This is a genomic window from Bradyrhizobium sp. dw_411 (genome assembly GCF_018449695.1).
In the GTDB taxonomy this organism is placed as follows: Bacteria; Pseudomonadota; Alphaproteobacteria; order Rhizobiales; family Xanthobacteraceae; genus Bradyrhizobium.
In genome coordinates this window covers 57,512-113,883 of record NZ_JAAVUY010000017.1, presented here as the reverse complement: position 1 = coordinate 113,883, position 56,372 = coordinate 57,512, and the positions used below count along the sequence as shown (strand labels likewise).

Sequence of the window (56,372 nt, the reverse complement as noted above, 5' to 3'; positions counted from 1 at the left end):
TGCCGGAAAAGCCGGGTTTCGAAATTGCGGTGAAGGAAGAGGCGCCGGGCGGCAAGGAAGCCGCGCCCGTCGCGTCCGAGCCGATCGAGAAACTGCTGCAGACCGCGTCGGTCGAGAAGGGCGCCGCGGCGGCCAAGAAGTGCGCCGCCTGCCACGACTTTACCAAGGGCGGTCCCAACAAGGTCGGTCCGAACCTTTACGGCGTGCTCGGCCGTGAACGTGGCACCGAGCCCGGGTTCAACTATTCCGCTGGCATGAAGGCCAAGCCGGGCAAGTGGACCTATGAGGACCTCAATCTGTTCATCACTAACCCCAAGGGTTTCGTCCCGGGCACCGCGATGGGCTTTGCCGGTATCCAGAAGGACAGTGAGCGCGCGGACGTGATCGACTATCTGCACACGCTTGCGGACAGCCCGCTGCCGTTGCCGACGGCGGCGAAATAACGCCGTTGGTTCCCATCGAATTTTTAACGCAAACGGCCGGGCTTTTGCCCGGCCGTTTTTGTATTCCGTGCCGGTCGCGAGGGCACTTTTGGGCAGGTCGTGTACTTACCTAGCGGGGCGTTTCGTCGCAGTGCCACCGTTCACAAGCTAGTATCATGAGGAAAAAGCAACATAATCGGTCGAAACCTTGCCTTATAATGCGTCCTCAATAGCCCACCGTACCCACGGGGATTCTTCATTTGACCATTACCCGACGATACCTTTTACAGAACGCCGCCTTCGCCACCATCATCCCGGCCCTGGGAACCGCAACCGGCCTTCCGGCGGTGAGCCCGGCCAGTGCGCAGACAGCCGGCGGCGAGCCGGCCTGGCGCCACGGACTTTCGCTATTTGGCAATGTCAAATATCCCGCCGACTTCAAGCGTTTCGACTACGTCAATCCGGACGCGCCCAAGGGCGGTGTCGCGCGGCAAATTCTGATTGGGACGTTCGACCACTTCAATGCGGTGGTGGCGGGCGTCAAAGGCTCTTATGCCGCTGCTGCCGGGCTGATCTATGAAGCGCTGACGACACCGGCGCTGGACGAGGTTTCGACAGAGTACGGCGCGCTGGCCGAGAGCGTCAGCTATCCCGAAGATTTCTCATCGGTGACCTACCGCCTGCGGGCACAGGCAAAATGGCACGACGGCGTGTCTGTGACGCCGGAGGACGTGATCTTCTCGCTGGATGCGTTCAAGCAAAATCATCCGCAATATTCTGCCTATTATCGCCACGTGGTGAAGGCGGAGAAGGTCGGCGAGCGCGATATCAAATTCACCTTCGACGCGCCCGGTAACCGCGAACTGCCGCAAATCGTCGGTCAATTGACGGTGCTCCCGAAACATTGGTGGGAAGGCAAGGACAGCGAAGGCCGCAAGCGCGATATCTCGGCGACCACGCTGGAGAAGCCGCTTGGTAGCAGTGTCTATCGGATCAAGGAATTTGTGCCGGGCCGTTCGATCGTGCTGGAACGCGTGAAGGATTATTGGGGACGCGATCTCAGCGTCAATGTCGGGCGCAATAATTTCGACGAGTTGCGTTACGAGTATTTTCGCGACTCAACGGTGGCGCTTGAGGCTTTCAAGGCCGATCAGGTCGATTGGCGTACTGAAAACAGTGCCAAGAATTGGGCCACAGCGTACGACTTCCCCGCGGTGAAGGAACAGCGGGTGCTGCTGGAAGAATTTCCGAACCGCAGTTCCGGCGTCATGCAGGCCTTCGCGCTGAATATCCGCCGCGAAAAGTTTGCAGATCCGAAGGTGCGCCGCGCGCTCAATTTCGCGTTCGATTTCGAGGAAATGAACAAGCAGATTTTCTTCAATCAGTATAAGCGCGTTACCAGCTATTTCGACGGCACCGAATTGGCGTCAAGCGGTCTGCCGCAGGGCAAAGAATTGGAGATCCTTGACACCGTCCGCGCGCAGGTGCCCGCAGAAGTGTTTACGACGGCCTATACCAATCCGGTCGGCGGCAACCCGGAGGCGGTGCGCGACAATCTGCGCGAAGCCCTGCGCCTGCTCAAGGAAGCCGGTTACGAAGTCCGCGACCGCAAGCTTGTCGACATCAAGAGCGGCACGCAATTCACCATCGAATTGCTGGTCGAAGACCCGAGCTTCGAACGGGTGATGCTGTTCTTCAAGCCGTCGCTGGAACGCCTGGGTATCGCCGTGAGCGTGCGTACCATCGATCCGACGCAATATGAAAACCGATTGCGGACCTGGGACTTCGATGTCGTGACATCGAGCTGGCCGGAATCATTGTCACCGGGCAACGAACAACGCGAATATTGGGGATCACAGGCTGCCGACACGGCGGGGTCGCGCAACATCATCGGGATCAAGAATCCGGCAATCGACAAGCTGATAGAGCGCGTCATTTTCACCAAGGACCGCGACGATTTGGTCGCGGCAACCAAGGCGCTCGATCGGGTCTTGCTGTGGAATCACTATGTCGTGCCGCAGTGGAATTATACGAAGGTGCGGACCGCGCATTGGGACCGCTTTGGCCGGCCATCGAAAATGCCGGAATACGGAGCCTCGGCATTTCCGGCGATCTGGTGGTTCGACGCCGACAAGGCTGCCAAGATCGGCAAGCGCTCTTGAGGAAATATCCGCGCATGGCGCAGCTCTCCCGCCGGCATGTGCTCGGTCTTGGTGTCGGCGCGCTCGGCGCGTCGTGGCTGCGGCCGGCGCTATCGGCCGAGGAGGCTGTGTCGGCCCACGGCATGTCGGCGTTCGGCGACCTGAAATACCCAGCGGATTTTCATCACTTCGACTACGTCAACGTCGCGGCGCCGAAGGGTGGATTTTTTTCGTTGATTCCCTCGGTGCGGTCCTACAACCAGTCCTACCAGACCTTCAGCTCGTTCAACGCCTACATCCTCAAGGGCGAAGGCGCACAGGGCATGGATATGACGTTTGCGCCGCTGATGGTGCGCGCCAGCGACGAGCCCGATGCGATGTATGGCCTCGTGGCCAAGTCCGTGCAGATATCGGCCGACAAGACCATCTATCGCTTCACGCTGCGGCCGGAGGCTAGATTTCACGACGGTACGAAACTGACGGCGCATGATGCCGCGTTTTCGCTGATGACGCTGAAGGAGAAAGGTCATCCTTTGATCGTGACGCAGATGCGCGATGTGATCAAGGCGGAAGCCATCGACGATTCGACGCTGGTCGTCACCTTTGCCGCGACGCGCGCCCGCGATGTGCCGCTCTATGTCGCGGGCCTGCCGATTTTCTCCAGGGCTTATTACGCGACGCGAGCTTTCGATGAATCGACGCTGGACACCCCGCTGGGGTGCGGGCCGTACAAGGTCGGGAAGTTCGAGGCCAACCGCTACGTCGAATACGAACGGGTGAAGGATTGGTGGGGCGCTGATCTTCCGGTCGCGCGTGGCAGTTATAATTTCGACACAGTGCGGTATGAATTCTACCGCGATCGCGACGTCGCTTTCGAGGGATTTTCCGCGAGAAGTTATCTCTATCGGGAGGAATTCACCGCCCGGGTATGGGCGACGCGCTATGATTTCCCGGCCGTGAAGGATGGTCGCGTCAAGCGCGAGACCTTACCGGACGATACGCCGTCCGGTGCGCAGGGCTGGTTCATCAATACCCGCCGCGAAAAATTCAGGGATCCGCGGGTGCGCGAGGCGCTGATCCAGGCGTTCGATTTCGAATGGACAAACAAGACCATCATGTACGGCGCCTATGCGCGCACCCATTCGCCGTTCCAGAATTCGGACATGATGGTGAGCGGGCCGCCGTCGCCGGAAGAACTCAAGCTGCTGGAGCCGTTTCGCGGACAGGTGCCGGACGAAGTGTTTGGTGTGCCGTTCGTGCCACCGGTGTCGGATGGCTCGGGGCAGGACCGTGCGCTGCTGCGCAAGGCGTCGCAATTGCTGCAGGATGCTGGATTGTCGGTTAAGGACGGCAAGCGGGTGCTGCCGAATGGCGAAGTGTTCAGAATAGAATTTTTGGTCGACGAGCCCTCGCTGCAGCCGCATCACGCGCCCTACATCAAGAATCTCGGCACGCTCGGGATCGAAGCAAGCCTGCGGGTCGTCGATCCCGTGCAGTATCGCGCCCGGGTGGAAGATTTCGACTTCGATATGACTATTGAGCGCTTCAGCATGTCAGCGACACCGGGCGACGGCATGCGTCCGTTCTTCTCGTCGCAGGCGGCTGCAACCAAAGGGTCGTATAATCTCGCCGGCATTTCAAATCCGGCGATCGATACGCTGCTCGAGAAGATCATCGGCGCGGACAATCGCGCCGATCTCACGGTGGCCTGCCGCGCCTTCGATCGGGTATTTCGCGCCGGGCGCTATTGGGTGCCGCAATGGTATCGGACCAGTCACCCGATCGCCTATTGGGATCTGTTCGGGCATCCCGACAAGCAGCCGCATTATGCGCAAGGCGTCGGAGCGCCGGAAAACTGGTGGTCTGACACTGATAAAGTGGCCAAGGCCGAGCAGGCGAAATAATTCATGAGTGCCTATATCGCCCGACGCATTCTGTTGATGATCCCGACGCTGCTCGGGATTCTGTTCGTATCGTTCGTGGTGGTTCAATTCGCGCCGGGTGGCCCGGTGCAAAGGGTAATTGCGCAACTCAGCGGCGCCGACACCGGTGCCGGTTCACGAATTTCAGGTTCCGGTGGCGATTTTGGCGCGCGCGGCCAGGTTGGCGCGGCCTCAGATGTGGTGAATTCGAAATACCGCGGCGCCCAGGGGCTTGATCCTGAATTCATCAAGAAGCTCGAAAAGCAGTTCGGCTTCGACAAGCCGGCGCCGGAGCGTTTTGCGCTGATGCTGTGGAATTTCGCGCGGTTCGATTTCGGCAACAGCTATTTCCGCGACGTCAGCGTGCTGCAGCTGATCAAGGAAAAACTGCCGGTTTCGATGTCGCTGGGCATCTGGATGACGCTCCTAACCTATCTGATTTCGATTCCGCTCGGTATCCGCAAGGCGGTTATGGACGGATCGAGGTTCGACACCTGGACTTCGGTCGTGGTCATCATCGGCTTTGCGATCCCGGGTTTTCTGTTCGCGATCCTGTTGATCATCCTGTTCGCGGGCGGCTCGTTCCTCAGCATTTTCCCGTTACGCGGGCTTACCTCCGACGGCTGGGCGCAATTTCCCTGGTACTGGAAAATCATCGACTATTTCTGGCACCTCACGCTGCCCCTGGTTTCGATGGCGCTCGGCGCCTTCGCGACCATGACGTTGTTGACCAAGAATTCTTTCCTCGACGAAATCCGCAAGCAATATGTTATGACCGCACGCGCCAAGGGCTGCAGCGAGCGGCAAGTGCTCTACAATCACATTTTTCGTAATGCGATGCTGATCGTGATCGCCGGCTTTCCTGGTGCGTTCATTCACGCGTTCTTTTCGGGATCGCTGTTGATCGAAACCATCTTCTCGCTGGATGGGCTCGGCCTGCTCAGTTTCGAGAGCGTGCTCAATCGCGATTACCCCGTGGTGTTCGGGACGCTGTTCATCTTCTCGCTGGTGGGCCTCGTGGTCAATCTGATCTCGGATCTGGCTTACATGTGGATCGATCCGCGGATCGATTTCGAGGCGCGGGAAGTCTGATGACCCTCATCGCGCCCCCGCCGGTCGAGACCACAACGCAAGCGCCACTCGGCGAAGCGGTGCCGATGACACGGCATCGCTTCAGCCCATCGCCGCTCAACCGGCGCCGCTGGCAGAATTTCAAATCCAATCGGCGCGGCTATTGGTCGTTCTGGATTTTTCTCATTCTGTTCGTGGTCTCGCTGTTTGCGGAGTTGATCGCCAATGATCGACCGTTCTTCATCAAGTTCGACGGGCATTTGTATTGGCCGGCCTTCATCAGCTATTCGGAGACGACCTTCGGCGGCGATTTCGAAACCGCGGCGGATTATCGCGATCCCTTTCTGCAGAAGCTGATTGCCGACAAGGGCGGCACGGTCATCTGGCCGCTGATACGTTACTCCTACGATACGCATAATCTCGATCTGCCGACGCCGGCGCCGTCGAAGCCGACCTGGATGCTGACGGAAGATCAGTGCAAGGAAGTGGTGCAGAAGAAGGGTCTGAAGAGCTGCCGCGACCTCGAATATAACTGGCTTGGCACCGACGATCAGGGCCGCGACGTGGTCGCGCGGCTGATCTACGGCTTTCGTATCTCGGTGCTGTTCGGTCTCGCGCTGACGATCGTCTCGTCGGTCATCGGCGTCGCCGCCGGGGGCGTGCAGGGCTATTTCGGCGGCTGGATCGATCTCGGCTTTCAGCGCTTCATCGAGGTCTGGACCGCGATCCCCTCGCTCTATCTGCTGCTGATCCTCTCGTCGGTGCTGGTGCCCGGATTCTTTGTGCTGCTCGGTATTCTCCTGCTGTTCTCATGGGTTTCGCTGGTCGGCCTGGTACGCGCGGAGTTTCTGCGCGGTCGTAATTTCGAATATATCCAGGCGGCGCGCGCGCTCGGCGTCTCCAATGCCGTGATCATGTTCCGGCATCTATTGCCGAATGCGATGGTGGCGACCATGACGTTCCTGCCGTTCATCGTCTCGTCCTCGGTGATGACGCTGACCGCGCTGGATTTTCTTGGCTTCGGATTGCCGCCGGGGTCGCCTTCGCTGGGCGAATTGCTGTCGCAGGGCAAGGCCAACGTGCAGGCGCCGTGGCTGGGCTTTACCGGGTTCTTCGCGGTCGCGATCATGCTGTCGCTGCTGATTTTCATCGGCGAAGCCGTGCGCGACGCGTTCGATCCGCGCAAGACGTTTCGCTAAAGTCATGGTATTCTATCGGTCAGATAGAGGTGTCACATGAACAGGATCACGCGCGAGCACTATCCGGCGTCGAGACTTCCTGAGGATTTGCGGGCGGGCGTCGATCCGTCCTCGACCGTCACGGTAACGATTGTCGAAGAAGAGAAGCGGCCGGGAAAGGTCATGACACTTGAGGAGATTTTCGCTCTACGCCGTCCACCCTTCCGAACTGCGGAAGAGATCGACGATGATTTGCGGAAGCAGCGGGACGAGGGGGATGATTGAGGCGGGTGCGTCGTCGAAGCTGTATTTTGACGCTAATGTATTCATCTACGCCGTAGAGGGTAGCGATGACATCGCGGGTACTCTCCGCACGCTGTTCGAACTGTTGAGTAGAAGAAAAAACCTGGCTGTCACGAGTGAGTTGACGCTCGCCGAAGTGTTGCCAAAGCCTGATCCCATTAGACGCCGGAACTATTTGGAACTGATTGTGTATAGCGGTTTGTTTGATTTGCATCCGGTAACACGCGATGTCTTGATCGAGACCGCCGACTATCGACGAGTTGCCGGCTTGTCGAAGTCGGATATCTCTGAATCCCGGGCGGGCATGCCGAAACTTCCTGATGCCATTCACGTGGTGACAGCTGTCCGGGCCGGTTGTGCCAGGATGCTGTCGTTTGATCGAAAGTTAAAATTGCCTGAGGGCATGCAGCGCGTCACTCGATATGGACTTACGCAGCTGATCGAAGAACTGTCGTAATGGACGCCATCAACCAGCCCTTGCTCGACGTTCGCGACCTCTCGGTGGCCTTTCATCAACCGAGCGGCACGTCGATCGCAGTCGATCATGTATCGTTTTCGATCAAGCGCGGCCAATGCGTCGCGCTGGTCGGGGAATCCGGCTCGGGCAAATCCGTCAGCGCCTTGTCGATCCTCAAGCTGTTACCCTATCCGACTGCATCACATCCATCCGGCAGCGTTCGCTTTCAGGGCCGCGAATTGCTCAATCTGCCGGAGCGCGAAATCCGCAGGATTCGCGGCAACGACATCTCGATCATCTTTCAGGAGCCGATGACTTCGCTCAATCCGTTGCATACGATTGAGTCTCAAATCGGCGAAATTCTGCAGATTCATAGCGGCGTCCGCGGGGCGATGGCGCGGGCGCGCACGCTGGAATTATTGACACAGGTCGGCATTCCCGATCCGGAAACCCGGCTCGCGAGCTATCCGCATCAATTGTCGGGTGGTCAGCGCCAGCGCGTCATGATTGCGATGGCGCTCGCCAACGAGCCGGATCTCCTGATCGCCGATGAGCCGACCACCGCACTCGACGTCACCGTGCAGGCGCAGATCCTGACGCTGCTCGCGGAAATCCGCGCGCGGCTCGGCATGAGTCTGTTGTTCATCACCCATGACCTCGGTATCGTGCGCCGCATCGCCGACGTGGTCTGCGTAATGAACAGTGGCAAGATCGTCGAGCAGGGACCGGTCGAGCAGGTTTTCACCGCGCCCCAACATCCCTACACCCGCGCGTTGCTGGCCGCGGAACCGAAGCCAGATCCGGCGCCACCGCGGCCGGAATCTCCCGTCGTGATGTCGGCCGATGGCCTGAAGGTCTGGTTTCCGATCAAGCGTGGGCTGCTGCGCAACACGGTCGGCCATATCAAGGCGGTCGATGGCGTCAGCCTGAAGGTGCGCAAGGGCGAGACGCTCGGCGTGGTCGGCGAATCCGGCTCCGGCAAGACCACACTTGGCCTGGCGCTGTTGCGGCTGATTTCATCCGACGGGCCGATCGTGTTCCTCGGCAGCAATATTCAGGGCCTGCGCTTCAAGGAGATGCGGCCCTTTCGTCGCGACATGCAGATCGTGTTTCAGGATCCGTTCGGCGCGCTGAGCCCGCGCATGTCGGTCGGCGATATCGTCGCCGAAGGCCTCAGCGTACATCAGCGCGCGCTTTCGGAAGATCAGCGCGAGGCGCGCGTGATCAAGGCGTTGAAAGACGTCGGTCTCGACCCGGCGACGCGGTTTCGCTATCCGCATGAATTCTCCGGCGGCCAGCGCCAGCGCATCAGCATCGCCCGCGCGGTGGTGCTGGAGCCGAATTTCGTCGTGCTGGATGAACCGACCAGCGCGCTCGACATGCTGTTCCAGGCGCAGATGGTCGATCTGCTGCGTGAACTGCAGCGCAAGCGCGATTTGACCTATATGTTCATTTCGCATGATTTGCGCGTGGTCGCCTCGCTGGCGAGCCATTTGATCGTGATGCGTCACGGCAAGGTGGTGGAGGAGGGGCCGGCTTCGGAATTGTTCAAATACCCCAAGACCGATTACACCCGCGCGCTGTTCGCCGCCGCGTTCCGGCTCGAGACCGCGCCCGGCGGCATCGTCGCAAGCTAATCCATCCGCTTGATCGACGTGACTTCGCTGCCGGCGGCCTTGATGCGCGCGATGGCGCCTTGGGTCGGTTCGATCGCGGTCGCCATATGGTGGGCATTGGCATGAACGATCGAGGTCGCGTCGCGCGCAATCGCGACATGGCCTTTCCAGAAGATCAGGTCGCCACGCTGCAGCTTTTTCGATTCCGAGGAGTTCAATTCGCGGCCGAGGCCATCCTGCTGCATGTCGCTGTCGCGCGGGCAGCCGGTGCCGGCAGCGTTCAGGGACACCTGGACGAGGCCTGAACAGTCGATGCCGAAGCTGCTCTTGCCGCCCCACAAATACGGCGTGCCGATAAAACTCTCGGCAACCGCAACGAAATCTTCGGCACGGTGATCGATGCTGCCGACATGCGGCAGCGGCAGATACCAGCCTTCACGCGTAACGGCGAAGGCGCCGTCCTGCCGCGTCACGATGAGGGTTGTTCCCATCAGAAGTGCTGTGACCGGCAGCAGCTTGATCGAAGGGCCGGGAAACGCAAATGTCCGTAGCGCCGTAATCTTGTGCGTCGGCTGGCCCGATGGTTTTGCCAATGCGCGATCCGGTAGCCAGCCGACGTAACCATCGCTGTTCAGTTGGCCCCAGGCCCAGCCTTCGCCGTTGCGGTCGTAGATGGTCGCGCGTTCGCCCTTCAGCGCTTGCGTTACCATTTCGGCGTCGGACGACGGCGCGCTATGCAATGGCGCGATGGCCTCCGATATCTCGAATTCCTCGCCGGTGACGAAACGCGCAGCTTGGAGTTCGCCTTCGAGATATTTCGCGGCGAGGTCCGGACGCGCCGGGGTCGTGCGTGAATCACGCATAGCGATCGCTCAGCAATTTGTAGATCGCGCGGGCGGCCTGGCATTCGCCGCCCTCTGGACGCGCCGGTTTCGCTGACGGCGTCCAGCCGTAGATATCGACATGCAGCCAGCTCTTCGCGGTCTCGACAAAGCGCTGCAGGAACAGCGCACAGATGATCGAGCCGGCGAACCCGCCCGAGGGTGCGTTGTTGATATTGGCGACTTTCGAATCGAGCCAGCTATCGTAAGGCGGCCATAGCGGCAATCGCCATAGCGGATCGTTCTCGCGTTTTGCGGATATCGCCAGATCCTGCGCCAGACTTTCGTCGTCGGTATAAAACGGCGGCAATTCCGGACCCAGCGCGACCCGCGCTGCGCCGGTCAGCGTGCCCAGGTCGATCAGGAGATCGGGCTTCTCTTCGTCGGCGAGCGCAAGCGCGTCGGCGAGCACCAGCCGGCCCTCGGCATCGGTGTTGCCGATTTCCACGGTCGGGCCCTTGCGCGATGGGAAGATATCGAGCGGACGGAACGCGTTGCCGGCAACGGCGTTCTCGACGGCTGGAATCAGGACCCGCAGGCGCACCTTCAGTTTGGCGTCCATCACCATCAAGGCTAGCGCCAGCACATTGGCGGCGCCGCCCATATCCTTCTTCATGATCAGCATGCCGCTGGATGGTTTCAGATCGAGCCCGCCGGTGTCGAAGCAAACGCCCTTGCCGACCAGCGTCACCTTGGGATGATCAGGATCGCCCCAGCTAATGTCGATCAATCGGGGCGCGCGCGTCGACGCCATGCCGACGGCATGAATCAGCGGAAAATTCTGCCGTACCAGATCGTCGCCAATGATGCAGTTGAAACTGGCGCCGAAGCGATTCGCCAATTGCTGCGCGGCTTCCGCCAGCTCTTCCGGCCCCATGTCATTCGATGGCGTATTGATGAGGTCGCGGGCCAGTGCGGCCGCTTCCGCCATCCGCGCGATGTCGGCGACATCGACGCCATCGGGCGGCACCAGTTTGACCTCAGGCGCATCGGTCTTGCGGTAGCGGCCGAAGCGATAACTGCCGAGCGCGAAGGCCAGTGCGGCGAGACGCGCATCATGCGGAGCATTGGCGAAACGATAAACACCCGGCGGCAACAGGCCCGGCAGGAGACCGGGCCTGAACAGGTCGCGGAATTTGCTGGTCTCGTTTTCCAGCCCGAACAAAACCTGCGCGATTTTCCCGTTTGCGTCAGGCAGCGTCAGGCAGGCGCCGGGTTTGGCCGCAAAGCCATTGCCCAAGGCGAACGCTCGCGCCGGCGCAGGCAAATCAGCAGAGATTGCATCCCACGTCGCCTTGGTCGCAAACGTAATGGGAATAGCCAATGGTGCAGGTGCGTTCTCGAATACGGAATGCATGCTTCTCTCGGTCTTCAACTGAAACGGGCGTCATGAAATCGATCCCCGAGCGAGCCTCGGGTTTGCAGGCCTTTTGAGGGTTCTACAATGGCTGACACTATCAAACCAGCCCGAACAGTGAGGTCGGATCGGATAGGCTGGTTCAGGCAGTTGTCGGAAATTCCATGCAAGGCAAAGCGCGGATATCACGACGCGTGTCGTGATCACATTTGCATCGCGCGTAACATCGCGACAATGACGCCGAGGTGATTTGACGCGTCTTCATGATTGTATTTACGCTTTGATCAAGAGCTTGATGTGCATCAATTCTGCTTGCGCCGTTTGTGTTCACATCTGCAAGCAATGTAACCGGAGGCTTCGATGACGCAGAATAGAAAAACCCACCGCAACATTCTGATCCGCGGTTTGGCGGCGGTCGTGTTGTTCGGCGTCTATGCCTTCGGCATGCTCGGTACCTCTGCGCTCGTGCTCGGCGCATCCAGCACGGCAGCGCTTGCGCGGGGCGGTGGCGGCGGAGGCGGAGGTCATGGCGGTGGGGGTGGTGGCCACGGGTTCGGCGGCGGTGGCCACGGGTTCGGTGGCGGTGGTCACGGTTTCGGTGGTCACGGCTTTGGCGGCGGCTTCCGTGGTTTCCGCGGCGGTGGTTTCGGCTATGGTTTTTATCCCGGCTACTATGATGGCTATTATCCCTATTACGAAGACGAGACCAGTTGCTATGTGGTCCGGCAGCGCGTGAAGACGCGTCACGGCTGGCGTGTTCGTCACGTCGAGGTCTGCGAGTAATTTTGGCGCTGCGAGACGCTATGCTTTAAAGATAGCCGTCTCAAGACCATCATCTCAGGACAATCCGGCCTTGGCGTTTATCGCCGAGGCCGTTGGTTTGAGAAGGGATAGCAAGAAGGGATAAGCAACGCGATCGCGGCGGCCGCGATCCGCGACCGACCGGCCTCTACACGTTCGCGTGTGAGCGTGATAGAATTCCCGGGTTCGGCAATTGCGTTGAACCAATATTTCGGGAGCGTCACATGGCCAAGAAAGCCAAAAAGAAGGGTTTGGACGGTCGGCATCGCGACACCACCGGCCGTATCGACAAGAAGCATGGCAACACGCGCGTCGCGTCGCTGCGCAAAACATACGGCGAGCATTTCGCGGAAGGCCGCCGCAAGGACATGATGCTGAAGACCTTGCTGGCCGAGACCGGCACGGAATCTCTGCATGCCTATCTGCGCAAGCATCACAAATAGCCGGATGCGGCGGAACGGCGCTTCATTCATGTGATGCCGGGTGCCTGCCTCCGGACCTTCCGGCGTAAAGGTCGTCGGGCGCACGAATCTTGACATGCAAAGCCCGGGGCACTCTTTCCGGACCGGGGGGTTATTTTCTGTTAAACAGGTAATGCGATGGATTTTTTGCTGGATGCGGTTGTTGCCGTGGCTCATGGCGTTGAGCAGGTGTTGCTCTACGTGGAAAGTCACCACTGGATTTTCGGATTTATCGCGTTGGGGTACATATTCTATCTTCACGACAGGAATCTTCACGCCAGATTTGACGCGCTGGAAAAGCGGGTGGATGAAATCAGGAAACGGCTGGCGATCGAGCTTTGACGGATCGCGGCCGATCCCGCGGCCGGGATGTCAATACACAGCACTACCCCTGAAACCGGCGGGTCCCGTGCCGGGGGAAAGCATTAACCCGCCGTTAGGGTTAACAGCCTATTGCTGGCGCGTTCGGCTCGATCAAATCGCCTGATATCGTGAGTCAAAGTTCCATGCGTCTGCAGTCCAGCCTTGCCCGGCTTCTTGCGTCCGCGGCCGTGACGGCGATTTTGGCCGCTGGGCTCGGCGGATGCCAGACCACGTCCGATATCACGGGGTCTCTGTCGCCTTCGCCGAAGGCCGAATCCCCCGAATCCGATCCGCGCCGCGCTGTCGAAATCTATGGCGAGCGCTACCGTGCCGATCCCAAGGATGCCGCCGCCGCCCTTGCCTATGGTCAGGCCCTGCGTGCCACCGGACAGCGCAGCCAGGCTGCCGCCGTGCTCGAGCAGGCCACGATCGCTCATCCCGGCAACAAGGAGCTGATGGCCGGTTACGGCCGGGCGCTCGCCGACAATGGTAATTTCCAGCAGGCCTTCGACGTTCTCGCCCGTGCCCACACCCCCGCCAATCCCGACTGGCGAATTCTTTCGGTTCAGGGGACCGCACTCGACCAGCTTGGCAAGCACGACGAAGCGCGCCGCTATTACGCCAGTGCGCTGAAGATCATGCCGGACGAGCCGTCGGTGCTTTCCAATCTCGGTCTTTCCTATGTTCTCTCCGGCGAGCTGCCGAAGGCGGAAGAGGTGCTTCGCAAAGCCTATGGCACCGGCAGAGCCGATGCACGGGTGCGACAAAATCTGGGCCTGGTGGTCGGCTTGCAAGGCCGTTTCGCCGAGGCCGAAACTATCGTGAAGGCCGATCTGCCGGCCGATGAGGCCGCCGCCAACGTCGCCTATCTGAAACAGATGCTGAGCCGCAAGGACAATCCCCGCGGTGGCGCCGGAAGAGTGCCGGTGGCGTCTCTCAGCCATCCCGATTAGGGCGTTTTCGAGCGAAATAGATACCGGCCTGATCGTCATCACCCGCGAGAGCGGGTGATTGCGTCATGTCGGCTGATGATCAAATCGCCCGCAGACCACCCGGTGAGCCAGGTGACGACAAGCCCGTTGGGTAAGGCGCCGTTCGCGTACACGGCTACCGACAGCGTCATTGCATTGCGGCGACCTTGATGCCGGTCGGCCCGAGAATGACGACAAACAGCACCGGCAGAAAGAACAGAATCATCGGCACCGTCAGTTTCGGCGGCAGCGCCGCGGCCTTCTTCTCGGCTTCGTTCATGCGCATGTCGCGATTTTCCTGCGCCATCACGCGCAAGCTCTGGCCGAGCGGCGTTCCGTAGCGTTCCGACTGCTGCAATGCCAGGCAGACCGATTTGACGCCCTCAAGGCCGGTGCGCTTGGCCAGGTTTTCGTAAGCCACCTTGCGGTCCTGCAGATAGGAAAGCTCGGCGGTGGTCAGCGTGAATTCTTCCGACAGCGCCACCGACTGCGTTCCGATCTCGACGCTGACTTTGCGGAACGCGACTTCGATTGACATGCCGGACTCGATACAGATCAGCAGCAGATCGAGCGCATCGGGAAACGCCCGCTTGATCGAGAGCTGGCGCTTTGAAATCGCATTCTTCAGGAACAGCATCGGCGCCTGCAGGCCGAGATAGGCCGCGCCGACGCACATGCCGATCTTGACCGGCATCGTCTTCTCCATGTGCGAGATGACGAAAACATACAGCACCGCCCCGATGAACATCACGATCGGTGTCACCAGGCGGAAGAACAGGAACGTGATATAGGGAGCCTGGCCGCGGTAGCCGGCCATGGTGAGCTTGTCGCGCGCGGCTTCCTGCGCCAGCCATTTTCCGAGGTTGAAGTCTTCCACGACCCTGGAGACGAGTTGCTTCGGCGTCTGGCGCAACGTTACCTTTTCGGTCTTGGTGAGACGATCGCGCTCCCGCGCCCGGATCCTCTCGCGTTCGCTGGCAACCGATTTCATGCGCTTTGCCAGCCCCTCGCTGGCAAACAGCGGCATGATCAGCGTGTAGGCCGTGGCGCTCACGGCGATGGCCGCCAGCAGCATGGTCATGAACCGTGCGTCGTGCAGTTTTTCAATCAGAAAACTAATCATACGGCACCATTAGAAGTCGAAGTTGATCATCTTCTTCATGACCAGGATGCCGAGCGACATCCAGATCACGCAGCCGACCAGCATCAATTGACCGGTCGGATGAGTCCATAACAGCGAGATATAATCGGGGGTCGAGAGGTAGACGAGCAGCATCACGATAGGCGGCAGCGAACCGATGATGCCCGCGGAAGCCTTGGCTTCCATCGACATGGCCTGAATCTTCTCGGCCATCTTCTTGCGATCGCGCAACACCTTGGACAGGTTGCCGAGGGCCTCGGAGAGATTGCCGCCGGACTTCTGCTGAATCGCGATCACAATCCCGAAGAAGTTCGCCTCCGGAACCGGCATCCGTTCGAACAGGCGCGTGCAGGCTTCGCCGAGCGGCATGCCGATCGCCTGGGTTTCGATGATGGCCAGGAATTCGCTCTTGAGCGGCTCAGGTGAATCGGCCGCGACCACCTTGAGGGATTCAAACAGCGGCAGGCCGGCCTTGATGCCGCGAACGATCACGTCGACGGCGTCCGGCAGCGCCTTGAGAAAGTTCTTCTCCCGACGCTTCTTGAGGAAGCTGAGGATCCAGCGTGGCAGGCCGAAGCCTGCGGCAAACGCCAGGCCGCCTGCGCCAAGCAGGCCGCCGCCGCCCAGTATCGTCATCGCGAAGCAAACGGCCGCCAGGATGCCGGAGGCGATCATGAATTTCTGGGGCGACCAGGACAGGCCGGCCTGGGTAAGACGGGTGGTCAGCGAGACCTTCTTGTCCTTCTGGCGCCGCGCTTCGACTTCCTTCAGCGATCCTTCGACTTGTTCGCGACGCGACCGCTGGGCCTTGTCGGTCTGGCGCGCGGCTGCCGGCTCCGGCTTGGCGACGGAGGCGCGGCGGCTCTCGGCCTTGTTCTGCCCCGACAGCAAGGGATAGAGGAAGACCCATGCCAGGCCGCCGATGGCGGCTGCGGCGAGAAAGGCGAGGGCGAGTGCTTGCATTTTCATGGCGTGGCTCCTCAGACTTCCACGACAACTTCAGCGGCGTCGAGGGCCGCGGCGAGCCGCTTCTCTTCACCGTAATACCGCGCACGATCCCAGAAGCGCGGCCGTCCGATGCCTGTCGAACGGTGCCGGCCAAGGATGTTCCCGTTGGCGTCTTCGCCGACCATGTCATACAGGAACAGGTCCTGGGTGATGATGGTGTCGCCTTCCATGCCCATCACTTCGGTGACGTGGGTGATGCGGCGGGAGCCGTCGCGCAGACGGGCGGCCTGAATAATGACGTCGATCGAGGCGCAGATCATCTCGCGAATGGTCCGCGAAGGCAGCGAGAAGCCGCCCATCGTGATCATCGATTCGCAGCGTGACAGGGCTTCGCGCGGATTGTTGGCGTGCAGCGTTCCCATTGAACCGTCGTGACCCGTGTTCATGGCCTGCAAAAGGTCGAACGCTTCGGGTCCGCGGACTTCGCCGACGATGATGCGTTCCGGCCGCATACGCAGGCAGTTGCGGACCAGTTCACGCATGGTGATCTGGCCTTCGCCCTCGATGTTGGGCGGCCGGGTTTCCAGTCGAACCACATGCGGCTGCTGCAGTTGAAGTTCCGCGGCGTCTTCGCAGGTGATGATGCGTTCTTCGTCGTCGATGTAATTGGTCAGGCAATTGAGCAGCGTGGTCTTGCCGGAGCCGGTACCGCCGGAGATCAGCACGTTGGCCCGGCAGCGCCCGATGATCTGCAGAATGGTCGCGCCTTCCGGCGAAATCGCGCCGAATTTGACCAATTGGTCCAGCGTCAGCTTGTCCTTTTTGAACTTGCGGATCGTCAATGCGGGGCCGTCGAGCGCCAGCGGCGGCACGATGGCGTTGACGCGGGAGCCGTCGGCGAGGCGCGCGTCGCAGATCGGCGAGGATTCATCGACACGCCGGCCGACCTGGCTGACGATGCGCTGGCAGATGTTCAGCAATTGCTGATTGTCGCGGAAGCGAATGCCGGTGCGCTGGATGCGGCCGGCGACTTCGATGAACACCGTTCCGGCGCCATTGACCATGATGTCGGAGATGTCGTCGCGCGACAACAGCGGCTCAAGCGGACCATACCCGAGAACGTCGTTGCAGATATCGTCGAGCAGTTCTTCCTGCTCGGCGATCGACATCACGATGTTCTTGATCGCGATGATCTCATTGACGATGTCGCGAATTTCCTCGCGCGCCGATTCGCCGTCAAGCTTGGCGAGCTGGGCAAGATCGATCGCCTCGATCAGGGCGCCGAAGATCGTCGCCTTGACCTGATAATAGGAATCCGATCGCCGCGTTTCGGCGGCCGGCGGTGGGGGCGCCGATTTGGCCGGCGACAATGGCGGCGAAGAGACGGTGGGCGCAGCCGTGTTGCGCGAAATGGCAGGCGCCGCACTCGAAGGTGCTTCCGGCACGCCTGCAGCGGGCTTCGAAGCCCGCACATCGCCATCTGTTCCGCTACGCTTACCAAACACGACGATACTCCACGCGGGGCGTTATTTTCCCCGCAACTTGTCGATCAGGGGCGACAGGAACGAACCCCGTGGCTTTTTGGTCTCGCCGCGGCCTGTCAACCGCTGCGCGATCTGCAGAAACATTTCGGTGGTGCGATGTCCGGCGGATATTTCCGCGATCATCTGGCCGTTGTTGGCCGCCGAGCCGAACATCTGCGGATCGAAGGGGATGGAAACGATAGGTGGACTTTCGATAGCCTTGGCGAACTCGGTTGCGTTGATCTCCGGACGTTTCGGTACACCGACCTGGTTAAGACAATACAGCGGCAACCGGTCGTTGGGCCGCGAAGCCTTTAACAGATCGAAAATATTCTTGGTGTTGCGCAGATTGGCGAGGTCGGGTGACGCGACGATCAGAATGTCGTCCGCCGCCACCAGCGCGCGCTTGGTCCATCCCGACCATTGATGGGGGATGTCGAGCACGATGCAGGGCATCGTGGTGCGAAGCGTGTCGAAGATCGAATCGAAGGCGTCGACGCCGAAATCGTAGACCCGGTCGAGCGTCGCCGGCGCTGCCAACAGACTGAGATGGTCGGTGCATTTCGACAGCAGCCGGTCGATGAACGCGGTATCGACGCGATCGGGCGAAAATACCGCATCGGCGATCCCCTGCGGGGGATCCTGGTTGTAGTCGAGGCCGGCCGTGCCGAATGCGAGATCGAGATCGGCCACCACTGAATCCAGCGCGAGATCGCGCGCGATGGCCCAGGCGACATTGTGCGCGACGGTGGACGCGCCGACGCCGCCCTTGGCGCCAACGACGGCGATGATCCTGCCGACGGCCTTCGCTTCCGAAGACGAAAACAGGCCGCAGATCGAACGCACCACGTCGATCGCGGTGACCGGCGCAATCACGTAGTCGCTGACGCCACGGCGCACCAGTTCGCGGTAGAGCGTGACGTCGTTGACGCGGCCGATCACGACGACTCGCGTTCCCGGGTCGCAGACGCTTGCGAGTTGGTCCAGTCCTCCCAGGATATCGTTGCGGCCTTCGGTCTCCAGGATGATCACGTTCGGGGTCGGCGCGGTACGATAGGCCTCGGTGGCGGCCGTCATGCCGCCCATTTGAATCTTGAGATGGGCCTTGTCGAGACGACGGTCTTCGCCTGCCGACTGCACCGCGGCGGCGGTTTCCACCGTTTCGCAGAAGGCCTGCACAGACACGCGCGGCGCGGGAGCGATATGATCGTCCGCGGTCGGCGGTGTGACGTCCGTCTGCTCGTCGGTGTTTTGGCGGGCGTAGTTGATCATTTGCCTGTGTCGCTGAGTTTGGCCTTGTCGGCTTCGGGATAGGCGGTCGCGCTGGTGGTGCCCTTGCGGTATTTTTCGAAGGCTTCCGAGCGCCGTATCGTATAGGCAGGAGTTTCGGACCGCGGTTGCACGAGATCAGCCGGATTGTCGATCATCGCGGCCATGTTACGCTGATAGGCGCATCCGAAATTGTAGTACTGCTTGTTTTCGAGATAGTTCTTGTTGCTGATCGCGGGTCCGAGATCTTCCGGCCACAATCCGCAAGGCCCGGCAACCGCCGAGATCTTCGGATAATTCAACCGTATCGTGGCGAGCTGGCGCGGGTCAGCCGGATGATAGTTCCGAACGACGAGCCCGTGCGCAGGCACACCGGCCGCTACAAGCAGGGCCTGAACTTCGTGGAGTGCGTCCCCGGCCGCCCGTGCGTTAGGCGTGTTGACCGGCAAATCGGCGATGATCGCGCCGGTTCCCTCCTGCAGCCAGAGCTGCGCCAGTCCCATCACGTCGGCGCGCTGGGAGGCGGAAAGACCGCCACGCGCATGGCCGACAAAGATAACGATGGCGCGGTCGGCTTCCTGGATCGCGATCGGATGGCGCTGGCGGTAATCGTCGGAATAACTCAACGGCGCCGCCGCATTATCCGTGTGCATGCAGGCGCCCAGCGTCATGGCAAGTCCGGCGAGCGCCGCAGCATTGCGGAAGGCTCGCTTTCGATCGACGGGTGTTCTTGCTGTCATCGTTTCGTCCTCGTCCCGTCTCAGTCCGTGATAAAGCCGTAGGTGCCGCGATAATTCTTGGCCGGTTCGGTGCGTCCGGGGACGCCATAGATGCGGTTGATGCTGCCGAGCAGGTCCGCTTGCGGATCGGCCGCTGCGGCGAACCCGTCATCCGGACGCGAAAGGTCTTTCTGTGCGACGGCCCGAACGATGTAGGGCGTTACCATCACCATCAGCTCGGTCTGGTTATTGAGAAAGTCCCGGCTGCGGAACAGCGAGCCCAGCACCGGCAATGTCGAGAGGCCGGGCAGTCCGTTGATGGCCTGTTTGGTCTGGTCCTGGATCAGGCCGGCCATCGCCATCGAGCCGCCGGAGGGAATTTCCAGCGTCGTTTCGGCGCGGCGGGTCTTGAGCGAAGGAACCGTAAGGCCGCTGATGTTGATCGAGTTGTCGCTGGAGACTTCGGAGACTTCCGTCATCACCCGCAGGCTGATCCGGCCTTCCGTGAGCACGACCGGGGTGAAGTTGAGTGAAATGCCGAACTTCTTGAAGGCGATCGAAGGCGAGCATTGCCCGACCGCACCGGAGGCCTGTGTTTGACAGGTCACGCCGGTGGGGACCGGGAATTCGCCGCCGGCGATGAAGGTCGCGGATTCACCCGAAATCGCGGTCAGATTAGGCTCCGCCAGCGTTCGTACCACGCCCGCACTTTCCATCGCCCGGATGGTCGCTGTGACAGATGGCGTGGAACCGAAGGATCCCACGATGGAATTGCTGGTGATCGCCTGCCCGTTGGCGGTGAACGGGTTGGCATTGTTGAAGGTCACGGCGGAGGTGCCGTAGCTCAGGGATGCGCTGAGATCGACGCCCATCTGCTTGATGATCGATCGCGCAACTTCGGCGACCGTCACCTTGAGCATCACCTGATCGCGGCCACGAACCGTGACGGAGTTCGTAACCCTGCCGACGTCGCCGACGAGCCGTGCAGCGAGATCGGCCGCCTGCTGGGCCTCCATCGGGGTCGCTGCCGTGCCGGTCAGGATGACGCCGTCGCCGAGGCCCTCGACCTGGATATCGGCGTTCGGCAGCGTCTGCTTCAGTACGCCGCGCAGGCCATTGAGGTCCCTTTTGACGGCAATATCGTAGGCGGCGATTTGCTGGCCGGAAGCATCGAAGAATACGATGTTGGTCTGGCCGACAGTCGCGCCAATGATGTAGGCGCGTTGTGCGCTGCGGATCACCGCGGTTGCGATCTTGGGATCGGCGATCAGCACGTCCTTGATGTCACGCGGCAGATCGATCACGATCGATTTGCCGACCCCGAGCGCGAGAAACCGTGCATTCATCTGGCCGTCGGCGGCGACCGGCGCCGCGGTGGCCCGAACATCGCCTGCGATGGCCGGGGCTAAAGCCGGGTTGAGCGTCAGCGCTGCGGCAGCCGAAAACGACAGGGCGCGGACTACGAAAGTCCGCATCAACAGCTGATTTCCCCTGCATTTCATATCGTGCGTCCTCTTGGTCACGTCTGTGTCGTGGTCGGGCGCAAGACGCCGTCGCGAGCCACATGGATGGTGTCAGTCGGGAAAAGCGTGTTGTCGGACCCATTCGCGGGACAGGCGGCGAGGCCGCCGGCACCGACAGCGATGGTCAGGACCACAATGCGCGCGGTATTCATACGCTTCACTTTCCACATTACGCCGCGACGCTTCCGCCGCCGTGATGGGAGTTGACCAGCTATTCGTCAAAGCATGGTTAATGAGGCGTATCTAAATCGCCTTAACGGCGGGTTTACTTTGAGGTCGGCTCAGCGAGCGACGAAGTGTGACAGGTCGACGGCTCTGATCCATTCCGTCTCCGGATAGATCATCAGCGCGCCGATGGCGAGCGCGATGCCGTAGGGGATGCCGCTTTCCTTGGCATGCAGCCGGAGCAGCCAGGTCTGGCCGGCGAGCGAATAGGGCAGCGGCCACTGCCGGAACTGGAGCAGCACCAGGGTCAGGACGCCGCCGAACAGCGACGCATAGACCAGATAGTTCATCAGATGGCCAAAGCCGAACCAGAGCGCGGCGCTGGCCGCGACCTTGGCGTCGCCGCCGCCGACCCAGCCAAAAGCGAAGCACGCGAAAGCCACCAGGAGTACGGTCGCGCCGGCCGCCAGATGCGAGAGGATATCGTAAGCTCCCATGCCGCTCAGGAGGGCGAGCACAAGGAAGCCCGCCACCAGCGCCAGCGACACCCGATTTGAAATCGTCATGGTGAAGAGGTCGCTCGCTGCCGCGAACGCCATCAAGGCTGGAAACAGCAGGAGGCGTGCAAGGTCAAGAAGCATGAGTTTACGCAGCCCGTGGCCATGGGATGGGCTTTCGAACCTAACGGCGAGAGATGAACAATCGGGAAACGGGCGGCCGCATTACCCAGGCGGCCGACTACCAGAGACTTGCGATCCGGGTCAGCAGGGCGACAAGCGCCAGTGCCAATGCGAGACAGACCAGTTCCGTCGGCGCTGCAGGCGAAATCGCAACGGGATCCTTCTTCGCGGTTGAAGGGGAAGCTCGGTTACGCATACTCATACTCAACGGGAACAGGCAAAAGGCCGGTGGGCGATAAAGACGAGGATGACTGCTCTCGTCGCCGGCGCCAATCACTTTTTATCGAAACGTCTAACGCCGAATTAACTAACGAAACTGGCTGCCGCTTTTTTCATGGCGCAGTTGCTTGTCGTCTGTCTTGTACCGCGCATTGGTGCGCGCCGGTTATCTGCGGCCATAATTGCATCGTCGTCAGTGCCGGCTTCGATCGATTCAGTTGATCGCCTGTGTGCGGGCCTGACCTTCCCCAGCGATGTATTCGAAGCGATGCGTCATGCCGTCGGCGTGAACGCAAGCCGTCATGAATCAAAAAAGAGCCCCGGCGGGGCCGAGGCTCTTTTCCCAGTCAGGAACAGTCGCTTATTTCAGCGAGCTGTTGATCGTGGTGAACTTGGCGTTCAGGGTCGTGCCGAGACCGTTAACGGCAGCAATGATCGCGAGCGAAATGCCGGCTGCAATCAGGCCGTATTCGATGGCGGTAGCGCCGGACTGATCCTTCACGAAACGGGCAATCAGGTTCTTCATAGGTAACTCCATGTGTACACGTGGCTGGTCGAACTAAATTTGGTCTCGCCGGCGTTCTCAGCACCGTGACCATGGCGCTACCCTAAGGTCGGACAAATTGCGGCACAGTTAATTCGACTGCGCAAACCTGCCTGGAACCGGCTGTTCTTCCGCAGAGTAAATTTGGACTTAAGGTGATTGGTCAAATCGGATCGCGTTTTCGATCATGCTTTTGGAGTGCGCTTGTTGTGCTCACGCGCCTGTCTGCAGAGATGCCGAATGTGCTGGTTTACGGCTCCTTAAGCCGGCGGGACTATCCCTGAAGCACCCGATCGGATGAGGCCTTCATGTCCAGTCTACCCGTCCAGATAATCGAAATGTTCAGCGAGACGATCGCCAAGGTCATCCCCATCACGATCGTGCTGGCATTGGTGTTCTCGGTGCTGAGCCATTTCTGGGCCTGCAATCCCGGTACGCCCTGGTGGCGCAAGCGCGAATTGATCACCGATATCTGCTACTGGTTCTTCGTTCCCCTGTTCGCGCGCGTGCTGCGCATCGGTCTGCTGGTGCTCGGCGCCGCCGTGGTCTTCAACATTCACGACCCTGACGCGCTGATCGCTTTCTACGACAATGGCCATGGTCCGCTGTCCGAACTGCCGCTGTGGTGCCAGGCGGCGCTGTTCCTGATCCTGTCGGACTTCATGCTGTACTGGCTGCACCGGATGTTTCACGGCGGTGGGTTCTGGAAGTATCACGCGGTCCATCATTCCTCGGAAGAGCTCGAGTGGATTTCGGCGGCGCGTTTCCATCCGACCAACCTCTTCTTCGGCACCATCATGGTCGACGTCGTATTGCTGATGGCCGGCATCTCGCCCAACATCATGCTCTGGGTCGGCCCGTTCACGACGTTCCACTCGGCCTTCGTCCACGCCAATCTCAACTGGACGCTGGGGCCGTTCAAATACGTGCTGGCGACGCCGGTGTTCCACCGCTGGCATCACACCTCGCTCGAAGAGGGCGGCGATACCAATTTTGCCGGGACATTTCCGATCTGGGATATCCTGTTCGGGACCTTCCGGATGCCGGCCAACCGGCTCCCCGAGCAGTATGGCATCGACGGGGCGCCGATGCCGACCGAGATCGTCGGCCAGCTGGCCTATCCGTTCCGGCAGTAGGATCCGGGAGGGCAGGCGATCGGTCGCGTTGCCGGCCGCCGATTTGCAGTTCGTTCATCAATTAAGCCCAGATTAGCCCAAATCTGGTTGGTTCAAGTCGGGTTAGTTAAGTCTGGTTAGTTATGTCCGGTTGCCGTTCACCGCGTACCGGTTGGATGTGCAGGGTTAAGTAGTCAGAGGGCTTGGCGTCAGTTGGTAGCGTAGAGAGTAAAAGCGTATGAAGACCGCGCGCATTGTAGTTCTAGGCATCGCTTTGGCCGCCGGTGGCGTTGCAGCCTATCTGGCAAGCGGCTCCGACCCCAAGACGGTCGTCACCGAAGCGCCTCCGGCGATGCCGACGGTAGACGTCCTGGTGGCAAAATCCGATATCGGGTTGGGACAGTCTGTCGGCCCGGACGATATGCAGTGGCAGACATGGCCGGCTGCGACAACGAGCAACAATTTCATTCGCCGCTCCGATCGTCCCGATGCGACCAACCAGATCGTTGGATCGATCGCGCGCTATCCCTTCATTGCCGGTGAACCGATCCGTGAGTTGAAACTGGTCAAGGCCAACGGCTCCGGATTCATGGCCGCGGTATTGCCCAGCGGCATGCGCGCGGTTTCGACGGAAATCTCGCCCGAGACCGGCGCCGGTGGCTTTATCCTGCCCAACGATCGCGTGGATGTGCTGCTGTCGCGGCGTGAAAAGAACGCGGATCGTCCGAATTCGCCGGACTACGTTGTTTCCGAAGTTGTTCTGAGCAATGTCCGCGTCCTTGCCATCGATCAGGCGCCCCGGGAAAAGGACGGCCAGAATGCGGTCGTCGGCCGGACGGCAACGCTTGAATTGAAGCCCGGGCAAGCCGAGATTCTCGCCAAGGCCCGCCAGAGCGGCACGCTCTCGCTGGCGTTGCGCAGCATGGTCGATGCCCATGCCCAGGAGGCCCCTCGCACCGACAACGCGAATGCTAACTTGATCACGGTGTTTCGCGGCGCGGATGAACGCGAGACTTATTCCTGCACGCCGATGTGCAAGCGGGGCAACGGCACCTAATCGGCCGTTCGATGTGGTTAACGACCGGTTGATGCGAACAGGCAGTTTGTTCTGACCGGCCGCAAGCTTTCTACAATGAATCTCTCCTAATACTGACGGCGGCCATCTCTGCCATTTGGGGTTCTGCACGATGCCGTCGCCCGCCGATTCCTCCGCCTCCGCCAATAACCTCTTGCGCCGATTTCGCCGTAGCCGCGGCGGGTCGGCTGCGGTCGAATTCGCCCTGGTCGCACCAATGTTCTTTGCGCTGCTGTTTGCGATTATCGAGACAGCGATCATGTTTTTCGCCAATCAGGTGCTTGAAACCATCACGCAGAATTCCGCGCGCTCCATCCTCACCGGACAGACGCAGACCGCGGGCTACACCACCATGGCGCAGTTTCAGACGAATGTCGTCTGCCCGCAAATTCCGGCGCTGTTCACCTGCGCCAACGTCGCCATCGACGTGGAGAGCTGGCCGGCGTTTTCCGGCTCGATGGCGGTCGGCACCCTGATCGATGGAAGCTGCAACTTCAACAATTTGCAGTACAACCCTGGCGGCCCCGGCGACATCGTTCTGGTGAAGCTGGCCTATCAATGGCCGTTGTTCGTCACCGGGCTTGGCTACAACATCACGACCCCGAACTGCACGAGCAAACGGCTGCTTGTGGCCGCAGCGGCGTTCAAGAACGAGCCTTATTGAGGGACCGCGCGATGAAGGCGACTTCAATGTCCGGCATCTGGCTTCGTGCGCGTCGCGTCGTCGTCGATTTGATTGAGAATTGTCGCGGCAATTCGGCCGTCGAATTCTCCGTCATTGTTCCGATCATGCTGGTAATGTTCTTTGGCACGATCGAGCTTTCGTCCGGTGTGGCGGTCGATCGCAAGACAACGCTGGTGGCGCGGACGCTGTCCGATCTGACGTCTCAGCTCTCCAGTTCATCGGCTTCTCAAACGACGGCGCCGGACGTTACCGATTCATATATTCAGAATGTGTTCACCTCGGCGATCGCGATTTTTCAGCCCTATTTGGCGCCGCCCGCAACCGCCACGATTTCGCAGATTTATATCGACATAAACAAGAAAGCGACGATTCAATGGAGCAAGGCTGCGACCTTTGGGGCCGGCGCTACGCAGGCAACGCTGGTAACCTCAGGCCGCAATACCAATGATGTCGTCACAAGTTTGGTGCCCTCGGGGCTACTGGTTAAACAAACTTATCTGATCCTGAGCGAGGTGAACTACGTTTATACACCCGCAGTCGGCTACGTGATGAAGACCGCGATCACGCTGAAAGACAGCGCCTATACAAAGCCGCGTCAGTTCTCTTGCCTGACTTACACGGCCGTGAGCGCCGTCCCGGCCAACACTTGCCCGACGCCCTGACGTCGGCGGCGCGCTGTCCGCGAACAGACGCGAAAACAAAAGGACGCAAAAACAAAAGGCCGCGCGGTTAGCACGGCCTTTTTTATTTGATTTGATGCGGATCGAATTTCGAAAGTCCGGCCTGGCGGGCCGGATCGAAATTCGCTTAGCCGGCGGCGCGCAGATTGTCGGCCGAAGACTTGCCAGAGCGACGATCGGCAACGATTTCGTAGCTGATCTTCTGGCCTTCACGCAGCGTTCCGAGTCCGGCGCGTTCTACGGCGCTGATGTGCACGAACACGTCGTTGCCACCGTCATCCGGTTGAATGAAGCCGAAGCCCTTTGTCGCGTTAAACCACTTCACGGTTCCCATGCTCACGGGGGTAGTCCCTTCTCAAGATAGATATAGTCGAAGCCCACTTTACATGGGCTGGTGAGATCGAATTTTTGGAAGGGTCGTCAGCGTCTAAACCGGCTGTACCGGTGGATAGCTAATGTCGTCCGGCCGAAAATCGATAGTCTATATTATGCGAAGCCAGTCCCCAAAACAATCCTGACGTGCACGATTTTTTGATCGGCGCCCGGTCTACAGTTGCAGGCTGTTACCGGGCGTCGATACGATCTTGTCGTGCATGCTTTCAGGGCAGGCTTTGAGCGCCCTTACCTGCGGCGGAACTGGCCGCGCGGCGGTGCACCACTGCGCGGCGGTCCACCACCCGGACGTTCGTCCTTGTGGCGGAATATCAGCCGGCCTTTTTCCAGATCGTAGGGCGACATCTCGATCGTCACCCGGTCACCGGCCAGCGTCTTGATCCGGTTCTTTTTCATCTTTCCCGCGGTGTAGGCGACGATCTCGTGTCCAGCGTCGAGCTGGACGCGGTATCGCGCATCGGGGAGGATTTCAGTCACCAGTCCTTCGAACTGGATCAGCTCTTCTTTAGCCATTTGTATCTCCAGATCGATCGAACGTTAGCGTTGGGGCCGGTGGGTGCGATTGGGTTGGGTATTGGGACGGCTTTCGCGGTGCAAAAAAGCAACGCCCTGCATCCCCTCAGCCTTGCTGTTTCCCTGCGCCGGACGCTGCGGCTCCTGCCGACTGCCCTCATGACGGTTGGTTTGCGGAGCGGCATTGTTACCACCGGGACGGCGGTGACGGCGAGGACCTTTCGATCCCGGCGCGGCTTCATTTGTGCGCGACCCATGCGAGCGCGGGCCGGGGCGCCCACTGCGATGCTGGGTCGGCGCCGGGGCTGCGTCGCGATGACCGGGCGTGCGGCGGTCTTCCCTCGGCAACGCGATGCGGATCAGCTTTTCGATATCGCGCAGATAGGTCATCTCGTCGCCGGAGGCGACCAGCGAGATCGCGACGCCCTCGGCGCCGGCACGCGCGGTGCGGCCGATGCGATGGACATAGGTCTCGGGGATGTTGGGAAGGTCGAAATTCACCACATGGCTGATGCCGTCGACATCGATGCCGCGGGCGGCAATGTCGGTGGCGACCAGGGTGCGGATCTCGCCGGAGCGAAATGCCGCCAGCACCCGCTCACGGTGATTTTGCGACTTGTTGCCATGGATCGCGTCGGCGGTGATGCCGGCTCGTGCGAGGCCCTTCACCACCTTGTCCGCGCCGTGTTTGGTGCGGGTGAAGATCAGCGCGCGATTGACCGGCTCCTGCTTGAGAAGCTGCGCCAGCAAGGTCGGCTTGGCCGAATGATCGACCAGCAGGATACGCTGGCTGATGCGCTCGACCGTCGAGGCGACCGGCGTCACGGCGACGCGGGCCGGATCGCGCAGCATCTGTTCGGCGAGTTCGGCGATATCCTTGGGCATCGTCGCCGAGAAGAACAGCGTCTGGCGCTTGATCGGCAATTTGGCGACGATCTTCCGGATGTCGTTGATGAAGCCCATGTCGAGCATGCGGTCGGCTTCGTCGAGCACGAGAAACTCGACCTGGCCGAGCTTCAACCCGTTGCTCTGCACGAGATCGAGCAGGCGGCCGGGCGTGGCCACCAGGACATCGACGCCCTGCATGATCGAGCGGACCTGGCGACCCATCGGGACGCCGCCGATCGCCAGCGCTGAAGTCAGGCGGATGTGACGGCCATAGGCGTTGAAGCTCTCGAGAATCTGCCCTGACAATTCGCGCGTCGGGCTGAGCACCAGCACGCGGCAGGTCTTGGGCTGCGGCTTGATGCGGTTCTCCAGCAGGCGATGCAGGATCGGAAGCGCGAACGACGCGGTCTTGCCGGTACCGGTCTGGGCGATGCCAATAACGTCACGGCCGGTGATTGCGAGCGGAATGGTCTGAGCCTGGATGGGCGTGGGCGTGACGTAATTCTCTTCTTTGAGCGCACGCGAGATGGGTTCGGCGAGGCCGAAGTCCTGAAAGGAGGTCAAAAGGTGGTTTCTTTCCATTGTAAAAAGCAGGCGCCCGGCATCAATCGCTGGGAGCGCGCGAGGGGGTGTCTTGGAGACACCCGCGTGTTTGGGGCGTCGGTTTTGGTTAGCTGAAGGGGCAAGCCAGAAACCGTTAAACGGGCTCAGAACACGCGGCTCGCAGTGACCCGATGATTCCCGGGTGCGTTGTGTTCATATGGAACACGAACACGGCGCTTTCAAGGTGAATCGTGCTTCGTCGCCCCGCGAGGTTAAAAACTGGCGCAAAAGCCTCCATTTGCGGCCAAATCAGGCGATAACGGATCGGCCGGAATGCTAAAAGTTTGTGCCATAAATTTAGACGTGCCGCCATATTTGCCTACAAAACAAACATATCGCAGGGAAAGAATGCATTTTTTGAGATTAAATATTAGGCAAAAATGCGATTACGATCGCCAACAACGTTGAATTGTAAAACAAAAACAAATGGTTAGGCTACCAGTGCACCGTGGCACGGTTCTTGCGATTCCGTTAACGCAGGCGGCCGTGGGGCCGTTTCGCAGCGTTTAAACGCTTGCGTCAGGGAGATGACACCACATGCTTATTCAATTTCGATCAACTCACGATACTGCGAAGTCGCTGAGCCGCCGTCATTGGCTGGCAGCGACCGCCGGCCTGGTTTTGGGCCTGGCCACGTTTACCTCTGCCAAAGCGGCGGACGACACCATCAAGGTTGGCGTTCTGCACTCGCTCTCGGGCACCATGGCCATCAGCGAAACCACGCTGAAGGATACCGTGCTGTTCATGATCGATGAGCAGAACAAGAAGGGCGGCGTTCTCGGCAAGAAGCTCGAGGCTGTGGTTGTCGACCCCGCATCGAACTGGCCGCTGTTCGCGGAAAAGGCCCGTGAGTTGATCACCAAGGACAAGGTTTCCGTGGTGTTCGGCTGCTGGACCTCGGTGTCGCGCAAATCCGTGCTGCCGGTGTTCAAGGAATTGAACTCGATCCTGTTCTATCCGGTGCAGTACGAAGGCGAAGAGAGCGAGCGTAACGTATTCTATACGGGGGCGGCGCCGAACCAGCAGGCGATCCCGGCCGTCGACTATCTGATGAAGGACGAAAAGGTGAAGCGCTGGGTGCTGGCCGGCACCGACTACGTCTATCCGCGCACCACCAACAAGATCCTGGAAGCCTATCTGAAGTCCAAGGGCGTCGCCCAGGAAGACATCATGATCAACTACACGCCGTTCGGTCATTCCGACTGGCAGACGATCGTGGCCGACATCAAGAAGTTCGGCTCGGCCGGCAAGAAGACCGCGGTGGTCTCGACCATCAACGGCGACGCCAACGTTCCCTTCTACAAGGAACTCGGCAACCAGGGCATCAAGGCGACCGATATTCCGGTTGTCGCTTTCTCGGTGGGTGAAGAAGAACTCGCCGGCATCGATACCAAGCCGCTGCTCGGCCATCTCGCCGCCTGGAACTACTTCGAGTCGATCAAGACCCCGGCGAACGAGAAGTTCATCAAGGAATGGCAGGCCTACACCAAGAATCCGAAGCGCACGACCAACGACCCGATGGAAGCCACCTATATCGGTTTCAACATGTGGGTGAAGGCGGTCGAAAAGGCCAAGTCGGTTGACGCCGACAAGGTGATCGACGCGCTGCCGGGCACCAAGACTGCGAACCTGACCGGTGGCACATCGGAATTGCTGCCGAACCACCACATCACCAAGCCGGTGTTCATTGGCGAAATCAAAGCCAATGGCCAGTTCGACGTGGTGTGGAAGACGCCGGGCCTGGTTGCCGGCGATGCATGGTCGAAGGAACTGCCGGATTCCAAGGACCTGATCGGCGATTGGGTCGGCAAGAAGTGCGGCAACTACAACACCAAGACCAACAAGTGCGGCGGTCAAGGCTCCTGATTCCGTCCTGAATCCAGACCAACACTGAATCCAGACCAACAACGGAAGGCGGCGATATCCGCCGCCTTCCTTCTGCTGCATGCCGGGGTCGTCCAGTGCCAACAAAAGTTCTTAGAAACCTACGCGCGCTCCCCTTTGCTCTTTTGCTGATTTTCGCGGCGGTGCTGCCGGTGATGGCGGGGCCATTCGAGGACGCGGTCGGCAAGTTCGCAAACGACGAATTCTCCGATACGGACGAGGCCGTGGGCGCGATCGCGACCAGCGGCAATCCGTTGGCTTTTCCCATCATCAGCGCCCTGCAGGACGGCCGGCTGATGGCCGATCCCGAGACCAAGAAAGTTTACGTCACCCAGCCCGACGGCAAGATCATCGATGCCGCGACCGGCGCGCCGGTCGCGAGCATTCCCGACAGCGCCGCCGCGGTTCGCCTCAACAACCGGCTGCGTCGCACCGTCGAGGCGGCGCTCGGTGGCCTGACCTTGCTGTCGCCGGATCCCGCCAAGCGGATTCAAGCTGCGCAGTCGGTGTTCAAGACCCATGACGAGACCATGCTGCCGGTGATCGACGGCGCGTTGGCGAAGGAAACCAACAAGGGTGCCAAGCTGGCCTTTACCGAAGCCCGCGCGGCGATTTTGCTGTTCAAGGCCGACGCCACTGACGCCGAGAAGCTCGAGGCGATTGCGACCATCAAGGCGCGGGGCGATCAGGAAGCGCTGGCGCTGCTGACTGGATTGGCCGCAGATCAGCCGCCGGCGATCGTGCGCGCCGCGGCCAATGCGACGTCGTCGATCCAGAGCAATCTGGCGCTGTGGTCGATCGTCCAGAACGGCTGGTACGGCCTGTCGCTGGGCTCGGTGCTGCTGCTCGCCGCGATTGGTCTCGCCATCACCTTCGGCGTGATGGGTGTCATCAACATGGCCCATGGCGAGATGGTGATGATCGGCGCTTACGTCACCTTCGTGGTGCAGCAGACCATCCGCACCAGCTATCCCGGGTTGTTCGATTATTCGTTGCTGATCGCGGTGCCGCTGGCCTTTATCGTCGCCGGCGCGATCGGCATCGTGATCGAGCGCACCATCATCCGCTTTCTCTATGGGCGGCCGCTGGAAACCCTGCTCGCGACCTGGGGCCTGTCGCTGGTGCTGCAGCAGGCGGTGCGCACCATGTTCGGTCCGACCAACCAGGAGGTCGGCAATCCCTCCTGGATGAGCGGCGCGTTCGAACTCGGACAGATCACCATCACCTACAACCGGCTGTGGATTCTCTGCTTCACGATGGCGGTGTTCGTCATCCTGCTGGCGATGCTGCGTTACACCGCCCTCGGACTGGAGATGCGCGCGGTGACGCAAAACCGCCGGATGGCCGCATCGATGGGGATCGCGACCTCGCGGGTGGATGCGCTGACCTTCGGGCTTGGCTCGGGCATCGCGGGGATTGCCGGCGTGGCGCTGTCGCAGATCGACAATGTCAGCCCCAACCTCGGCCAGAGCTACATCATCGATTCCTTTATGGTGGTGGTGTTCGGCGGTGTCGGTAATCTCTGGGGCACGCTGGTCGGCGCGTTCACGCTCGGCATCGCCAACAAGTTCCTGGAGCCGGTGGCTGGTGCGGTGCTTGGCAAGATCGCCATTCTGGTGCTCATCATCCTGTTCATTCAGAAACGCCCGCGCGGCCTGTTCGCGCTGAAGGGTCGGGCGGTGGAAGCATGATGCCGCACGTCCTCACGCGCTCGCTGGATCGCGCCGCGACCGTATTCCTGCTGGTGGTCGCCGCGGTCGGGATTCTGATCCCGCTGTCGAATCTGTTGTTGCCATCAGGCTCGATGTTCCAGGTGCCGACCTATCTGATGTCGCTGTTCGGCAAATATGTCTGCTACGCCATCCTGGCGCTCTCGATCGATCTGATCTGGGGTTATTGCGGCATTCTCTCGCTCGGCCATGGCGCGTTCTTCGCGCTCGGCGGCTATGCCATGGGCATGTATCTGATGCGCCAGATCGGCAGCCGCGGCGTCTATGGCAATCCCATTTTGCCTGACTTCATGGTGTTCCTGAATTATCCGAAGCTGCCCTGGTACTGGTACGGTTTTGACAGTTTCTGGTTCGCCGCGCTGATGGTGCTGCTGGTGCCGGGCTTGCTCGCCTTCTGCTTCGGCTGGCTGGCCTTTCGCTCCCGCGTCACCGGCGTCTATCTGTCGATCATCACCCAGGCGATGACCTATGCGTTGCTGCTGGCATTCTTCCGCAATGATTTCGGCTTCGGCGGCAATAACGGCCTGACCGATTTCAAGGATATTCTCGGCTTCAATGTGCAGGCGGAAAGCACGCGCGCGGCACTGTTCGCGCTGAGCTGTCTGGCGCTGATCTGCGGCTTCCTTTTGTGCCGCGCGGTGGTGACCTCGAAACTCGGCAAGGTCCTGATCGCGATCCGCGACGCCGAATCCCGCACGCGGTTCCTTGGTTATCGTGTGGAAACCTACAAGCTGTTCGTGTTCACGCTGTCAGCCTGCATGGCCGGTGTCGCCGGCGCGCTCTACGTGCCGCAGGTCGGCATCATCAATCCCGGTGAATTCGCGCCGGGCAATTCCATCGAAGCGGTGATCTGGGTCGCGGTCGGCGGCCGCGGCACGCTGATCGGCGCGGCACTGGGCGCGGTGGTGGTCAACTACGCCAAGACCGTGTTTACGTCAGGGCCGCTGGCGCCGTATTGGCTGTTCATGCTGGGCGCGCTGTTCATTCTGGTGACGCTGCTGCTGCCGAAAGGTATCGTCGGCACCTTCAACGCCTGGTGGGAGCCGTGGAAGGCGCAGCGCTCTTCGCCGAACGCCGAAAGTGCCGCGCGCGAAGACGGCGTCAGCGAACCCAAGATGGCGGAGTAAGCGGATGAACGTCAGGGACACCAGAGCCACTTCCGCATTGCTGTATCTGGACGGCGTGCATGTCTCGTTCGACGGCTTTCATGCCATCAACAATCTGTCGCTGACATTGGCGCCCGGTGAAATGCGCGCCATCATCGGCCCCAACGGCGCCGGCAAGACCACGATGATGGATATCATCACCGGCAAGACCAAGCCGGACGAGGGCGAGGTGCTGTTCGACGGCGTCACCGATTTGACGCGGCTCGACGAGACCAGAATCGCCGAACTCGGCATCGGCCGCAAATTCCAGAAGCCGACCGTGTTCGAAAGCCAGACCATCGAGGACAATCTGCTGCTGGCGCTCAACGTCGATCATCGCGTCAAGGGCACGCTGTTCTGGCGGGAAAGCAAAGCCGAATCCGAGCGGATCGAGAAAGTGCTGGAAACCATTCGCCTGACCGACGCGCGTGATCGGCTGGCCGGAAGCCTGTCGCACGGCCAGAAGCAATGGCTCGAAATCGGCATGCTGCTGGCGCAGGATCCGAAATTGCTGTTGGTCGACGAGCCCGTTGCCGGCATGACCGACGTGGAAACCCACCAGACCGCCGAGCTGTTGAAGGAAATCAATCGCGAGAAGACCATCATGGTGGTCGAGCACGATATGACGTTCGTTCGCGAACTCGGCGTCAAGGTGACCTGCCTGCATGAAGGCACCGTGCTGGCGGAGGGAACCATCGATCAGGTTTCGTCGAACGAGCGGGTGATCGAAGTATATTTGGGACGCTGACCGATGCTCGATGTAAAAGATATCAGCCTCTATTACGGCGCCGCGCAGGCGCTGCGCGGCGTCTCGATCTCGGCGGAGCCGGGCAAGGTGACCTGCGTGCTCGGCCGCAACGGCGTCGGCAAGACTAGCCTGTTACGCGCGATGGTCGGACAATATCCGATCGCCAGCGGTTCGATCACCTTCGACGGCACCGATATTTCCGGGCTCAAGCCGTATGAGCGGGCGCGGCGGGGCATCGGCTTCGTGCCGCAGGGCCGCGAGATTTTTCCGCTGCTGACGGTCGAGGAAAATCTCAAGACCGGCTTTGGTCCCTTGAAGCGTCAAGACCGCAATATTCCGGACGATGTGTTCTCGCTGTTTCCGGTGCTGCAATCGATGCTTGGCCGTCGTGGCGGCGATCTTTCCGGCGGTCAGCAGCAGCAACTCGCGATCGGCCGTGCGCTGGTGATGCGACCCAAGCTGTTGCTGCTCGACGAGCCGACCGAAGGCATCCAGCCGTCGATCATCAAGGACATCGGGCGCGCGATCACTTATCTGCGTAGTCTTGGCACCATCGCGATCGTGCTGGTCGAACAATATCTCGACTTTGCCTGCGAGCTCGGCGACAATTTCGCCGTCATGGACCGCGGCGCGGTGAAATACGCCTGCGACCGCAGCAAGCTCGATCCCAGCGAGATCAGCCGCCAGATGGCCTTGTAAAGTATTGTAAAGCGTAAGGCTTTGTGACGCGGCTGCGCGGGTTTGATGAGCGTTTGGGGGACGATGCGGACCGATATCACGAGCGCGACATCGGCGATTTTCGCCGCCAACCGGGCCCAGGGCGCGGTGGCCTTTGACGTGCATCAGGTCGAGGGCGTCACCCGCCGCCGCGAGCTTCATGAATCCGGCTCGCTGCGCGTGCGCTTTCCTTCGCCGGAGGCGGAGGGCCTTTCAGCCGTGTTCGTCAACACCGCCGGGGGCGTTGCCGGCGGCGATCGTTTTGACATCGACATCGCGACCGGCGAAGGCGCGCGTCTGGCGGTGACGACGGCGGCCGCGGAGAAAGTCTACCGCGCTTCCGGCGCGCCCTCGCAGCTCAATATCGCGCTGAAACTCGCGGCGGGATCGCATCTGGCGTGGCTGCCGCAGGAAACCATTCTGTTCGATCGCGCAGAAGTGTCGCGGCGGATCGATATCGATCTGGCGGAAAGTGCCTCGTTGTTGTTGTGCGAAATCGTGGTGTTTGGCCGCGCCGCGATGGGGGAGCGGATGTTGAGTGGTCAGTTCGTCGATCGTTGGCGGCTGCGGCGCGGCGGCCGGCTGGTGTTCGCCGAGACCGTCCGGCTCGACGGCGATATCGGCGAAAAACTTAAAGCTGGCGCGATTGCCAAAGGCGGCGTCGCTATCGGCACCGCGCTGATCGCGCCGGGCGATGAGGCCCTGGTGGAACGGATTCGCGAGTTGGGCGAATCCTTCGGTGGCGAGGTCGGCATCTCCTGCTGGAATGGGTTTGCAATGGCGCGCTTCTGTGCCCAAGATGCGGCCAGGCTGCGCGCCGATATGATGGCAGTGCTGGGCCGCGCCAGCGGCGCAGCGCTGCCAAGGCTTTGGTTAAACTAAAGGCTTTGGTTAAACTAGATCAGACTAATTAGAGTGCTCGCATGAATCTATCTCCCCGCGAAAAAGACAAGCTCCTGATTTCGATGGCCGCCATCGTCGCGCGCCGGCGACTGGAGCGCGGCGTCAAGCTTAACCATCCGGAAGCCATCGCGATCATCTCCGACTTCATCGTCGAGGGTGCGCGCGACGGCCGCACGGTTGCCGAACTGATGCAGGCCGGCGCCCAGGTCATTACTCGCGCACAGTGCATGGATGGCATTGCCGAGATGATCCACGACATCCAGGTCGAGGCGACGTTTCCCGACGGCACCAAGCTGGTCACCGTTCACGAGCCGATAAGATGACGTAGTCATTCCGGGGCGGCGCGAAGCGGCGAGCCCGGAATCTAGAGGATATTAATTTCGAGATTCCGGGTTCGATGCTGCGCATCGCCCCGGAATGACAGAGGAGGAAAGATGATCCCCGGCGAACTCTTCATCCAGGACGGCGAGATCGAACTCAACGCCGGCCGCAAGACTGTCACGCTGACGGTCGCGAATTCCGGCGACCGGCCGATCCAGGTCGGCTCGCACTATCATTTCTTCGAAACCAATCCGGCGCTGAAATTCGATCGCAAGAAGGCGCGCGGCATGCGGCTCGATATCGCGGCCGGCACCGCGGTGCGGTTCGAGCCCGGCCAGACCCGCGACGTGCAACTCGTGGCACTCGCCGGCAAGCGCGTCGTCTACGGCTTCCGCGGCGACGTGATGGGGAAGCTGTGAACATGTTGAAAGTCGGGGCCTGATATGTCCGTAAAAATCAAACGTTCCGTCTATGCCGACATGTTCGGGCCCACCACGGGCGATCGGGTGCGGCTGGCCGACACCGACCTGATCATCGAGGTCGAGAAGGATTTCACGACCTACGGCGAGGAGGTGAAGTTCGGCGGCGGCAAGGTGATCCGCGATGGCATGGGCCAATCGCAAGTCACCAACAGGCAGGGCGCGGCCGATACCGTCATCACCAACGCGCTGATCGTCGATCACTGGGGGATCGTGAAGGCCGACGTCGCCATCAAAGAGGGTTACATCAGCGCGATCGGCAAGGCCGGCAATCCCGACATCCAGCCCGGCGTGACCATCGTGATCGGGCCCGGCACCGACATCATCGCGGGCGAGGGCAAGATCCTCACCGCGGGCGGTTTCGACAGCCATATCCATTTCATCTGTCCGCAGCAGATCGAGCACGCGCTGATGTCGGGCGTCACCTCGATGCTGGGCGGCGGCACCGGCCCGTCGCACGGCACCTTTGCGACGACCTGCACGCCCGGTCCGTGGCACATGGCGCGGATGATCCAGTCGTTCGATGCGTTCCCGGTCAATCTCGGCATTTCCGGCAAGGGCAACGCCTCGCGTCCGGCCTCGCTGGTGGAGATGATCAACGCCGGCGCCTGCGCGCTCAAGCTGCATGAGGATTGGGGCACCACACCTGCCGCAATCAACAATTGCCTCAACGTCGCCGACGATCACGACGTCCAGGTGATGATCCATTCCGATACGCTCAACGAGTCGGGCTTCGTCGAGGATACGGTCAAGGCTTTTAAAGGCCGCACCATCCACGCCTTCCACACCGAAGGCGCCGGCGGCGGTCACGCGCCTGATATCATCAAGATCGCGGGCCTGAAGAACGTGCTGCCGTCCTCGACCAATCCGACGCGGCCGTTCACCCGCAACACTATCGACGAGCATCTGGACATGCTGATGGTCTGTCATCACCTCGATCCCTCGATCGCCGAGGATCTGGCGTTCGCCGAAAGCCGCATCCGCAAGGAAACCATCGCCGCCGAAGATATCCTGCATGATCTCGGCGCGCTCTCGATGATGTCGTCGGATTCGCAGGCGATGGGCCGGCTCGGCGAAGTCATCATCCGGACCTGGCAGACCGCCGACAAGATGAAGAAGCAGCGCGGCTCGCTGCCGCAGGACAAGGGCAACAACGACAATTTTCGCGTCAAGCGCTACATCGCCAAATACACCATCAATCCCGCAATCGCGCATGGCGTATCTAAGCTGATCGGCTCGGTGGAAAAAGGCAAGCTCGCCGATCTCGTGCTGTGGTCGCCGGCGTTCTTCGGCGTCAAACCCGAATGCGTCATCAAGGGCGGCTCGATTGTCGCCGCACCGATGGGCGATCCCAACGCGTCGATCCCCACGCCGCAGCCCGTGCATTACCAGCCGATGTTCGCCGCGTTCGGCAAATCGCTGACGGCGTCGTCGGTGGTGTTTTCTTCCAAATCGGCTGTCGCGTCGGGGCTGGCAAAGAAGCTCGGCATCGACAAGAAGCTTTATGCGGTCGAAAACACCCGTGGCGGCATCTCGAAAAAGAGCATGATCCACAACGGCGCGACGCCGAAAATCGAGGTCGATCCGGAGACCTATGAGGTGCGCGCCGACGGCGAACTCCTGACCTGCGCGCCCGCCGAGGTGCTGCCCATGGCGCAGCGTTATTTCATGTTCTAAACTCATTCCCGGTATCTAAAGCCAGAACAAAAGACCGGGAGGATTCCGTGATTTACGTTGTTGCCACATTAACCGTGAAGCCTGAAACGCGCGCCGAATTCATTGCGGGCGCCACCGCCTGCATCAAGGAAACCCGCAAGGAGAAGGGCAATATCGCCTACGACATGCACGAAAGCGTCACCGATCCCTCGAAAATGGTGTTCGTCGAACAATGGGAAGATGCCGAAGCGCTGGTGCCGCATCGCGCCGCCGATCACATGAAGGCGTTCGGCCGGATCGCGGCGCAATGCCTGACCGCGCCGCCCAAAATCGAGGTCATTACGCCGGCCAAGGTCGACATTCGTTGATCGGGAAATCAGCACCATGATCCGCGCCACGCAAGTCCGTAGCCTGCATCGCTGGAGTGAGCCGCCGGCGGATACAATCGTGCTCGATTTCGACGATCGTCATCGCCGGCGCATGGCGATGACGGGCACGCGCGGGCTCGAATTCCTGCTCGATCTGGAGCACGCCACCGTGCTGCGCGGCGGCGATGCGCTGGTGCTCGACGATGGCCGGCTGGTCGAGGTCGTCGCGGCGCCGGAGCCTTTGATCGAGATCCGTGGCGCCGATCCGCAACACCTGGTCCGGATCGCCTGGCATCTCGGCAACCGCCATCTGCCGACGCAGATTACGGCGCGCGGTCTGCGCATTCGGCGTGACCATGTCATCGAGGCGATGGTGAAGGGATTGGGCGCGCGCGTGATCGAAATCGAATCGCCGTTCGATCCCGAAGGCGGCGCTTATGCCGAAGGCGGCCACGCGCACGCGCCTGAAAGCCCCCCGCACGACCACGCGGCGCATGGTCATTCCCATGACCACGCAGGCCACGATCATAAAGCCCACGATCATGGTCATCATCACCACGATGATCATGATCACGGCCATCACCACCATGATTCCGGTCATGTCCATGACGAGCATTGCGGGCATGACCATCATCACGGCCATTCCCATGCTCATGACCACAAATAAACCGCCGCGGCCTCGGCGCCGCGCGGCGGGGGCGGTGGATGCGGTGGTCGACGCCGTTGCGAACGATCCGGTCGTCGAGGTCCAGATCAGCCAGAGCGAAATGCCGGATAATGAAGCCGCGGCGCTGTACCGGCTGATGACCTGGCTGTCGCCGTCGTTTCCAGTCGGCGCGTTCTCCTATTCCAGCGGCATCGAATGGGCGGTTGAAGCCGGCGATATCGTCGACGCAGCTCCGTTAAGGGACTGGCTGGCGTCGATGCTGGCGGACGGTTCCGGATTTTGCGACGGCATTTTTCTGGCACAGGCGCATCGCGCCGCCTCGTCTGGCGATACCAGCGGCCTGCGCGATATCGCCGAACTCGCAGCCGCGTTCGTCCCTTCGCGCGAGCGCCATCTGGAAACCTCGGCGCAGGGACGCGCCTTCATCGATATCATCAGGGCGGCCTGGAATTGCGACGGGCTGGATCAACTGGTCTCGGCTTGCGACGGTGCGATCGTTTATCCCGTCGCGGTCGGTCTCGTCAGTGCGGCGCATGCGATCCCGCTGGCGCCTACGATGCATGCTTTCCTGCATTCGCTGGTTTCGAACTGGATCTCTGCCGGTGCCCGACTGGTGCCGCTCGGCCAAACCGACTGCCAGCGCGTGCTGGCGCAGCTTGAACCGATCGTGGTCTCCACCGGCAAACGCGCGCTGGAAGCTTCACTCGACGATCTCGGCAGCGCCACCTTCCGCGCCGATCTCGCCAGCATGCGGCACGAAACGCAGTATACGCGGTTGTTCAGGTCATGAAGATACGTGCGATGCACTCAATATTTAACGCGTCGTCGCTGCGCCCGTGCGCAATTGCGCACTAGGCATGGACGACAATAGAGAAAGAACGCCTGACATGCCCAGCTCTCATCATGGCCCGCTTCGGATCGGCATCGGCGGTCCCGTCGGATCCGGCAAGACCGCGTTGATGGACCTGCTCTGCAAATCGATGCGGGAGCGCTACGACATCGCGGCGATCACCAACGACATCTACACCAAATGGGATGCGGAGTTCCTGGTGCGTTCGGGCTCGCTGACGCCCGATCGCATCGCCGGCGTCGAGACCGGTGGTTGCCCGCATACCGCGATCCGCGAGGACGCCTCGATGAATCTCGCCGCGGTGGCCGACATGCGCGCGAAATTTCCCGGTCTCGATGTGGTGCTGATCGAATCCGGCGGCGATAACCTTGCCGCGACATTTTCGCCTGAACTCGCCGATCTGACGATCTATGTGATCGACGTCGCGGCCGGCGACAAGATCCCCTCCAAGGGCGGCCCCGGCATCACCCGGTCCGATCTTCTGGTGATCAACAAGATCGATCTGGCGCCCTATGTCGGCGCATCCCTCGAAAAGATGGATACCGACGCCAAACGGATGCGCGGCGAGCGGCCGTTTGTGATGACCAACCTGAAAAAAAGCGAAGGTCTCGACCGCATCATCGGCTTCATCGAAGCCAAGGGCGGCCTTCGCCCGGCGGCAAAGGCCAAGGTGAGCTAGGTGCATGTGATTCCGGGGCGATGCGAAGCATCGAACCCGGAATCTCGAGATTCCGGGTCTGGTCCTTCGGACCATCCCGGAATGACGGAGTTCTAATCTAAGCGGCGGAAAAATTCTCCACGCCTCCCCCGGAACAAAATCCGTCCACTGCCGTTGCCATCCTCTGTTCCTGCCGGTAGATCGCAGCCACACGGCTCTTCTGGCCCGGTTCTTGTTGCGTTAACTTCTTGTCGCCAACCGCGGTTGCGTATCGATGTTCGCTCCTCCATTATGCCGCGGCGTTGGCCCTCATTTTGTTTCGACGTGTTGCCGGTGCAGCGGTCGCCAAGTGCTTCTTCATCTTCTTCGCCAACTCCTCATTTTTGAGTAAGCGAGTGGTTCGGCTGGGTTTCATCACAGGCTTTATTGCGCTGATCGGAATACTGCTTTCCGGTCTGGCGGCTTATCGCGTCCACGATCAGGAATTGACGGTCGACCGCATCGCGCTGGCGCGCGCGATCGACGTCCATGCCAGTCTGGTTCAGGACCGGCTGACCGAACGGGAATTGCTGGCGCGCGTCGCGTCAGGCCTGTTCCATGCGCCTTCCGTCATCGAGTCCGATATGCTGCAGCCGCTGCGAGCCTCGATCTACGCCTTCAAGACCGACTTCGTGGTCGCGGGCTGGGTCGCGCGGTTGCAGGCCGACGAGTTGGACGCGGCGCGCACCGAACTCATGAGTGCCGGGTTTCCGAACCCGACGGTCCGCAACTACAATGATGCGCCGCTCGACAAGCCGTCTCTCGAACGGCCGATCGACGTGCTGCTGGACGTTGAGCCCCGCAAGCCGGAGACGATGGCTTTTGCCGGCCGTTCCCTCGACCAGCATCCGGTACTGGGACCGATGCTCACTCAAGTCCTGACCGATGGAAAGCCGGCGGCGTCCGATCCTCTGCCGCTGCTGCAACCGGACGGGCCGATCGGTCTTGTGCTTGCCGCGCCTGTGATGCAGCAGGGCAACCCTCAGCCGGTAGGCTTTGTAACCTTTTCCTATGAGCTCGCGCCGCTGATGCTGACCAACGACGATCTGTCGCTGTTCTCGGTGGTGCTTAAAGACCCGCGCAGCGAGGACGGCGAGTTGATTGCGAACGATCATGGCGTCGTCACCTCGCGCACCGCCAACCGGCAGGGTCCGGCACCATCAGTCACGCGCGCGGTGACGTTTGGCGGCCGTGACTGGACGCTCGGTTATTATGCCAAGACCAACGCGGTGGTGCGGGCGCGGCAGACTGCCACCATCGTGGCCGCCATCGGCCTCGCGCTGACTTCCATCGTCTGCGGCCTGTTCGGCTATGTCGCCTATAACAATCTGCGGCTCAGCCGTGAAATCCAGGTCCGGATCGGCTTCGAGCGGCGATTGACCGCGGTGATCGACGAACTCAATCATCGCGTAAAGAACATCCTGGCGGTGATCCAGTCGATCGTCACGCGCACGTTGCGCCATGGCTCCGATATCGATGTCGCCCGTGAACTGCTGATTGGCCGGATTCACGCGATGTCGAACGTTGTTTCCCTGCTCAGTGAAAGCCAGTGGCAGGGCGTGAAACTGAAAGGCCTGTTCGAGGCCCGCGCGATCCCGCATGCCGAGCGTATCGCGGTCAGCGGTCCCGATATCACCGTCAGCGCGCGGGCGGCGCAGTCGCTGTCGCTATTGTTCTTTGAACTGGCGTCGCATTCCGACGAGGGGCTGTCGCTGGTCGGCAAGCATCCTCACATCGTCGCGCATTGGGAAGTGAACGGCGAAGATCCCGAGTTTATCTTTCATTTCCGCTGGGAAGAATTCAACACCAGCGAGGCGACCCGCCGCCAGGACAGCGATTTCGGCGTCATCCTGCTGGATCGCGTGGCGCCGGAAGCGCTCGGCGGCACGTCGAAGCGGTATTTTACCGATGTGAGTTACGTGTATGAACTCACCGCGCCGATGGAGACCGTGATCGACATGACGGAACGCGACCGCACCGAGCAGTTATCGGCGCCGTTGAAGAAGACAAAATAGGGTTCACGCCGCGTTCGTCATTGCGAGCGCCAGCGAAGCAATCCAAAATACGCAAAACTCTATCAACGTCGTCCCGGCCTTGAGCCGGGACCCATAACCACAGTCGTTTATAATTGGAGCGAAGTCGTCCAACAGCCTTCTCCATCGAGAAGCCGCGGCGTATGGGTCCCGGCTCAAGGCCGGGACGACGACTGTTGGGTGTTCAAGCAGGACCTGCTTGCAGCTAACCCCTACCCCCCGCTGCCGCCGATCACGGCACGGACGGTTTCGTCGGGACCGAAATCCTCGGCGCCATCGACATACAGCAGCGCCGAGAGTTTCGAGCGCGCGCGGTTGACGCGGCTCTTGATGGTGCCGACCGCGCAGCCGCAGATCGCAGCGGCGTCCTCGTAGGAGAAACCGGAGGCGCCGACCAGGATCAGCGCTTCACGCTGGTCCTGCGGAAGCTTTTCGAGCGCCGCGCGGAATTCCTCGAACTCCAGATGCGCGCTTTGCGCCGGCTGGGTCTTGAGGGTCTTGGCATAGCTGCCGTCGGCATCCTCAACCTCGCGCCGCCGTTTCCGATAGTCGGATCGGAACAGGTTGCGCAAAATCGTGAACAGCCACGCCGGCAGATTGGAGCCGGGCTGGAACGAGTCGATGTTGGCCAGTGCGCGCAGCAGGGTTTCCTGCACCAGATCGTCGGCGCGGTCACCATTGCCGCTGAGTGAGATCGCAAACGCGCGCAAGCTCGGAACCGACGCCAGAATGTCGTCGCGGAGTGAATCTGTGAGAGGCATTATTCCCCTCCATTATTTTTATCGCCCGCATTCCCCAATTGGGGATTAGCCTCGGGCACATCAAGCTTTCGGATCAGTTCGGCGAACCGGTCCGGAACTCCCTGCCGCACGACATCGTCGTACATGGCCCGGAGCTGGTGGCCGATTCTCGACTGAATCTCGGCGTTGAGGCCGCCCTGCTTTTTTTCCTTCATGACCTGTTCCACGTTTCCCCGAGAGTTAAGTCACTGTAATTCAATGAATATTTATTTGGCTGACCCCCTCGGGGGCGGCCTATCTCGCAAACCTAATTCCAGATCGGGCCGAAAGTTCCGCAATTAGATGGAACTTTCGCGAGGCTCGGGCGTAAACAGGCAGATCAAGGGGAACCCGGGTCACCCCAGTGAAATGTTTTGGCCCAAAGTACTTTGAACAAGGATGGAGTGGGGATGTCCCGATCACAGCTCGTTGCTGAACATTTACCGTTGTTGCGGCGCTATGCCCGGGCCCTGACGGGAAACCAGGCGTCGGGCGACGCCTATGTCGGCGCCATGCTTGAAGCATTGCTTCAGGACCCCTCCCTGCTCGATGAGCAGCATGGGCCCCGCGTCGGGCTGTTCCGGCTGTTCACCCAGATCTGGAATTCGGTCTCGCTCAACGACGACCCCGATGTGACGACGCTGCCGATGCCGCCGGAGCGGAGGCTGTCGAATATCACGCCGCTGCCGCGCCAGGCCTTCCTGCTGCTGTCGCTGGAGGGTTTTTCCGAGGAAGAAGTGTCGTTCATTCTCGGCACTGAAGTGACCGAGACCCGCAAGCTCGCCGATACCGCGGGCCGCGAAATGGCCGCCGAAATCGCCACCGATGTGCTGATCATCGAGGACGAGACGTTCATCGCGATGGACCTCGAAAGCCTGGTGAAGAATCTCGGCCACAACGTCATCGGCGTTGCCCGCACTCACATCGACGCGGTCGCGCTCGCCAAGAACAAGAAGCCCGGCCTGATCCTGGCCGACATTCAGTTGGCCGATGGCAGCTCGGGCCTCGACGCGGTCAACGAACTCCTCAAAACCTTCGAAGTCCCGGTGGTGTTCATCACCGCCTATCCCGAGCGCTTCCTGACCGGCGAACGCCCCGAGCCGGCGTTCCTGATCTCCAAGCCGTTCCAGCCCGCGATGGTCTCCGCCGTCGCCAGCCAGGCGCTGTTCTTCCAGCGCAATTCGCGCAACCGGGCGCCGAGAGTCGCTTGAAGCGTGGCGTAATCGCTACGTAACTGCTGTGATGCGAAATTAATCCGGCGCGCTTTAAAGGCGCGCCGGATTTGTTTGTCCGCCTTCGATGGCGTAGGGCTGCCCGCTGGCTAATCGCGCGTCTGGATGGACCGCACGCCGTCGAATTAGCAACTTGTCAACGTCATTCGTGTTTTCTCATCGCGGAGGATCGAATGATGATGTCACGAGTTGTTGCCCTGCTGCTTGGCGCGTTCGCGCTCGCCAGCTGCTGCATGACCGGCCAGGGTTGTTACGCGCCGGTTTCAACCGCATCTTTCCCGTTCGAGCCCTCGGGTCCTGCCAATGACGCAGACCCCGATGCGCCCCGGAAAAAAGTGGCGCAAAAACCTGCGGCGCCGAAACCGACCCAGCAGTCCTCGGTCCAAAAGCTTCCGCTGGATGATTTGCCGAACGCGACCGCCGCCCAACGAAATGCCATGGCTCAAGATGGTGGCCAGCCGACACAAGAGGGCGGCAAATGGGAAGATCAGCAGGCCGCCGATCGGGAAGCGGATGCCAGGCTGAGCAGCCAGCTAAAGATCTGCCGCGGTTGCTAGACCAGAACGTCTCCGCGTGAGACGGCGCTGTGGGCGGCTGGGACATCTCAGCCAAAAAAAGCAGGGCGCGGATGGCATCACCACACCCGCGCCCTACGTCGCCGGTCAATGGGGCAGGGGGGATGACCGGCTGCCGGGATGACGCAAAGGCCCCCTGACTCGTTCCAATCAAACCAATATTTTTTCGTACACGGTTAAGTGATTGCTGCTCCCGCGGAACCGCGCGGTTCCGCTCGCGTTGCTTGATTGGATCGCCATGGGGCGATGGATCGACAGGCGGGCGCGTCATGCCACAGCTATCCAGGGGAGTTTCGATTGGCGTTTTGAGTGCAGTCGCGGTGTCGTTGACGTTCGGCGCTGCACAATTTGCAATGGGACGCGATCTTTCCATCAATCCGCAGGACCGTTTGCAGCAGTCCATGGAAGATCTGGCGACCAGCGGGACGGCCATCAATCGCGCCGCGAAGACCGACCGTGCGACTGGCGTTGCAGGATCTCCGGCGCAGTCGAGGACGATAATGCTTCGGCCGCAAGGTCAGCCCGATACGTCGGTGCTGCTCCGCATCCCGGTGGCCCAGGCGGCGCGCAAGGGTTTAGCGCCGTCGTTGACGAAATCCCCCGACCGCAAGATGGCAGTCGCTTGTGAGCCCATGGTCAGCGTGCTGAGCGAAGTCGCCAAGCTGCTGCAGCCGGGCCGCTGCGTGACCTGAGAGTTGCTGCGTAGGGTGGGCAAAGGCGCGCTTGCGCCGTGCCCCCATCTGTCTCATGAGCAAGGTGTCGGACACGCGGAGCCTGCCATCGGGCGCGCATCCGTACGATCCGTCGGCTTTGCCCACCCTGTGATTCACGTTTTTCTCGTTGCGCGCAAAATCTAATTTCTCGAAGCGGATCAACGCGATTTGGGGTGTCCAGATCGCACGCCAAAAATATTCCGTTTCGCAGCACCCCCAAATCAAATGTAAAATCGCGCCGTCCCGCCTCATAAGAGGGGCGTTTCGCGATCGTCACGGACGTGAGGCGGGATGCGGTGGACGCGGACGCGCCTTTGACGAATGGCGTGTGATGCGGACGGCGAAGTCGTGTGGTCCTGACGCCTCGACGCTGGCGTCAAGTTCCTGAGAAGCAAGCTTCTCAGGGATGACGGTGGCAAAAGAGCCCGATCGCCGGGGAGAGCGCGAAGTAAGCCGTAAACCATTGCGCGGGGAATGCCGGGTGTTTTCGGTGTGACCTGACTAACGCGTGTGCCTTCTGCCCTCTACCTTCGCACATGCGGCGGTGGGCGCACTGGGCGCCCGGCATTCCCTGCGCCCTCTGAAGGGAGGGCGGGAGTTTCTTGCACAACTCGGGCGCTGTGCGTCGCGGGAATGCGAAGCTGTATCTGCCGTCATTGCGAGCGCAGCGAAGCAATCCACTCTTACTTCCTTGTTGCTCCATGGATTGCTTCGCTGCGCTCGCAATGACGATCTGAAAATGTTGTGCCGTGGCTGTTTGAAATTCGAATCTGTGAAAATTTCCCGATCTGTGGCCCACCCACAACTCGTCGTCCCGGCGAAGGCCGGGACCCATAACCACCGGCAGTTATTGTACCGATGGTATTGGCAGTTCTGCTTTATCGAGGGATCACGCGGTATGGGTCCCGGCCTTCGCCGGGACGACGCGCAAGCCGACTACTCCGCCGGCGCATCCGCCTCATTGGGCTGCGCATTCCGGCTCGCCAGAAATCCCAGCGCCAGGCCGCCGACCGCCAGGATCGGGACCAGCCTCTTGATGCCGATGGTGCGGATCACCTGAAGGCCTGCGGCGACCACCATGGGATCGGCGAAGGCGGTCTGCATGGCGGACTTTGCCGTCTGCTTCGCGCGTTCCTTCACGCTGTTCTTGCGCACGATGTAGCAGATCGCGGTGATTAGCGCGAAGATCACGAATACACCGGCGCCGGCCACGCAGGCTTCGATCAGCCCGTAATTTTGCAGCACATAGACAAACGCCGCGGCGCAGAGAAAGCAGGTCGCGATGATCAGGGCCAGGCCCGTCGCCAAGGCGAGCGATGTCAGCCGCAGCGCGAGACCGGTCGATTCCTTGAAATCATCGATCATACGGCCAATCATCGGGACGCCTCGTTTCAATTAAAAAATGGCAAATTAAAAATATAATCCGTTCGGCATGCGCCTCTCGCGCGAGAGTTTTCTCGCGCGCAACGCACATCTCGCACGCGTTACCGGCGCCAGGTCGCGCCGATCAGGAAGCCGAGCCCGAGCGCGAGTCCGACGGTCGCGAGCGGACGCTGCGTAATCACGTCTTCCAGCGTTTCCTCGATCGACGAAGCTGCGTCCTGTGCGGCATCCATCATCGCGCCGCCGCGTTCGGAGAGGTCGTCCACGGCGGAATCGACATTGGCGCGGGCCTGCTTGTAGCCGCGGCGCGCCTGCTTTTGCGCGCTGCCGGCGAACGAATTGAGCGCATCGGTGATCTGATCGGTGAGGGCTGCGATATCGTTTTTCACGGCTGCTACATCCTTTTCGAGACGATTCTGAAGATTCTCTGCCTGAAGATTCTTGTCCTGAATTTCTCGGGCAGCTTTGTCCGCCAGATTTTTCATTCCAAATTCGCCATCTGTACTCGACATCAAAAGCTCCCGGCTGCCAGAGTTGGATACATGGCCAACGTCCATTTTTGCCGGAAGTTCCCTTGCGGGAAACCCGATTAGTCTGCGGGTAAATTCGGAGAGTTTGGCGGCCATAAATGCTCCTTCAGGATCAGGGCCACGATCAACAACGGCGACGACAGAAAGCCGCCCATCGGTCCCCACAGCCAGGTCCAGAATGCGAGCGCCATGAACACGGCGAGCGCATTGAGTTCGAGGCGCCGCCCGATGATGGTGGGTGTGACAAAATGCCCCTCGATGAAGGTCAGTCCGACAAAGGCCAGCGATGCGATCAGCCCCGTGCCGATGGTCGGGAACGCGACCACGCCGACCACGCTCAGGATCACGAACATCGCGACCGGGCCGATGATGGGGAAGAAATTCAAGGTCGCGGCCAGCGCGCCGAGACCGGCTGGATTGGGCATGCCGGTAATCGCGCAAATGAGACCGGTCGCCGCACCGACGCCGAAATTGATCATGGTGACGGTCAACAGATACCCGCCAAGCTGCTCCTCGATGGCGTTGAGTATCCGCAAAGTGCGCAGCCGGGAATCGTGCCCGGTGAAGTTCATGATCAGCGCGCGGCGCAGGTCGCGCCAGCTTGCGATGAACAATACCAGTGTGGCGAAGAACAGCAGGAATTCCGTAAAGGTCGGGGAGAGGAATTCGACCGCGGGCTGCACCCACTCGAATTTCGGCATCTGGAACGTGGTGGATGAAAAGGCGTCGGACCCGCCGAGCATGGTCTGCAATTCCTGCCACAGCGCCAGTGGCCGGTCGAACACGTGCAACTTTTCCCGCAGCAGCGAGCCGAGTTCCGGCAGGCGGTTGCGCCATTCCATCAGGGGCGACGAGATCAGGCCGACGATGAAAGCCACACCGGCGCCGACCGCGCATACGATCAGCACCGCCGCGACGGCGCGGGGAATCCGATGCCGCTCAAGGAATCCGGCGGCCGGCGACAACATGGTGCCGACGATGAAGGCGGCGACGACCGGGAGAAAGAACGCCTTTGCGAGGAAGAGAACGGCGACGACGGTGATCAGCAAGAGCGAGATCAGCGCAAAGGCGACGACCTCCGCGCGGCGAATGACCGGCGGCAGATCAGTCTGGCTGTCAGGCAAGGGCGTACCGGTCGTCTGGACGGGAAGAACACGCAATTGGTTTCACCCATAACTCTCGCCGCCACACTTCCCGCACAACTGCTGCGGTGCGCCAAAGTTCCATCGCCGAAACGTGAAGCCTGCGGTGCTTGACAGTGTCAGGTGTATTTAGGTCGCAGCGGGAACCGGTTCGCCCCGGTCGCGTTTGTTGGTGCAGAGCATCACCACGATGCGCATCGCAGGGGCAGCCCATGACACAGATACTCGCAAGCATCCGCAGGCCATCGCCGCGCGCGACCAGCGCGCTTGTTATCGCCGGGGCATTGTTGCTGACGCCCTTTGTCAGTGCGGCGAATGCGCAGGCTCCCGGCCAGGTGCGAGCCCCCGGGCAGGCGTATGGCTACGCCCTGCAGGATCCGTCAGACGATGTGACACTCGCCCCCAGCAATCCCGCGCTGGATCAAGGCGATGCGTATGTGCTTCCGGAGCGGCTGCGCCGCGCCAATGTAGCGCTCGATACCCGCGAAGCGCCGGGCACCGTGATTATCGATACCGGCAACACCGCGCTTTACTACGTGCTCGGTCAGGGCCGCGCCATTCGCTACGGCGTCGGCGTCGGGCGCGAAGGATTTACGTGGTCTGGCGTGCAGACCATCACCCGCAAGGCGGAGTGGCCGGATTGGCATCCGCCGGCGCAGATGATCGCGCGCCAGCCCTATCTGCCGCGCTTCATGGCGGGTGGCCCGGGCAATCCGCTCGGTGCGCGGGCGATGTATCTCGGCTCCAGCGAATATCGCATCCACGGCACCAATAATCCCTCGACCATCGGGACGTTCGTTTCCTCCGGCTGCATTCGCCTGACCAATGAAGACGTCGCTGACCTGTTCAGCCGCGTCGATGTCGGCACCAAAGTGGTGGTGCTGCCGAAGAACGCCCCGCATCTCGAGGCCAGCAGGACGGTCGTTGGATCGGCTGCCACCCGGCCGGTCGCGGCGCAGGCGCGTCCTGTCGTGACAACGCTACCGTCCGGCCGTCAGGCGATGAACCTTTCTGGTTCGTCGCTGTACTGAAGGTAGAGCCCCTTCATGGGAGGCGAGCATGGTCGGAAGATCAGCAAGACTGGCGTTAGGCGCGGCCGCGCTGTCGATCGCGTCGATGTCGGCGCCTGCGGCGCAGGCGGAGGATTTTCTCTCCGCCCTGTTCGGCGCGTTCGCCCGACCGCCGGCTCCCTCGACCCCGCTGCCGTTTGCCGGCGAAGGTAGCAATTCCGGCCAGGAAAGTTTTCTCCCGCGTCCGCGCGCCAATTATTCCGGCGGCTCTCTGGCCTATTGCGTGCGTGGTTGCGACGGGCGCTATTTCCCGATTACGGCCTCCGACAATCAGAGCCGGGTGGCTTCCTGCAACAGCTTCTGCCCGGCCGGCGATACCAAGGTGGTCTATGGCAGCAGCATCGACAATGCCGTGACCGAGACCGGAAAGCCCTATTCCGAACTGCCCAATGCATTCCGCTATCGCACCGAGATGGTCGCGGGCTGCACGTGTAATGGCAAGGATCAGGTCGGCCTCGCGCCGGTCCCGGTCGAAAACGATCCGACCCTTCGCAAGGGTGACATTGTCGCCGGGAATAACGGGCTGATGGTCGCTGGCCGTGGTGCCGACAAACGCGGCGCGTCGCTGAACCTGTCGCCGGCTTCGGAAGCGGTGCGCGCGCGTTATCAGCGTGTGCCGGTAGTAGCGACGGAGTGATTCCCCGTCATTGCCGGGCTTGACCCGGCAATCCATCAATTTCGAAAAACGTTTCTGAAGAGTGATGGATGCCCGGGTCAAGCCCGGGCATGACGAGCTTTAACTAGGCCGCCCGAATCTTGCTCAGAAACTCCGTAACCTGGCTGCCGAGCTGATGGCTCTGCGTCTCCAGCGTCTGCGAGGCGCGTTTGACGTTGTCGGCTGCGGCGGCTGCCGCATCCGCGTCGGTTTTGACGCCGCTGATATTCTCCGAGACGTTCTTGGTGCCCTGCGCGGCATGTTGCGTGCTGCGCGTGATTTCCTGGGTGGCGGCGCCCTGTTCTTCGACCGCGGCGGCGATCGCGGTTGCGACCTCGTTGACCTCGCCGATGATACTGCCGATGCCTTTGATGGCGTCGATCGCATCGCCGGCCACTTTTTGGATGTCGGCGATCTGTTCGGAAATTTCGTCGGTCGCTTTCGCAGTCTGGCTGGCCAGCGATTTGACCTCGGACGCCACCACGGCAAAGCCTCTGCCGGCTTCGCCGGCGCGGGCCGCCTCAATGGTCGCATTCAGCGCCAGCAGGTTGGTCTGCGCGGCGATGGAATTGATCAACCCGACCACCTCGCCGATCCGGCCGGCGGTTTTGGCCAGCCCCTGCACCGTGCCATCGGTCTCCTGCGCGCTTTTGACCGCACGGCTGGCGATCCCGGCGGCGTGCGAGGCCTGCCGGCTGATGTCGTCGATCGATGCACTGAGTTCGACCGAGGCCGAAGCCACGCTTTCGACGCTCATCGAGGCTTCACCAGAGGCCCGCTCGGCGACCTGAACCCGCGTATTGGTCTGGCTGGAAACCGCCGACAAATCCGCCGATGTGGTTCGCATCTGGCCGGAGGCGTCATCCAGTTGGCCCAGCGTCTGGCGCACCATGGTCTCGAATTCGCCGACATAGGTTTCGATGGCGCGCTGGCGCGCGGTGGCGCCGGCGTTGCGTTCACGCTCCTGCGCTTCGATCTGGAGCTTGTCGACGGCTTGCTGCTTGAAGGTGTCCAATGCGCCGGCGAGCGCGCCGATCTCGTCCTGGCGTTGCGCATATCCGGTATCGACGGTCAGATCGCCGCCGGCCACTTTCAACATGGCGTCGCGGATCGTGTGCAGCGGCCGGATCACGCGACGGGTGACCGCGATCATGGTGCCGACGGTCAGCGCCAGCGCCGAAGCCAGCAGGACCAGTTGCAGGATCAGCGAGCGCTCGGCCTTGGCGTGCTGGGCGCGCGTATACTCCCGCGCGGCATCCAGCGCGCGTTCGGCGACGGCGACGGCCGCGCCCATACGCCCGACGGTGTAGGGGCTCCACTGGCTGGCGGTCATCTCAGGCTTTTCGCCTGATATCAGCGCGTTCAGCAGCCGGTCGCGAAGGCCCAGATATTGCGGATCGAAATAGGCGATCTTCGCCTGCGCCATCGCCTCGACCAATTGCGGCGGCAACTGCGTTCCCGATTGCACGGTCTCGAGCGCGTTCCACGCGCCTTCGACGCGGCCGATATGTTTGGTATAGGTTTGACGGGCGTCGGCAGCGACATGGCCGGATCCCAGCCCGACCGATATCATCAGCGAGGTTTCGCCGGCGCTGTTGCGCAGCAGCCAGGCGACCTGCTTGATCATCAGCAGCTGGTCGATCACTGCATCATTGTGGTTCACGGCGGCGGCGAGCCGGATCGAGACCTTGTCCATGGTCTCGAGCAACGCACCGGTGACGTCCATATATTCCTTGGCAAGCGCCGGGCGGCGTGAAGCTTTCGGCTTGTGCATCGCGTCCCAGGACTCGGCTTCCAGCGCCGTCATCGACTGAATCAGCCGGTTCAATTCCGGCGCCAGCGTCTTCTGATCGGCGAATTCGACGGAATCGAGCACCGCGGCCGCGGCCCGCATTGCGGGCATCTGGGCATCGCGTCCCTCGCGCAAATATTTATCGATGTCCGGCTGCACCAGCGCGTCATCGTTCAGGGTGCGGGAGGTGGTCGCCCGGTCGCTGCGCAGATTGTGCATCGCCTTGAAGAGATTCGATGAAGCGTCCGCGACCACCGCGATCCGGCCGGTCGTGGTGAGCCGGTCCCAGGAATCCCAGGCGCTGACGCAGAGCAGTGCAATCACACAGGTCGACATCAATACGACGACGGATTGGATCAGCGACGACACCGTCAGACGGTTCAGCATTAGATAACCCCCGAAAATTTCGTCTACTTAGGCAAAAAAGAGTAAAGATTTAGACAGTAGTCCTGCCCGTTTTACCGGAAATGCCGTTTTTTCAGGCAAGTGGCGGCCATGTTGTTCCTTGGAGGGAACCGGTGCGCTGGTCCGGCGTTGGCAATCGACGCTCAGACGAATTTCTCATTTTCGCGTCTCACAGGGGGATTTCCGGATGTTAGTCGGCGCACTCATTACGTTTCTCGTCGTCATTCTCATTCTGTATCTGGTCAACCTGTTGCCGCTCGACGGCCGCGCCAAGCAGATCGTGCGCGTGGTCGTGATCATTCTCGGCGTGATCTCGCTGCTGAAATATATCGCGGTGTTTTAGGGGCCTCGTTTAGGAGGCCGCCATTCGCGCCCTCGACAACAAAAAAGCCCCGGCGACGGCCGGGGCTTTTGCGTGTTGAACGGTGTGTGGCGGTAATCAGCCAGCCGCTTTGGCTTCGCGGCGGCGCGCGGTCAGAATGTATTCGGTGTAGCCGTTGGGTTGCTCGCGGCCCTTGAAGATCAGGTCGCAGGCGGCCTTGAAGGCGACGCCGTCGAAACCCGGCGCCATTGGCCGGTACAGCGCGTCGCCCTTGTTCTGCCCGTCCACCACGATCGCCATCCGCTTCAGCGACTCCATCACCTGAGTTTCCGTGATGACGCCCTGGTGCAGCCAGTTCGCCAGATGCTGGCTCGAGATGCGCAAGGTCGCGCGGTCTTCCATCAGGCCGATATCGTGGATGTCAGGCACCTTGGAGCAGCCGACGCCCTGATCGATCCAGCGCACGACGTAGCCGAGGATGCCCTGGCAGTTATTGTCGATCTCCTGCTTCACGTCGTCGGGCGCCCAGTTCGATTGCGACACCGGAACGGTGAGGATGTCGGACAGTTTGGCGCGCGGGCCGCCCTTGGCCAGTTCCTGCTGGCGCGCCTGCACGTTGACCTGATGATAATGCAGCGCGTGCAGGGTAGCTGCAGTGGGCGAGGGTACCCAAGCGGTGGTGGCGCCGGCCTGCGGATGTGCGACCTTCTGCACCAGCATGTCCGCCATCATGTCGGGCGCCGCCCACATGCCCTTGCCGATCTGGGCATGGCCGGGCAGGCCGTCGATCAGGCCGACATCGACATTCCATTCCTCATAGGCCTTGATCCATGGCTGGGCCTTCATGTCGTTCTTGCGGATCATCGAACCCGCTTCCATCGAGGTGTGAATCTCGTCGCCGGTGCGGTCGAGGAAGCCGGTGTTGATGAAGCAGATGCGCTTCAACGCGTTCTGGATGCAGGCCTTGAGGTTGACCGTGGTGCGGCGCTCCTCGTCCATGATGCCGACCTTCATGGTGTTCTCGGGCAGCGACAGCATCTTCTCGACCCGGCTCAGGGTTTCGCAGGTCAGCGCGACTTCATCGGGGCCGTGCATCTTCGGCTTGACGACGTAGACCGAACCGGTGCGGCTGTTGCGTGTTTTCGAGCCGCCTTTCAGATCGTGAATCGCGAGCAGACCTGCGACGGCGGAGTCCAGCAGTCCTTCGGGAATTTCCTCGCCGGCCTCGTCGAGCACCGCATCGGTGAACATGTGATGGCCGACGACGCGCATCAACAAAAGGCTGCGGCCGTGCAAAGTAAGGTCGTTGCCGTCAGGCGTCTTGTAAGTACGATCGGCGTTGAGCGAACGCGTGAGCGTCTTGCCGCCCTTCTCGAAATCGGCGGACAACGTACCGTTCATCAGGCCGAGCATGTTGTGATAGACCAGCACCTTGTCTTCGGCATCGACCGTCGCAACGCTGTCTTCCAGGTCCAGGATGGTGCTGACGGCCGACTCCAGCACCATGTCGGCGACCCCTGCCGGATCGTCCTTGCCGATGATGTGGCTGCGGTCAATTTTGACTTCGATGTGCATCCCGTTGTCGACCAGGAGGATCACGGTCGGAGCGGCGGGATCGCCCTGATAGCCGGCAAACTTCGTGCTGTCCTTCAGCGCGGTCGCATTGCCGCTCTTCAGCTTGACCGCGAGCTGGCCGGCGATGACGCTGTAGGAGGCCACATCGGTGTGGCTTCCGGTCGCCAGCGGCACGGCGCCATCGAGAAACACCTTGGCCTTGGCGATGACCTTGGCGCCGCGTGCCTTGTTGAAACCTTTGCCAGCCTCGCCGGCTTCGTGCGGGATCGCGTCGGTGCCGTACAGCGCGTCGTAAAGACTGCCCCAGCGCGCGTTGGCGGCGTTCAGCGCGTAGCGCGCATTGGTAAGGGGGACAACCAACTGCGGTCCGCAGATTTTACCGATCTCCTCATCGACATTGGCGGTCTCGACCTTCTGGGTCGCCGGCTCCGGCAGCAGATAGCCGATTTCCTTCAAGAACGCGGTGTAGGCGTTCATGTCGAACGGCTTGCCTTTGTTGGCGCGGTGCCAGCCGTCGATTTTTGTCTGCAGGGTGTCGCGCACCGCGAGCAGCTCACGGTTTTTCGGCGCCAGATCCCGGACGATGGCGGCGAGCCCGGCCCAGAACGCGGCGGGCGAAATGCCGGTTTTGGGGGTCGCCTCCTGGGCGATGAAGTCGAACAGGACGGGGGCGATTTTCAGTCCGTGGGCGTCGATACGGTTCATAGGTGATTTCTCGGGGGATTTTTTGCGGGAAACGGCGATTATCCGCCGTTCCCGGGGGCTAAAACGGCAAAAAGAGCACCGCAAAGGGAAGTTTTCAGCGTTCTTTTAGCGCCAAAGCCGGGGCGATGAGAAGGCCTTTTGGCAGGCCCTTGCTGCCCATATCCGCGGCGGCTGCCGGGCCGGGTCGAGGCTTAAATATTAGCCGCGAGGTCGACGAACTCGTCGAACAGAATGCCCGATCGTACCAGCATCCGCTCGATCTCGTCGGTTGCCTCGGTGACCGACAAAATCGAGGTATCGATCGTCAATTCGCTGGCGGCCGGCGGCTGGTAGTCGTTGCCGATCCCGGTGAACGCATGCAGCGCGCCGGCGCGCGCCTTGGCGTAGTGGCCCTTGGGATCGCGGCTTTCGCAGATCTCGACCGGTGTCGCGATATAGATCTCGCGGAACGCGGTGTCGGCGATGCGACGGGCCGCGGCGCGGTCTTCCGCTGCGGGCGACACCGCGGCGACAATGGCGACGTGCCCATTGCGCGCCAGATGGGCGGCGACTTCGGCGAGCCGGCGAATGTTCTCGGTGCGATCGGCCGGAATAAAGCCGAGATCCTTATTGAGTCCGGCGCGCAGCGTGTCGCCGTCCAGCAATATCGGCGAGCCGCCATTCGCGAAC

General features: G+C 61.1%; 57 protein-coding genes and 1 pseudogene (2 of these 58 running past the window's edge). 36 read left to right on the top strand and 22 right to left on the bottom strand.

The genetic code is table 11. The features are described 5' to 3' along the window. The 8 genes from HB676_RS26125 to HB676_RS26090 form a co-directional block, all read left to right on the top strand. Positions 1-443 carry the 3' portion of a cytochrome c family protein gene (locus HB676_RS26125; protein ID WP_213741347.1) on the top strand. It extends 103 nt beyond the left edge of the window, so the window shows 443 of its 546 coding nt (coding positions 104-546); the start codon falls outside the window, past its left edge; its stop codon occupies positions 441-443. A 239-nt stretch (positions 444-682) separates the two neighbouring features. Beyond that, entirely contained in the window at positions 683-2,584 is a 1,902-nt protein-coding gene (locus tag HB676_RS26120) for an extracellular solute-binding protein (protein ID WP_213741346.1), read from the top strand. 14 nt (positions 2,585-2,598) lie between these two features. Beyond that, positions 2,599-4,467, top strand: a complete 1,869-nt coding sequence (locus tag HB676_RS26115) for an extracellular solute-binding protein (protein WP_213741345.1) — start codon at positions 2,599-2,601, stop codon at positions 4,465-4,467. A 3-nt stretch (positions 4,468-4,470) separates the two neighbouring features. Continuing rightward, entirely contained in the window at positions 4,471-5,577 is a 1,107-nt protein-coding gene (locus tag HB676_RS26110) for a microcin C ABC transporter permease YejB (RefSeq protein ID WP_213741344.1), read from the top strand. Next, positions 5,577-6,755 carry an ABC transporter permease gene (locus HB676_RS26105; protein WP_213741343.1) on the top strand — a complete coding sequence of 393 codons (1,179 nt, stop codon included), beginning with the start codon at positions 5,577-5,579 and terminating at the stop codon, positions 6,753-6,755. Before HB676_RS26110 ends, HB676_RS26105 begins: the two co-directional genes overlap by 1 nt. Positions 6,756-6,791: 36 nt before the next feature. Then, on the top strand, positions 6,792-7,019 hold the full coding sequence (locus HB676_RS26100) for a hypothetical protein (protein WP_213741342.1): 228 nt from the start codon (positions 6,792-6,794) through the stop codon (positions 7,017-7,019). Then, entirely contained in the window at positions 7,012-7,494 is a 483-nt protein-coding gene (locus tag HB676_RS26095; RefSeq protein ID WP_213741341.1) for a type II toxin-antitoxin system VapC family toxin, read from the top strand. Before HB676_RS26100 ends, HB676_RS26095 begins: the two co-directional genes overlap by 8 nt. Continuing rightward, positions 7,494-9,131 (top strand): ABC transporter ATP-binding protein, encoded by a 1,638-nt coding sequence (locus HB676_RS26090; protein WP_213741340.1) that lies wholly within the window; start codon positions 7,494-7,496, stop codon positions 9,129-9,131. Before HB676_RS26095 ends, HB676_RS26090 begins: the two co-directional genes overlap by 1 nt. Here the strand turns inward: HB676_RS26090 and HB676_RS26085 are convergent. Together HB676_RS26085 and HB676_RS26080 are read right to left on the bottom strand one after the other, a co-directional pair. After that, a complete protein-coding gene (locus HB676_RS26085) occupies positions 9,128-9,973 on the bottom strand; it encodes an NlpC/P60 family protein (protein ID WP_213741339.1) in 846 nt (281 codons plus the stop codon). The genes HB676_RS26090 and HB676_RS26085 overlap by 4 nt on opposite strands. Next, positions 9,966-11,348 (bottom strand): leucyl aminopeptidase family protein, encoded by a 1,383-nt coding sequence (locus HB676_RS26080; protein WP_213741338.1) that lies wholly within the window; start codon positions 11,346-11,348, stop codon positions 9,966-9,968. The genes HB676_RS26085 and HB676_RS26080 overlap by 8 nt, the downstream gene beginning before the upstream one ends. Positions 11,349-11,708: 360 nt before the next feature. On the opposite strand from HB676_RS26080, the gene HB676_RS26075 reads away from it, so the two are divergent. The 4 genes from HB676_RS26075 to HB676_RS26060 all read left to right on the top strand — a co-directional run bounded on the left by HB676_RS26075 (position 11,709) and on the right by HB676_RS26060 (position 13,926). Next, a complete protein-coding gene (locus tag HB676_RS26075) occupies positions 11,709-12,131 on the top strand; it encodes a hypothetical protein (protein ID WP_213741337.1) in 423 nt (140 codons plus the stop codon). A gap of 242 nt (positions 12,132-12,373) precedes the next feature. After that, positions 12,374-12,592 carry a hypothetical protein gene (locus tag HB676_RS26070; protein WP_213741336.1) on the top strand — a complete coding sequence of 73 codons (219 nt, stop codon included), beginning with the start codon at positions 12,374-12,376 and terminating at the stop codon, positions 12,590-12,592. A 156-nt stretch (positions 12,593-12,748) separates the two neighbouring features. Continuing rightward, a complete protein-coding gene (locus tag HB676_RS26065) occupies positions 12,749-12,952 on the top strand; it encodes a hypothetical protein (protein WP_213741335.1) in 204 nt (67 codons plus the stop codon). Positions 12,953-13,116: 164 nt separating this feature from the next. Next, complete coding sequence (locus HB676_RS26060) at positions 13,117-13,926, top strand: tetratricopeptide repeat protein (RefSeq protein WP_213741334.1); 810 nt, start codon at positions 13,117-13,119, stop codon at positions 13,924-13,926. A 166-nt stretch (positions 13,927-14,092) separates the two neighbouring features. Here HB676_RS26060 and HB676_RS26055 read toward each other — a convergent pair whose 3' ends face one another. From HB676_RS26055 to HB676_RS26015, 9 genes and pseudogenes are all read right to left on the bottom strand, one after another. After that, entirely contained in the window at positions 14,093-15,067 is a 975-nt protein-coding gene (locus tag HB676_RS26055) for a type II secretion system F family protein (protein WP_213741333.1), read from the bottom strand. Between the two features lie 9 nt (positions 15,068-15,076). After that, on the bottom strand, positions 15,077-16,054 hold the full coding sequence (locus HB676_RS26050; RefSeq protein ID WP_213741332.1) for a type II secretion system F family protein: 978 nt from the start codon (positions 16,052-16,054) through the stop codon (positions 15,077-15,079). 11 nt (positions 16,055-16,065) lie between these two features. Beyond that, positions 16,066-17,538, bottom strand: coding sequence for an ATPase, T2SS/T4P/T4SS family (locus tag HB676_RS26045; protein ID WP_213741331.1), 1,473 nt, complete (start codon positions 17,536-17,538; stop codon positions 16,066-16,068). Positions 17,539-17,559: 21 nt separating this feature from the next. Continuing rightward, a complete protein-coding gene (locus HB676_RS26040; protein ID WP_213741330.1) occupies positions 17,560-18,828 on the bottom strand; it encodes an AAA family ATPase in 1,269 nt (422 codons plus the stop codon). Next, on the bottom strand, positions 18,825-19,565 hold the full coding sequence (locus HB676_RS26035) for a CpaD family pilus assembly protein (protein ID WP_213741329.1): 741 nt from the start codon (positions 19,563-19,565) through the stop codon (positions 18,825-18,827). Before HB676_RS26035 ends, HB676_RS26040 begins: the two co-directional genes overlap by 4 nt. Before the next feature lie 20 nt (positions 19,566-19,585). Then, positions 19,586-21,046 (bottom strand): type II and III secretion system protein family protein, encoded by a 1,461-nt coding sequence (locus HB676_RS26030; protein ID WP_213741328.1) that lies wholly within the window; start codon positions 21,044-21,046, stop codon positions 19,586-19,588. An 89-nt stretch (positions 21,047-21,135) separates the two neighbouring features. Then, positions 21,136-21,219: pseudogene (locus HB676_RS26025) on the bottom strand (Flp pilus assembly protein CpaB); the annotation flags it as partial. A 129-nt stretch (positions 21,220-21,348) separates the two neighbouring features. Next, the gene (locus HB676_RS26020) at positions 21,349-21,873 is read right to left on the bottom strand and encodes a prepilin peptidase (protein ID WP_213741327.1); all 525 of its coding nucleotides are present in this window, start codon (positions 21,871-21,873) and stop codon (positions 21,349-21,351) included. A 619-nt stretch (positions 21,874-22,492) separates the two neighbouring features. Beyond that, complete coding sequence (locus HB676_RS26015) at positions 22,493-22,657, bottom strand: Flp family type IVb pilin (RefSeq protein WP_213741326.1); 165 nt, start codon at positions 22,655-22,657, stop codon at positions 22,493-22,495. A gap of 326 nt (positions 22,658-22,983) precedes the next feature. Between HB676_RS26015 and HB676_RS26010 the strand changes: the two genes are divergently transcribed. From HB676_RS26010 to HB676_RS25995, 4 genes are all read left to right on the top strand, one after another. Next, positions 22,984-23,811 (top strand): sterol desaturase family protein, encoded by an 828-nt coding sequence (locus HB676_RS26010; protein ID WP_213741325.1) that lies wholly within the window; start codon positions 22,984-22,986, stop codon positions 23,809-23,811. A gap of 217 nt (positions 23,812-24,028) precedes the next feature. Next, positions 24,029-24,847: a Flp pilus assembly protein CpaB gene (gene cpaB / locus HB676_RS26005; protein ID WP_213741324.1), complete on the top strand. Its 819-nt coding sequence runs from the start codon at positions 24,029-24,031 to the stop codon at positions 24,845-24,847. Between the two features lie 130 nt (positions 24,848-24,977). After that, on the top strand, positions 24,978-25,529 hold the full coding sequence (locus HB676_RS26000) for a TadE/TadG family type IV pilus assembly protein (RefSeq protein WP_213741323.1): 552 nt from the start codon (positions 24,978-24,980) through the stop codon (positions 25,527-25,529). After that, positions 25,424-26,212 (top strand): TadE/TadG family type IV pilus assembly protein, encoded by a 789-nt coding sequence (locus HB676_RS25995; protein ID WP_249780477.1) that lies wholly within the window; start codon positions 25,424-25,426, stop codon positions 26,210-26,212. Before HB676_RS26000 ends, HB676_RS25995 begins: the two co-directional genes overlap by 106 nt. 145 nt (positions 26,213-26,357) lie before the next feature. Here HB676_RS25995 and HB676_RS25990 read toward each other — a convergent pair whose 3' ends face one another. The 3 genes from HB676_RS25990 to HB676_RS25980 form a co-directional block, all read right to left on the bottom strand. Then, complete coding sequence (locus HB676_RS25990) at positions 26,358-26,570, bottom strand: cold-shock protein (protein WP_011474122.1); 213 nt, start codon at positions 26,568-26,570, stop codon at positions 26,358-26,360. A 281-nt stretch (positions 26,571-26,851) separates the two neighbouring features. Then, positions 26,852-27,136, bottom strand: coding sequence for a translation initiation factor IF-1 (gene infA, locus HB676_RS25985; protein WP_213741322.1), 285 nt, complete (start codon positions 27,134-27,136; stop codon positions 26,852-26,854). Positions 27,137-27,160: 24 nt separating this feature from the next. After that, the gene (locus tag HB676_RS25980; RefSeq protein WP_213741321.1) at positions 27,161-28,606 is read right to left on the bottom strand and encodes a DEAD/DEAH box helicase; all 1,446 of its coding nucleotides are present in this window, start codon (positions 28,604-28,606) and stop codon (positions 27,161-27,163) included. A gap of 558 nt (positions 28,607-29,164) precedes the next feature. Between HB676_RS25980 and urtA the strand changes: the two genes are divergently transcribed. From urtA to HB676_RS25910, 14 genes are all read left to right on the top strand, one after another. Continuing rightward, positions 29,165-30,493 (top strand): urea ABC transporter substrate-binding protein, encoded by a 1,329-nt coding sequence (gene urtA / locus HB676_RS25975; protein WP_213741320.1) that lies wholly within the window; start codon positions 29,165-29,167, stop codon positions 30,491-30,493. A gap of 173 nt (positions 30,494-30,666) precedes the next feature. Further along, a complete protein-coding gene (urtB, locus tag HB676_RS25970; protein ID WP_213741390.1) occupies positions 30,667-32,202 on the top strand; it encodes an urea ABC transporter permease subunit UrtB in 1,536 nt (511 codons plus the stop codon). Next, complete coding sequence (gene urtC, locus HB676_RS25965; protein WP_213741319.1) at positions 32,199-33,368, top strand: urea ABC transporter permease subunit UrtC; 1,170 nt, start codon at positions 32,199-32,201, stop codon at positions 33,366-33,368. Before urtB ends, urtC begins: the two co-directional genes overlap by 4 nt. Positions 33,369-33,372: 4 nt before the next feature. Further along, positions 33,373-34,134: an urea ABC transporter ATP-binding protein UrtD gene (urtD, locus tag HB676_RS25960; protein ID WP_213741318.1), complete on the top strand. Its 762-nt coding sequence runs from the start codon at positions 33,373-33,375 to the stop codon at positions 34,132-34,134. A gap of 3 nt (positions 34,135-34,137) precedes the next feature. Continuing rightward, positions 34,138-34,833, top strand: a complete 696-nt coding sequence (urtE, locus tag HB676_RS25955) for an urea ABC transporter ATP-binding subunit UrtE (RefSeq protein WP_213741317.1) — start codon at positions 34,138-34,140, stop codon at positions 34,831-34,833. A 63-nt stretch (positions 34,834-34,896) separates the two neighbouring features. Further along, a complete protein-coding gene (locus HB676_RS25950) occupies positions 34,897-35,733 on the top strand; it encodes an urease accessory protein UreD (RefSeq protein WP_213741316.1) in 837 nt (278 codons plus the stop codon). 41 nt (positions 35,734-35,774) lie between these two features. Continuing rightward, a complete protein-coding gene (locus tag HB676_RS25945) occupies positions 35,775-36,077 on the top strand; it encodes an urease subunit gamma (protein WP_213741315.1) in 303 nt (100 codons plus the stop codon). A 111-nt stretch (positions 36,078-36,188) separates the two neighbouring features. After that, positions 36,189-36,494, top strand: coding sequence for an urease subunit beta (locus HB676_RS25940; RefSeq protein WP_213741314.1), 306 nt, complete (start codon positions 36,189-36,191; stop codon positions 36,492-36,494). Between the two features lie 24 nt (positions 36,495-36,518). Then, complete coding sequence (gene ureC / locus HB676_RS25935) at positions 36,519-38,231, top strand: urease subunit alpha (RefSeq protein WP_213741313.1); 1,713 nt, start codon at positions 36,519-36,521, stop codon at positions 38,229-38,231. A 47-nt stretch (positions 38,232-38,278) separates the two neighbouring features. Continuing rightward, positions 38,279-38,578, top strand: a complete 300-nt coding sequence (locus HB676_RS25930; protein ID WP_213741312.1) for an antibiotic biosynthesis monooxygenase — start codon at positions 38,279-38,281, stop codon at positions 38,576-38,578. A gap of 16 nt (positions 38,579-38,594) precedes the next feature. Next, on the top strand, positions 38,595-39,245 hold the full coding sequence (locus HB676_RS25925) for an urease accessory protein UreE (RefSeq protein ID WP_213741311.1): 651 nt from the start codon (positions 38,595-38,597) through the stop codon (positions 39,243-39,245). A gap of 100 nt (positions 39,246-39,345) precedes the next feature. Beyond that, a complete protein-coding gene (locus HB676_RS25920; RefSeq protein WP_249780482.1) occupies positions 39,346-40,035 on the top strand; it encodes an urease accessory protein UreF in 690 nt (229 codons plus the stop codon). A gap of 97 nt (positions 40,036-40,132) precedes the next feature. After that, complete coding sequence (gene ureG, locus HB676_RS25915; RefSeq protein WP_213741310.1) at positions 40,133-40,774, top strand: urease accessory protein UreG; 642 nt, start codon at positions 40,133-40,135, stop codon at positions 40,772-40,774. 374 nt (positions 40,775-41,148) lie between these two features. Then, a complete protein-coding gene (locus tag HB676_RS25910) occupies positions 41,149-42,807 on the top strand; it encodes an HWE histidine kinase domain-containing protein (protein ID WP_213741309.1) in 1,659 nt (552 codons plus the stop codon). A 230-nt stretch (positions 42,808-43,037) separates the two neighbouring features. Here the strand turns inward: HB676_RS25910 and HB676_RS25905 are convergent, their stop codons facing one another. Next, positions 43,038-43,586: a sigma-70 family RNA polymerase sigma factor gene (locus tag HB676_RS25905; RefSeq protein ID WP_213741308.1), complete on the bottom strand. Its 549-nt coding sequence runs from the start codon at positions 43,584-43,586 to the stop codon at positions 43,038-43,040. Then, positions 43,586-43,780 (bottom strand): NepR family anti-sigma factor, encoded by a 195-nt coding sequence (locus HB676_RS25900; RefSeq protein ID WP_213741307.1) that lies wholly within the window; start codon positions 43,778-43,780, stop codon positions 43,586-43,588. The genes HB676_RS25905 and HB676_RS25900 overlap by 1 nt, the downstream gene beginning before the upstream one ends. A 234-nt stretch (positions 43,781-44,014) precedes the next feature. Between HB676_RS25900 and HB676_RS25895 the strand changes: the two genes are divergently transcribed. The 3 genes from HB676_RS25895 to HB676_RS25885 all read left to right on the top strand — a co-directional run bounded on the left by HB676_RS25895 (position 44,015) and on the right by HB676_RS25885 (position 46,103). Then, a complete protein-coding gene (locus HB676_RS25895) occupies positions 44,015-44,815 on the top strand; it encodes a response regulator (RefSeq protein ID WP_213741306.1) in 801 nt (266 codons plus the stop codon). A 194-nt stretch (positions 44,816-45,009) separates the two neighbouring features. Further along, on the top strand, positions 45,010-45,393 hold the full coding sequence (locus tag HB676_RS25890) for a hypothetical protein (RefSeq protein WP_213741305.1): 384 nt from the start codon (positions 45,010-45,012) through the stop codon (positions 45,391-45,393). 287 nt (positions 45,394-45,680) lie between these two features. Then, positions 45,681-46,103: a hypothetical protein gene (locus HB676_RS25885; RefSeq protein WP_213741304.1), complete on the top strand. Its 423-nt coding sequence runs from the start codon at positions 45,681-45,683 to the stop codon at positions 46,101-46,103. Positions 46,104-47,060: 957 nt separating this feature from the next. Here the strand turns inward: HB676_RS25885 and HB676_RS25880 are convergent. The 3 genes from HB676_RS25880 to HB676_RS25870 all read right to left on the bottom strand — a co-directional run bounded on the left by HB676_RS25880 (position 47,061) and on the right by HB676_RS25870 (position 49,197). Further along, on the bottom strand, positions 47,061-47,501 hold the full coding sequence (locus tag HB676_RS25880; RefSeq protein ID WP_213741303.1) for a hypothetical protein: 441 nt from the start codon (positions 47,499-47,501) through the stop codon (positions 47,061-47,063). Positions 47,502-47,608: 107 nt separating this feature from the next. Further along, positions 47,609-48,019: a DUF883 family protein gene (locus HB676_RS25875; RefSeq protein ID WP_213741302.1), complete on the bottom strand. Its 411-nt coding sequence runs from the start codon at positions 48,017-48,019 to the stop codon at positions 47,609-47,611. A gap of 77 nt (positions 48,020-48,096) precedes the next feature. After that, entirely contained in the window at positions 48,097-49,197 is a 1,101-nt protein-coding gene (locus tag HB676_RS25870; RefSeq protein ID WP_213741301.1) for an AI-2E family transporter, read from the bottom strand. 194 nt (positions 49,198-49,391) lie between these two features. On the opposite strand from HB676_RS25870, the gene HB676_RS25865 reads away from it, so the two are divergent. Both HB676_RS25865 and HB676_RS25860 read left to right on the top strand, forming a co-directional pair. Further along, the gene (locus HB676_RS25865; RefSeq protein WP_213741300.1) at positions 49,392-50,210 is read left to right on the top strand and encodes a L,D-transpeptidase; all 819 of its coding nucleotides are present in this window, start codon (positions 49,392-49,394) and stop codon (positions 50,208-50,210) included. A 28-nt stretch (positions 50,211-50,238) separates the two neighbouring features. Next, entirely contained in the window at positions 50,239-50,886 is a 648-nt protein-coding gene (locus HB676_RS25860; RefSeq protein ID WP_213741299.1) for a DUF2865 domain-containing protein, read from the top strand. A 103-nt stretch (positions 50,887-50,989) separates the two neighbouring features. On the opposite strand, the gene HB676_RS25855 is transcribed toward HB676_RS25860, so the two are convergent. Beyond that, the gene (locus tag HB676_RS25855) at positions 50,990-53,083 is read right to left on the bottom strand and encodes a methyl-accepting chemotaxis protein (protein WP_213741298.1); all 2,094 of its coding nucleotides are present in this window, start codon (positions 53,081-53,083) and stop codon (positions 50,990-50,992) included. Between the two features lie 205 nt (positions 53,084-53,288). On the opposite strand from HB676_RS25855, the gene HB676_RS25850 reads away from it, so the two are divergent. Continuing rightward, positions 53,289-53,444, top strand: coding sequence for a Thivi_2564 family membrane protein (locus HB676_RS25850; protein ID WP_213741297.1), 156 nt, complete (start codon positions 53,289-53,291; stop codon positions 53,442-53,444). Positions 53,445-53,540: 96 nt separating this feature from the next. Here HB676_RS25850 and HB676_RS25845 read toward each other — a convergent pair whose 3' ends face one another. Next, a complete protein-coding gene (locus HB676_RS25845; protein WP_213741296.1) occupies positions 53,541-55,703 on the bottom strand; it encodes a malate synthase G in 2,163 nt (720 codons plus the stop codon). Positions 55,704-55,894: 191 nt separating this feature from the next. Then, positions 55,895-56,372, bottom strand: partial view of an adenylyl-sulfate kinase gene (gene cysC, locus HB676_RS25840; RefSeq protein WP_213741295.1) — the 3' end only. Its footprint extends 1,439 nt past the window's final position; only the last 478 of its 1,917 coding nucleotides appear in the window; its start codon lies off the right edge, out of view; its stop codon occupies positions 55,895-55,897.

Coding starts and splice junctions, on each gene's coding strand:
- HB676_RS26115 (WP_213741345.1), top strand. CDS start 2,599: ATGGCGCAGCTCTCCCGCCGGCATGTGCTCGGTCTTGGTGTCGGCGCG.
- HB676_RS26110 (WP_213741344.1), top strand. CDS start 4,471: ATGAGTGCCTATATCGCCCGACGCATTCTGTTGATGATCCCGACGCTG.
- HB676_RS26105 (WP_213741343.1), top strand. CDS start 5,577: ATGACCCTCATCGCGCCCCCGCCGGTCGAGACCACAACGCAAGCGCCA.
- HB676_RS26100 (WP_213741342.1), top strand. CDS start 6,792: ATGAACAGGATCACGCGCGAGCACTATCCGGCGTCGAGACTTCCTGAG.
- HB676_RS26095 (WP_213741341.1), top strand. CDS start 7,012: ATGATTGAGGCGGGTGCGTCGTCGAAGCTGTATTTTGACGCTAATGTA.
- HB676_RS26090 (WP_213741340.1), top strand. CDS start 7,494: ATGGACGCCATCAACCAGCCCTTGCTCGACGTTCGCGACCTCTCGGTG.
- HB676_RS26085 (WP_213741339.1), bottom strand. CDS start 9,973: ATGCGTGATTCACGCACGACCCCGGCGCGTCCGGACCTCGCCGCGAAA.
- HB676_RS26080 (WP_213741338.1), bottom strand. CDS start 11,348: ATGCATTCCGTATTCGAGAACGCACCTGCACCATTGGCTATTCCCATT.
- HB676_RS26075 (WP_213741337.1), top strand. CDS start 11,709: ATGACGCAGAATAGAAAAACCCACCGCAACATTCTGATCCGCGGTTTG.
- HB676_RS26070 (WP_213741336.1), top strand. CDS start 12,374: ATGGCCAAGAAAGCCAAAAAGAAGGGTTTGGACGGTCGGCATCGCGAC.
- HB676_RS26065 (WP_213741335.1), top strand. CDS start 12,749: ATGGATTTTTTGCTGGATGCGGTTGTTGCCGTGGCTCATGGCGTTGAG.
- HB676_RS26060 (WP_213741334.1), top strand. CDS start 13,117: ATGCGTCTGCAGTCCAGCCTTGCCCGGCTTCTTGCGTCCGCGGCCGTG.
- HB676_RS26055 (WP_213741333.1), bottom strand. CDS start 15,067: ATGATTAGTTTTCTGATTGAAAAACTGCACGACGCACGGTTCATGACC.
- HB676_RS26050 (WP_213741332.1), bottom strand. CDS start 16,054: ATGAAAATGCAAGCACTCGCCCTCGCCTTTCTCGCCGCAGCCGCCATC.
- HB676_RS26040 (WP_213741330.1), bottom strand. CDS start 18,828: ATGATCAACTACGCCCGCCAAAACACCGACGAGCAGACGGACGTCACA.
- HB676_RS26035 (WP_213741329.1), bottom strand. CDS start 19,565: ATGACAGCAAGAACACCCGTCGATCGAAAGCGAGCCTTCCGCAATGCT.
- HB676_RS26030 (WP_213741328.1), bottom strand. CDS start 21,046: ATGAAATGCAGGGGAAATCAGCTGTTGATGCGGACTTTCGTAGTCCGC.
- HB676_RS26020 (WP_213741327.1), bottom strand. CDS start 21,873: ATGCTTCTTGACCTTGCACGCCTCCTGCTGTTTCCAGCCTTGATGGCG.
- HB676_RS26015 (WP_213741326.1), bottom strand. CDS start 22,657: ATGAAGAACCTGATTGCCCGTTTCGTGAAGGATCAGTCCGGCGCTACC.
- HB676_RS26010 (WP_213741325.1), top strand. CDS start 22,984: ATGTCCAGTCTACCCGTCCAGATAATCGAAATGTTCAGCGAGACGATC.
- cpaB (WP_213741324.1), top strand. CDS start 24,029: ATGAAGACCGCGCGCATTGTAGTTCTAGGCATCGCTTTGGCCGCCGGT.
- HB676_RS26000 (WP_213741323.1), top strand. CDS start 24,978: ATGCCGTCGCCCGCCGATTCCTCCGCCTCCGCCAATAACCTCTTGCGC.
- HB676_RS25995 (WP_249780477.1), top strand. CDS start 25,424: ATGGCCGTTGTTCGTCACCGGGCTTGGCTACAACATCACGACCCCGAA.
- infA (WP_213741322.1), bottom strand. CDS start 27,136: ATGGCTAAAGAAGAGCTGATCCAGTTCGAAGGACTGGTGACTGAAATC.
- HB676_RS25980 (WP_213741321.1), bottom strand. CDS start 28,606: ATGGAAAGAAACCACCTTTTGACCTCCTTTCAGGACTTCGGCCTCGCC.
- urtA (WP_213741320.1), top strand. CDS start 29,165: ATGCTTATTCAATTTCGATCAACTCACGATACTGCGAAGTCGCTGAGC.
- urtB (WP_213741390.1), top strand. CDS start 30,667: ATGGCGGGGCCATTCGAGGACGCGGTCGGCAAGTTCGCAAACGACGAA.
- urtC (WP_213741319.1), top strand. CDS start 32,199: ATGATGCCGCACGTCCTCACGCGCTCGCTGGATCGCGCCGCGACCGTA.
- urtD (WP_213741318.1), top strand. CDS start 33,373: ATGAACGTCAGGGACACCAGAGCCACTTCCGCATTGCTGTATCTGGAC.
- urtE (WP_213741317.1), top strand. CDS start 34,138: ATGCTCGATGTAAAAGATATCAGCCTCTATTACGGCGCCGCGCAGGCG.
- HB676_RS25950 (WP_213741316.1), top strand. CDS start 34,897: ATGCGGACCGATATCACGAGCGCGACATCGGCGATTTTCGCCGCCAAC.
- HB676_RS25945 (WP_213741315.1), top strand. CDS start 35,775: ATGAATCTATCTCCCCGCGAAAAAGACAAGCTCCTGATTTCGATGGCC.
- HB676_RS25940 (WP_213741314.1), top strand. CDS start 36,189: ATGATCCCCGGCGAACTCTTCATCCAGGACGGCGAGATCGAACTCAAC.
- ureC (WP_213741313.1), top strand. CDS start 36,519: ATGTCCGTAAAAATCAAACGTTCCGTCTATGCCGACATGTTCGGGCCC.
- HB676_RS25925 (WP_213741311.1), top strand. CDS start 38,595: ATGATCCGCGCCACGCAAGTCCGTAGCCTGCATCGCTGGAGTGAGCCG.
- HB676_RS25920 (WP_249780482.1), top strand. CDS start 39,346: ATGCCGGATAATGAAGCCGCGGCGCTGTACCGGCTGATGACCTGGCTG.
- ureG (WP_213741310.1), top strand. CDS start 40,133: ATGCCCAGCTCTCATCATGGCCCGCTTCGGATCGGCATCGGCGGTCCC.
- HB676_RS25905 (WP_213741308.1), bottom strand. CDS start 43,586: ATGCCTCTCACAGATTCACTCCGCGACGACATTCTGGCGTCGGTTCCG.
- HB676_RS25900 (WP_213741307.1), bottom strand. CDS start 43,780: ATGAAGGAAAAAAAGCAGGGCGGCCTCAACGCCGAGATTCAGTCGAGA.
- HB676_RS25895 (WP_213741306.1), top strand. CDS start 44,015: ATGTCCCGATCACAGCTCGTTGCTGAACATTTACCGTTGTTGCGGCGC.
- HB676_RS25890 (WP_213741305.1), top strand. CDS start 45,010: ATGATGATGTCACGAGTTGTTGCCCTGCTGCTTGGCGCGTTCGCGCTC.
- HB676_RS25885 (WP_213741304.1), top strand. CDS start 45,681: ATGCCACAGCTATCCAGGGGAGTTTCGATTGGCGTTTTGAGTGCAGTC.
- HB676_RS25880 (WP_213741303.1), bottom strand. CDS start 47,501: ATGATTGGCCGTATGATCGATGATTTCAAGGAATCGACCGGTCTCGCG.
- HB676_RS25875 (WP_213741302.1), bottom strand. CDS start 48,019: ATGTCGAGTACAGATGGCGAATTTGGAATGAAAAATCTGGCGGACAAA.
- HB676_RS25865 (WP_213741300.1), top strand. CDS start 49,392: ATGACACAGATACTCGCAAGCATCCGCAGGCCATCGCCGCGCGCGACC.
- HB676_RS25860 (WP_213741299.1), top strand. CDS start 50,239: ATGGTCGGAAGATCAGCAAGACTGGCGTTAGGCGCGGCCGCGCTGTCG.
- HB676_RS25855 (WP_213741298.1), bottom strand. CDS start 53,083: ATGCTGAACCGTCTGACGGTGTCGTCGCTGATCCAATCCGTCGTCGTA.
- HB676_RS25850 (WP_213741297.1), top strand. CDS start 53,289: ATGTTAGTCGGCGCACTCATTACGTTTCTCGTCGTCATTCTCATTCTG.
- HB676_RS25845 (WP_213741296.1), bottom strand. CDS start 55,703: ATGAACCGTATCGACGCCCACGGACTGAAAATCGCCCCCGTCCTGTTC.